Origin of the sequence: Paraburkholderia lacunae, from assembly GCF_003353175.1 — a bacterium.
GTDB classification, from domain to species: Bacteria; Pseudomonadota; Gammaproteobacteria; order Burkholderiales; family Burkholderiaceae; genus Paraburkholderia; species Paraburkholderia lacunae.
The window spans coordinates 1-57,005 of the sequence record NZ_QHKS01000011.1; the positions used below are offsets into that span (position 1 = coordinate 1).

A 57,005-nucleotide genomic window follows, 5' to 3' on the forward strand; every position below is an offset into this window, starting at 1 on the left:
GATCTTCATGCCGAAAATCCGAGAGTAAACGCGAAATCCGCATTGTTAACAACCCCCTTCTGGCTGCTTTGCTATTCCACCATCGTTTCTGGAAGCGTCGATTTGTGTATAACGAGATGGGTTGAAGCAGCGCCCGAGCGTTGAGCAGCAGGGCTTCCTAGCCTGGCATAGGGAGAACCGGTTCAAGGCGTGAGCGGGCCGCGTGGACGTGTCACTACATTTGCTAACGGCGCGAGGTCATTTCATCAGGGAGAAACGGCGCATCTACAGTGTTCCAATTCTCCGCCGCGACGCGCCGAGTGGTAGCAGTTCGCTGGCCAATTTTCCCGGCTGGCTCGCCACATACAACGGCATCAGCGCTCGCATGAAGTCCGCTAGAATTGCTTTGTATTAGAAGCTGTTTTCGTGCGTATCTCGGTCGGCATCAACCACGGATGATGTGAGAGTTCAGTTCCTGAGGATTCAACCAAGCCGAGTTCGAGAGGCCTTGGCTCATCCCGCGCGCGATGAGCCGGCACACTATCCCATGTACGTCCGTGATTAGAGCGTCACGGCGACGTCGGAGCCACCTTCACATAGCTCGGCCTCACGTTCACACTTCCAGAATTGTCTCCAATAGTAAGTGCCACTGGCATCACGCTCACGCCCGCAGGGAATGAGTACCCGCAAAGCACGAACAACTGATAAGTCTTTGGTGTTTTAGTCGGGTAAATGTATACAAACAAATCGACGCCATTTGTGGCTCCCCGATAAACGTAGCCCCCTTCCGAGGCGGTGCGTCGGGCACAAATGACCCCGCCGGTAAGTCGATAGTAAGTGCGCCAATCGTCAGCGTGACGGCCCGCGTTGCCGGGTTGATGCCCGTGCTGTTGGCCCCGTGTGTGAATGTTTCGCTGGCCGCAAATATGGGTTGCTTCGTCGCCAGATACAGTGTTGCGGCGAAATTCGCGAATGGCGTGTTTGCGCTGGTGAAGGTCACGGTATCGACGAAGAATTGGCTGCCCCCGTCATGAATCTGCACAGGGCAATCGGGTTTCCGAAGGTGGTGACGGTGACGAACTCATTCACGACGTTGACGGGCACGTTCACCTGCCCAACCAAAGTGTTCGAAGCATCATAGGCGTAGATGCCGATGCCGGCGGGTCCAGTAAGGTAGGCCGACGCTCTCTGAACATTACCGGTGATGGCGGTATTCAGGGTGAACGACATCAAGCCGGAAGGCGCGTAGGCGACGTTCGGCTGCGTGTTGGCTGGCACACCGATTAAAGATGCGGCGTATACAGAGGCGCCCGAAACCGCTACTCCGACATTCTGGTATTGGGTCGTGAGATTGCTTCCTGAGGGTATGTCATCGAAAGTCAGCGTGGTCGTCGTGGCCAGCGCCCTCGGCGCTCCCGCCAGTCCCATCACTAACGACAACGCACCTAAAAAAGAAATTAGAAGTTTCTGCACGGCTGCACTCCTTCATCGGTTGCGGCGAGGTAACAGCCGGCTCCGCACGACGTGCCATTCCGCGGCCATCTCCAAGTGCGGACAAAAAGGTGCGAACGCATGTGTCGCCTCCGCGGCTTTTCAAGGCGTAGAGACGAGCGCGTGCATGCGCCGGAGAGGGCGCGCCGAGGCGCTACTGACGATGTATCGAGAATGTGTGCTGGAAGCAAGTGTCCATAGTCGCCAATTGGCCTTAGTTAACTACACCGCCCCCGGACACCAGTCGACTCACAACGAGGTGAGGCGATATTGCAGATATGTAGGTTGAGCGTAGGCCAGCAACTAGTGAATTGCAAGCCGGGAAAAGTGTAAGTTGGGCGACAACGAATGGCTGAAGTCGTTACCGAATACCGACGCCGCATCAATGACATGTATATGGAGCATACCGAATCAATTTGCCTGCCGAGAACAGCCTGTGGCATGCACACGGTAACAGCGCGGATAAGCTCGAACGGAGGAAGGTCGCGAACGGATTAGGGTGCGCCACGAAGCTAGTCCACGTAGTCGTCTTGCGCGATGACATATCTCTTCGCGATTTCGCGAGGAACGACGTGCACCTCAATCTCGGGGAGTTGCAACTGACAGGCGCGGATTAGCCGGTGATTGCCGTCGGCCACAACGTAGTTCGCGCCTGGTTCAAGCTTCTCGAATTGGACGATACCTTCGTTGTCTCCAACATGGAGCATTACGATGGGCTCGTGCAAGTCGGCTTCCTCAAGTGTTTCGACGTAGGCCCTGTCGAGCTGAATACGGTGTTTCTCAGCTAGTCCCTCCGGTACGTCAGGATGAGCTATGCCCTCAAGGATAGCCCGGTAACTTTCGAGCTCTTCGAGATTGAGGACGCAACCGTAAATACCCGGAATCCCTCGAGAGATGTCCTCCAGTAGTCTGCTGATGTCATACGTCTCGTACTCCCAACGGAAAGTCTCGTGTCCCCGTTCCCAGCGATTTTTTGTCTGCATCATCGACTCCTTCGGGTGAGCAGAAATCTATCACGACACGCGATTCGCGACCGGCCTCCATTTTCAAGTGTGCTGGCAAGCGCGTTGGCGGCTGGGCCGAAAGGGAAAAGCGTCACCCTGTTGTCGAAACCGTTTTCGACGTTTTCTCGCCTTTTTTGCCCTCTGCTCGGCGGGACGCGCCCCATTGGGCCAGCACACCGGCATTTGGCGAACTGACGGTGATACGGCTGAGCTTCGCCGACAGGACGCACTGGTGCCAGCTTTCCTCGTACAGGTGGTCGAGCGTCGCCCCTCGAGTGCTGGTCTTGCACGTAATCGAGTGGCCGTTGCCGTCCTTGGCGACCGTACCCTCCACCTTCATCGTCAATCCTTCGACGGCCGTCTTGGCTGCGCGCGGGTCGAGTTTGAGCGTTTTGGTGAGGTCCCGATAAATAATGGTCTCCTTGGTCGATAAGCTATCTTTCGGAAAGACTCCCATGTACGTTCCTGCCACGGCGCCAATGCCGATGACCCGGTAGGAAACGGGGGTGACCTCCTTGGTTACCTTAAAAGCGTTAGACGCCAGCTTGGGCGCTCCGTACGAGGTTTCCTGTACGAAAGTGAGATAGTCAAGGGAGTTATCGCCACCTTCATAACTTCCGTAGGCCGGACGCACAATGAGAGTGAGTTGCTCCTTGTCCGGGTCGTAGTAATACGTCGGCCCGCGCTTACCTGGCTTGTCGGACGGGATTTCAATTTCGAAGTGCCGGCCGACAAGCGCGGCATCGTTGAAGCCCTTGGAAAACTCGTCCGGCCGCTTGAAATCCATGGCGGCATAAAGGTAGTTCGCAATCGTTTCATCATCGAGGTCGCCGGCGGGCAGCGCCAACGGGTCCTTCGCTTCCGCTGTCGTCTCCGGAGCGGTCGCTGTGAGGGCGGCAGGTGCAGTTGCCGTGCTCGCGGTGTCCGGCGCAGGCCGGCGGTCGCACGCCGTCAGGACGAAGCTCAGGGCGACGGTGCCGGCCAGCGCCAAGAATTCGCGCATCCCGCGCGCCGAAATTGCGGCGTTGCGCCGTCGTCTGGATAAACATGACATTTTTTATTTACCTCACGCTGAGCGGCTCAAACGCCCATACGACCCCGTAGTCCAATAATACTAGCGCGTTATCGAGAAACCGCCCTTCGAAAAGAACCCTTATCAGTTCGCCGCCCCTCACATTCCTCCCTACACGACATCGGACAAACTCATTTGCGAGGAAAACGATGCCGACGCAACAAGCCGATTTGCTCGATGAAACCACCTCCGCCAAGGTGTTCCCTATCAGGCTCATATGTAAGCCGAAAGTCGGTCTGGTCAGTCATCCCGCTGGGAGTTGCGTTTCCGCCGTTCCGAGAAACGGCATGTGGATTAGAATCTACATTTCATCGAGGCAGAATCGTGGCCGCCTGCCGCATCAAAACTAAAAGAAGGGGATGCCGTGCTAACCAATATCCGAGGGTTGGTAGACAGACTGGACCTGGCGCCATCCAAGGGGCTCATGCCGCTCTTCGAAGCTGTGTCCAACGCAATGGATGCGATTGAAGACAAGCGTGGAGGACCAACGTCCGGTTCGATACGAATTCGGTTACTTGTCGCCAATGACCTAGCTAGGGAAGGTGGTGACGAAACCCAGATTACCGACGGCTTCGAGGTCACGGACGACGGTGTCGGATTTAACGACGCGAACATCGCTTCTTTCGGGGAGACTTACACGCTTTCCAAGGTGAAGCTCGGAGGCAAAGGGGTCGGCAGGTTCACGTTCCTGAAGGTGTTCAGTCACTGTGAGATACGCGACGTAGCTGCCGATATACAGAGTGCCGTCTTTGCATTCAAACAGGAAAATAAAATGCGCACTTTGGTCTTCGCTGTCGCTGCTGTGTTGGCGCTCGCCATTCTTTCTGGATGTTCAACGACTCAAAACGTCACCGCTGGTCCGCAGGCGAAAGGCTCGCCGATGACGACAGCGTGCTTTACCGCGCACGGCGGCAAGTCTGCTGACATGGACGCAGCAATCCAACGCAACCTGGAAAATCATGGTGTGTCGGTATCGCTTGCGCCGGCATGCGACAAGGCGGACATGAATGTCACCTACACCGACAGCTGGTTTTGGGACATCGTTATGTACCTGCGTTCGATGGACATTCGCTTTTACAAGGCACCAAATGGCGGCCTTATCGCGTCAGGGCATTGGAAGAACTCCGTGTTGCACCAGTTTCCTAATGCTGACGGCGTCGTGCAGGACCTGATGGACGAGATGTTCAAGCAAACCGGCGAGCCATCGGCCGTACGAACGAAAGCAGCAGCGAACTGACGCGCCCCACGGGTTTTTCACTCACCGTGAGGTAACGAGTCCGTCGGCAAGTGATGTTCCGGTGGGGTGGCGGCATATGTTGCAGCACGTTGACGTGCTCCGCGGCCTGGAGAAAGGAATGCCATGAAGAGAATTTTACTGGCAGTGGCTCTTATGAATTTCGTTTGCGCTCACGCCCAGGAATCACCGTCTGGTCCCATCGCGCAAGCGAATGCAGCTACCCGGTTGTTCATGGACCTGTGCATTCCATCCGCTGGGGACACTGCAAAGCTCCGCGAGCTGGCAGACCGTTACCATCTACGCCATACTGACGTTTCGTTCTCGCAGACGGTGCTTCGTGGGAAACCCGGCGAAGTATGGTCTGCTTCGAGTTCCGTGGGTGAATATGTGGTGATTTCGCAGCCTGACAATTCATGCTCCGTTTGGGCGAGGAGAGCCGATGCAGCGACCTCAATCAACCAGTTCAAACGCATTGTCCTCGGAACGGGGCGACCTGGGCTCATGGTAAAGGTTCTTGAGGACAGGGATATTGAAGGACAGGGCGGCACCTATCACTATCTGTCCTACCTCTTGTCAAAGGAAGGCCGGCAAAGCGGGCTGTATGCGAGCGCTATAGCGTCAGCATCACCGACTGCAGAGGTGCAGGTCCGTTTGAGGCTCATGCCAGCAAAAGCCGAGTAAGGTGGACGCTACGTCACGGTGGAAACCGCCAGATTGTTCAAACCGAAATCACGGGCCTGCAGTTCGGGTTCGGTATTTGTTCATTCGGTAGAACCAACCTCTGCCCATGCCTTGAAACCATCCAGCCGTGCGCGTGCCTGTCGCTGGGACCAGAAGTCGGCAATCGGCTCCGTCAACCAGCGAAGCCAAATCGGCGAAGTCTTGAAATTGTATGTGAAGGTCGCACTGCAGTGGGTGGGTGACATCTGCCGGAATTTCCATCCCCCACTGAAGCTTGCCAGTAGACGTGGCCCTTCAATCATTGAGACTGCTGCGACGTGCGGCGGCAGGAACGCCACATAGCGCGATACCATAACCAAACCGCCGACACTTTCGATGTATTCATCGACACCGACCGCGGGCGCTGCCGCCCGGTTAAGCAATTCAGTGCGTGTTGCAAAGGGGTCCCATTCCCGTCTCTCGGTCAAAAAAGCGTATATTTCAGTCAACAACGGGAATGCATAAAGGCGTGATTTCCATGCAATTCGCATAAGCAAAAGCGCCGACGCACGCCCTGCAAAACACTACTGGTAATAGCGCAATCAATATCACGGTTCAACCAGGATGGCGTCGTCCACAGTAACGGCTATGGTTGAACTCGGTGGCAATAATGGGGAACGGGGTTATGACGCACGGGCACGCAGACGACGCCGAGGAGTTGGCGACTGATACTGATGTAAAGCTACCGAGCGTTCAGGTCATTGCCGACCTAACGATAGGGTATGCGGCGATTCAGAACAACGTTCCGGTCATCCGTGAAATTCTGGTCACGAACGACGGGGAGGCGGTGTTCTCTGATGTCGAGCTGCTCGTCAAATGTGTGCCGGCCTTTGCCGAGAGCGCACGTTTCCGTTTCGAAGCATTGGCGCCCGGCGAAAGCCGCCGTCTCGCACCTGTCGACCTGCGTCCCGACCATCACTACTTCAGCCAGCTCGACGAATCAGAGCGGGCCGTCATCACGGCATCGGTGCGTGTTCAGGATACGGAACTTGTAACGGCGACTCACAACATCGATGTGCTCGCCTACGACCAATGGGCCGGCACGCGGTCGTTGCCCGAGTTGCTGGCCGCGTTCTGCATGCCGAACTCGCGGGTCGTGGACAAACTTCTCGCTCGGGCATCCGGGCTTCTGCGCCAGACGTCGGCCGACCTGTCGATGGACGGGTACCAGTCCAAGAATCGCGAGAAGGTCTGGAAGCAGGCATCGGCCATTTACAGCACGATAGTTGCCGAGGACATCCAATACTCCAATCCGCCGGCATCCTTCGGAAATGACGGCCAGAAAATCCGGACGCCAGAACGCATTCTGGATGGCAAGCTTGCGACCTGCCTGGACCTCGCCATGCTGTTCGCGTCTTGCCTGGAGCAAGCCGGTCTACACCCTGTTGTGTTGTTCAAGGAAGGCCATGCCTGGGTTGGCGTCTGGCTGATAGAGACCAGCTTTCCGACCGCATTGGTGGACGATGTTCAGGCAGTTCGTAAGCGGGTGAAATCCGGCGAGTTCATGGTCTTCGAGACCACCGGCGTGGCGGGAGGTCAGAAACCGTCCCTCCGCTGGGCTTGCACTCGTGGCGAGGAACACCTGAACGACGAAGCCGAGTTCGCGTATGCCGTAGATGTCCGGCGCGCGCGCGAAGTGCACATTCGTCCACTCCCGTCCCGTTCGTCGCACGTAGATGAGCAGACTGTCCCGATTGCCCAGGCCGAAACGCCCATCATCGAGGACGTGCCGAAGTTGCCGCCGCTGGACCCGGTCGTCATACCGCGGCGTGACGAAGCAGAACCTGAGACACCAGAAGGTCGTCTGGCGAAATGGAAGAGCAAGCTGCTCGACTTGACGCTCCGAAACAAGCTCCTAAATTTCAAGCCGACCAAATCCACGCTACGCGTCATTTGCCCTGACCCGGGCGCGCTGGAAGACCGGCTTGCGGATGGAAAGGAATTTCGGGTTCGCGCGAAGCCGAAGATGATGTCCGGTTCGGATAGTCGCGATGCCAATGTGTACGCCGGCCGAAATGGTACAGCGGCAATGGATGACTTGGCGACGGACGCGCTCGGCCGGAACGAAATCGTCACGGACATCGAGGAGGAAGCTCTTGAAGGCAGGCTTCTCGATATATTCCGAGCGGCCAGCACGGGAATGGAGGAAGGCGGCGCCAATACGCTGTTTCTGGCTTTCGGGATGCTGGAATGGCAGGAGAGCAAGGATGCAGAATCCAGCCATCTAGCTCCGATTCTACTTATCCCCGTTACGTTATCCCGCCAGTCCGTCCGGAGTGGTTTCCGCTTGGTTCGTCACGACGACGACGCACTCGTGAACCCGACGCTGCTGCAAAAGCTTCAGCAGGATTTCAGCCTGAAGCTGCCTCCGCTCGACGTCTTGCCGACCGATGACCGTGGTATCGACGTCAACCGGATTCTGCAGACGTTCCGGCTGCATGTGGGCGAACTGAAGGGATGGGAGGTCAAGGAGCAGGTCCATCTTGGTATCTTCTCGTTCACGAAATACCTGATGTGGAAGGACCTCCAGGACCGCCAGAAGCAGCTCCAGGAAAGCAGTGTTGTTGCACATCTGATTAACAATCCCGGCAAGGCGTTTGCTGACAGCGCGACGGGCTTCGAGCCCAGCACCTTGGACGAGAAGTTCCGGCCTCAAGACCTGTTCACGCCGTTGCTGTCGGACTCTTCACAGTTGCGTGCCGTTTGCGTCGCAGCTGAAGGCAAGAACCTTGTCATTGAAGGCCCGCCTGGAACGGGTAAGAGCCAGACCATCTCGAACCTGATTGCCCACCTGTTGGCCACCGGGAAGACGGTGTTGTTCGTCTCGGAGAAGATGGCTGCGCTGGAGGTGGTGCATCGCCGGCTTAGCAGTCTTGGCCTGGGGCCATTTTGTCTCGAGCTGCATTCGTCCAAGGCAAAGAAAGCGGATGTCCTGAAACAGCTAGGCATTGCACTTGATGCCGCCGGTGCGCGCACGGTGAAGGACTGGGAGCGAGAGTCCGAACGACTCCTGACGCTCCGCACAGACCTCAATGGGGTCGCGCGTGCGCTGCATCGCATTTATCCGAATGACCTGACCGTTTACGAGGCCATCGGAACCACCCTGCAGTATGCGGAAATGCGGCCTGGAGCGATGCCGTGGGCAGATGCAGATTTGCATAACCGCGCCCAGCTCGAGGTTCTGCGTGAGGCCTGCCGCCAGATGGGCGCTCTGGCCGGCCAGTTAGCCGGTTTGCAGAACCATCCTCTGGCAGTCGTACACAAGACCGAATGGATGCCGTCCTGGCAGCAAGAGTTTCTCGACGCGGTTTCGGTGTTTGAAGCCCAAATCAAGAAGCTGGATGAGGCTGCATCGAACCTGCTGAATCAGCTGGACCTTCCCAGAGTTGCTTTCTCCCTGAATGGGTTGGGCAAATTCGATGTACTGGCCGACGTGCTTTCCGCCGCGCCCACCATTCCGGTCGAGGTTGCCCGGTCGGCGCATGAGGAGTCCGCTCGCAACCGACTTGGCAGCCTCAGACAGCACGGCCTGGCGCGCAATCAGGCGTGGGAGCCTCTGAGCAAACACTACATGGACGATGTCGCCACCCTGAGTGCGTCCGAGCTGAAATTGCAGTGGGCGGCAGCAACCAACACCTGGTGGCCGAAGAGCCTGTTCGCCCAGCGCGCGGTGACCGGACGATTGCGCTTGCATCGACATGACCAGCGTCGCCCACAAGGTGGGGATGTTCCGGCCGTCATTACGGCACTGACCGCCGTCAATGCCGAGGACAGGGTCATTGAGTCTATGGCTCACGACGCGTCGCGACTGCTGCATGAAACGTTCGCGGCGTCGAAGACGGACTGGAACACCGTCGAGTCGGTCGAGCGGTGGGCGACGTCATTCGCGGACGCGGTAACGGCAATCGCGGGCAACGACATCGAGTTGGCCCAGACGCTCCGCGCAAAGCTGCAGCCGCTTGTTTCCGACAATCGGGGCATGCTGAAGGCAGACATGCCTCTTGGCTCCAGTTTGTTGTCGTACCGCGATTGCTATCGGGACGTCGTGACTCAACTCCGCCGGGTCATTGAGCTTGGACACTGTCAGGCTGACCTCGGTCTTGACCCGACGGCCGCCGGCGTGATTCCTCGGCTGTTGAGCTTGCTTCAAGGATGGCAATCTGCTTCGCGCCAGCTGCAGCCGTGGTGCCTGTGGCGGAAATCCCGCTCCAATGCAATCAGCAGCGGGCTACGGGGTATTGTTGATGCACTGGAGTCTGGAGAGACGCCGTTATCAAGTGTGGCGACGTTCTTTGAATACAGCTACCAGAGCTGGTGGCTGCGGAAAGCTATTGACCGGGAGCCGGTGCTCTGCAACTTCTCGAGTGCCGAGCATGACCGCAAGATTGCTGAGTTCAAGGAAGCTGACGAGCGTTTTCAGAAGCTGACCCAGCAATACATTGCAGCCAGACTCGCGGGCCAGATTCCGGCGAGCGTCGAGGTTGTGCCTGGTGCTGATTCTGAACTGGGGAAGCTGCGGCGCGAATTGCAGAAGCAGCGCAAGCACATGCCGATTCGGCAGTTGGTGCAAAACTTGCCGAGCCTGATGACCCGACTGAAGCCATGCCTGCTGATGTCACCTTTGTCGGTCGCCCAGTATCTGGACGCGTCGCACGCCCAGTTCGATGTGGTCATCTTCGACGAGGCTTCCCAGATTCCGGTGTGGGATGCCGTCGGCGCCATCGCTCGCGGTAAGCAGCTTGTCTGCGTCGGCGACCCAAAGCAACTGCCGCCGACCAGCTTCTTCGCGCGGTCAGATGACTCGGAGGATGGAGCGGATAGCGATGACGTTCAGGACCTCGAGAGTATCCTGGACGAATGTCTCAGTATCGGCCTGCCTGAACTGCGGTTGAACTGGCACTACCGAAGCAAGCATGAAGGGCTGATTACCTTCAGCAATGTCACGTACTACGACAACGAACTGGTCACGTTCCCGTCGCCGGTGACAGACGACCAGAGCGTGCGCTTTGAACGCGTACAGGGGGTCTACGACCGCGGTGGCTCGCGAACCAATCGGGCGGAAGCCGATGCCATCGTCAAGGCGATTGAGCGGCACTACCTGGACTCGGGGAAGCGGAATCTGACGCTCGGTGTAGTGACTTTCAACCAGGCGCAGCAAATCCTGATTGAGCGGATGCTGGATGAACGCCGCCGGGCATCTCAGCAACTGGACCAGGCTATTGCGCAGGCGGCGCAGGAGGCGCTATTCATCAAGAACCTGGAAAACGTCCAGGGTGATGAGCGGGACATCATCTTCTTTTCCATCACCTATGGCCCGGATACGTCGGCAAAGCTCAGTCTCAACTTCGGGCCGTTGAACCTGGAAGGTGGCCATCGGCGTCTCAACGTGGCCGTATCGCGTGCCCGCGTGGGCGTCGTGATTTTCAGCACGCTTCTTCCCGAACAGATTGACCTGTCGCGCGTCCGGGCCGCCGGCGTCCGAGACCTGAAGAACTATCTGGAGTTCGCCATTCGAGGTCCACGCGCCTTGGTTGAGCAAAGTATGGCGACTGGACGGGAGCCCGATAGCCCGTTCGAGCGGCAGGTTATTTCCGCCCTCCGTGAGAAAGGTTGGACAGTCCACCCGCAGGTCGGCGTGTCCGGATACCGGATTGATATTGGCGTCGTCGACCCGCGTGCGCCGGGCCGCTATCTGCTGGGTGTCGAATGCGATGGTGCCATGTATCACTCCGGCGCGACGGCACGCGACCGTGACCGGCTCCGACAGCATGTCCTTGAAGGGCTGGGCTGGGAACTGTACCGCATCTGGTCTACCGACTGGTGGTTGAATCCGGAAGAGCCGATACGAAAGCTTGTGGCCCGACTGGAAGAGTTGGTATCGACCGTGCCGACCGAGGACGAACCGGCTGTTGAACCGCCGGAAGATGCGGAGTGTGAGGAAGAGCCGCACGCTTTGTACGCCGGAGCCGAATCGGTCGTAGAGTCGATTGCGCATGCCACTCAGTTGCCCGAATACGTACTGACTAGCTTGGACAAAGGCAACCCAGACCTCTTCTACGAGAGCCGCTCAATGTCGACTTTGGCCAGTCAGTTACTCAAAGTAATCGAAACGGAAGGACCAGTATCGCAGGCGATAGTGTTCAAGCGCGTGACGCGGGCTTGGGGGTTGTCCAGGGTTGGTAGCCGCATCGAGGCTCACTTGAGTGCATTGGTGCCTAGGCAGTTGGCCCGTAGGGCGGACAACGACATCACTTTTTATTGGCCAGAGCATGCAAACCCGAGTACATGGGAAGGTATCCGGGTGCCTGGAAGTGACACCGAAACACGCCGCAGTATCGACGAGATTAGCCTCGAAGAATTGGGTAATGCGGTCGTGTACATCCTGATGCAACAAGGTGGCACGTCGCAAGATGGACTGGCAAAGGCGGTTTGTCGACTACTCGGTGTGGCTAGGACAACCGCCGAGGCCGGCATACGAATTTCTCGGGCGCTGACCCACGGGAGAGTCCAAGCGGCAGTGGCTTTGAAGGCCGGTTCAGTTCGTTTGCGGAAGTGAGTTAGCGGAGGTTCATGGAATCAGAAATCCAGAATGCTTTGCATGGGAAGTTCCGCCATGTGGCTACTGAGATGAGCGCTCTGGCACTTGGGTCGAAACGAATTCAGCATGGCGCCAAGGATGTGTTGCTCGGGCAAGGTGGCTTGGGCGTGCTTCGGCGTGGCTGGCCGGTGCCAAGGACCGGTCGAAGTTTTTGACTGCATAGACCCGGCGAGCCAGCAGCAGTGCTGAAAGTGAAGGCGGTTAAAGTGGGAACTGTAAAAAAATCATGCGCCTGCATCGAGGCGGTTTGCGCTCTTTTCCGATGGAGCGCAAAACAATGCAACCTCCCTACCGGACATAATGCGCTACCGAAGAAGGGGCCAAAATTGCTAAAGCCAACCTTGAGTCATTTCGAACGCGCCGCTTTAGATATTTCAGCACACGGCGACAATGACACGCTACCGTTCGACATGGACGTTCGGTTCTGTGGAGACCAGGTGCAAGACTTGGCGACCATCGCGCTCGGGTTTTACGAGGAGTTGCGCTGCGGGCCGATTAAGGAAAACAATGAGCGAATCGCCGGTTTGCACGTACCCAGCGAACGACTTATTGCACCGTCGGGTCCTGCTGGCTTCCGAGTGGTAACGAAGATTCATCCGTTTTGGAACATTTACCTTAACGGTTTGGCCGTATCGGTGGCAGAGGTGCTGGAACCCCAACGCAAAGCCAATGTGCACTCGTACCGGTTCCTGGACGGTGGCGGAGCGCAGTTGTTTGATTCAAACCGCTCGTGGCGCGCGTTCAAGGAGGCGACTGTTCAGGGTCTTGAGGCTGCAGGTCCCGACGCGGTTATTGTCCAGACTGACATTTCGGGCTTCTACGAGCACGTCTCGCATCATTACATTGAAAATTTCATAAACGACCTTGGCGGTGATGGCAAGCAAGTCTCGAAGCAAGTTAATGCGCTACTAGGCAAGTTTTCTGCGGGTAGGTCGTTCGGACTGCCGGTTGGCGGACAAGGTGCCCGTATTCTGGCGGAATTGTTCCTCAACCAGGTCGATACGGCCATTACGGTGGCAGGTGTCATGTGGCACCGGTACGTTGACGACTACGTGCTGATTGCCGCCGACACCGCGGATGCCTACCGTGTTCTGGGAGTACTGGCGCAAAGCTTGATGGACTACGGTCTAAGCCTCAACAAGTCGAAGACCGTTTTTCTCTCAACGAAGCACTACCGAGACTATGTAAACTCGCAGCTTGGCGCTGGGGACGACGAGGCAAACAAGCTCCGGACCATTGACCTGAAATTTGACCCGTACTCCGACAACCCGAGCCACGACTATGAATCGCTGAAGGAGACTGTCGAGACGCTTGAAGTCCGGAATCTGCTGAATCGGGAACTAGAGAAGGCGTTACCTGACACTTTCCTAGTCGCGCAAATCGGACGTACCATGCGACTCCACGAGCCGAACGTTGCACTCGAAATCGCATCGATTTTGCTCAACGGAACGAATCTCCATGCGTTCCGCTCGTCGTTCTCTACTATCATGCGTGGCGTTGCCCATCTACGCGGTGACTCGCGCTTCGAATCCATACACAAAGACATCGATTCATTGCTGGATGCAGTTCCGGGCCATTCGGCACATCTGCTCAGGGCCGATACGAGCCTTCTCCATTACATGCGTTGCTTAAGATTCTGCTCGACGCCCGAGCGAGCGATGTATGTGCGACAACTTTGGGACGCGACGCAACTCGACGCGGTACGGCGTGCTTGCATTGACTGCTGGCGAATTTGGGGCGATAGGACCGGATTCAACTTCCTACGGAATCGGTGGCCTCAATTGAGCGCTGATTGCAAACGCCTGTTTTGGCTCGCGACATATAGTTTCGACGACGAAGGGGACGCCGCACGACGGCAATTCCGCCATGCTACGCCACAGGCCTGGGCACTCGGCGTGGAGGTTCCGTTGGATAAGGAAAAGGACAAACAGAAACTGAAAAAGCACCCACGCGGCGCGGAGCCTCTGTTCGCGATGGTGTACGAGCAATGGTCGAAAGGGGCCAAAGATGCAGATTGACCCTCGCACAGTCGCACGCGAAATTCCCGGAATATTTGACGAGGTCTTTCCGCAACTGACGCCAGGAATTGTTGCGCACTTCAACTCCGGCGCAGATAACTTTGAGATTCAGCAGTTGCCGGCAGCCCTACTTGCGCAGTCCACGCTTCAACGGGCTATGCTGTTCGAGCTTGGCTACTCCGTTGGGGAGCGTCTCTTAACAAACGCCGGAATCGATTGGAATGAATGCATCGACGTGGCGCTCCAGCGCCAACAAGCTTTCTTTGATGCGAAGCAGCCGGAAGAGATATCGTTGTGTGACAAGTCGCTCGCTACGATTGTCGGAGAAAATCTGGCAGCTCGACTTCGAACCATCAGCGAGGAACGTAGCCTGCCTCTCATGCTGAGCCCGGCAATTCCGGGCTTGGAATGGATAGCGAGTGGGCGGGGCGACTTCTCGGTGGGGCGAGCATTGATTGAGGTCAAATGCACGGCCAAACGATTCGCTGCTTCAGACTACCGACAGGTCGCCATATACTGGCTCTTGAGCTATGCGGCCACGTTAGAGGGGCGGGGCAAAGAATGGGAACACCTCATCCTGCTCAACCCTCGCAGGGGCGAAGAGGTGTCTATCCGAGTCGACTCTTTCATATCAACTATTAGCAGTGGAAGAACGAAAGTAGACGTTCTTCAACTTTTTATGTCGCTTGTCGGCTCGCGACTCACGCGCTAGGGTCGCGACCTATGCCACAACACGCGTGAGGTGACATGTTTGGCCAAGTTCTTCTGTGGACGACTGTGCGCCTCCGAGGCTCTCGTAGAGAAACTCGGCGAAGTTCAACTCACAGTCGTCAGCTCGCAGCGCGCTTAACTACTTTTGCGTCGGTTTCCACATATTTTGAACGGGAGGTGGTGCGTAAGGTGCCACCCATTCTCCAGTGGCAAAGTTAACTTCCAGATGTTCCCAAAAGTGACGATACAAAGTCGCGACCTCTTGGGCCCTCGCTGGTATCCGCGCGGTCGCCATGCTCTGGACGGCATTATCGTAAAACCCTGTGCACATATTCTTCAGCGCCTCAACCAAAACTCGCGCGGCTTCGGGCGTCTGAGCACCAGAAATCGCGACGGCGATGTGTTCGAAAACTCTCACAAAATTCGCCTTTTCGGATTTTTCGGGTGCCGATATCGAGCGATTGTAACCCCACCATACGCCTTTCTTAGCTTTCTGTTTCCCGGTAGAGCCGAATTTAGAGCCAAGGGTCAAGGCTGTTTTGCACGCGAAAACAAACAAGATTTTGTTCAAAATATCATTCTTGTTGTTTTTTATATCGACAACGGTAATTAGGTCCTTTGAGCGCGACTCGCACACACAGTCGTGGTCCCCGTGAGACATAATTACCAACGGCTCGTCGCAGGAGACTAACGTCTCCCAAAAATCGTCAGAGTTTGCATGCTCCCCGATTAAGCCTATGTTTATAGGCCAGAAGACTTCAACTAGGCGGGCGATTGCGGCATTGTCACGGGTCGCTGGGTCATAAGATGGGGCGAACACTTTAGTCATCGCGTTGCGTACCCTCATCAGATTGGACGCCTGCCTTTCGTGCAGCCAAGATATCCCGCGACAGACGAAGTAAATCTGTTAGATATTGCAGACCAATCGGGTCGCCATCGTCGACAAGTTGAAATAGTTCTTCGGCGGTGTAGTCTTTATCAAGAGTACGCCATGCCAACATTCCTCCAGGCAACTCTTTAAGCAAATTTGCAAATATGCTCTGAGGCACATGGCTAGCGATTGCCTCAGATAAGATATCCGAGTGTCGCCCCAGCTTTTCGTTTACGCCCTCCACAAATGTTGCTAGCGATGGGCTCCTTGACGCAGCGGCAAGCACGTCCACGTGAGAAAAAAAGTTATAGCTCTCGGGCGAATCGTCCCTCGTTCTCAATATCAAGCGTGCAAGATTTTTGGGATGAGGGATGCTTTCTGGCGATGTGATGCGTTCTATGACACTCTTGGCATTCGGGCCTTTCGCCCGTGTGAGTGCCAGTTCTTTGTCAGCGAACAGCCACGCTTCAATGGTCGGAACCGCACAGAAAACTGAGACGTCGGGATTCCCCAATTCGTAACGCGCGTGTTCACGGGAGTCTTCAACAGAAGGCAAGTCTGAGTCTATCAGAATCATCAGCTTGTCTTTCTGAGGCTGACGCAACTCAAGTTTCTTCACTCGCTTCTTTATTTCGTCTTTTCCGCCCCATGCTTCAACGACAATGCCTTCGGACTGATATTCCAGAGCCAAGATGAGGTTTTCAATGATGGCAACGTCGGCTCTTCCTTCGACAATAATTTTCAGTTTTTCTTGCATTCGTGGCTCATTCGGAGTGATATATGGAGAATCTTGAGATTAAAGTCAAGGTTCAAAAAATACGATGCTGATGTATATTATATTCATATTTTCAACGAATTTAGAGTGACACTATAGTAACGAAGCCATATAGTCCTCAGGCTGCCCGTTCGCATCCGCGTGATGCGCAAGGTGGCTGTAATTGCGGACCGAGTCGAAGAAAGTCAGTACTCGCTGAAGTTTTGACTGGTCGCGAGGCCGATGATTCTTGAGGTCCTTTGTGATGACTTATTCGCCCCGGTCTATGAATCGATTAGTTACCACGGTCCGGTGACTTGGTCCATCGACGCAAATTCAAAACAGGTCGAGTTGCGGAGAGAACTTTGGGGGGCGGCGAAACAAGTCAGTTCTCAAGGGAACCCTTTCGTTGTTTAGCCTTGCCTTTGCGCACGCCTTTTCGAAGCGTTGTTGTATAAGGTCCGCAAATATGCCCGTACCTTTCATACGGGTCCGAAAATCTGAGTCATAGTCTCTACCAGCTCTCATCTGGCGAACGAGACTCATCACATGGTTTTCCTTCAGCGGGTGGTGTGTTGCGAGCCACTCTCGGAACAACCCCGCCACTTCGAGAGGAAGTCTCAACAAAACGTAAGCTGCATATTTCGCTCCAGCTTCACTTGCGGCGTAGAGAATTTTCTCAATGTCTTGGTCGGTCAGCGATGGGATTATGGGGGCAACCAAGACACTGGTGGGCACGCCTGCGTCACTCAGGAGCTTGATTGCATCAAGGCGCTTGGTTGGGGTGCTCGCTCGCGGTTCTAAGGTTCTGGCGATTTCCTTGTCGAGAGACGTGACCGATATGTATACGCGGGCCAAATTCTTCTCTGCCATCCGAGCTAGCAGTGCTAAGTCGCGAGTCACCAGCGCTGATTTAGTGGTGATGGCGACGGGATGGTTGAATTCTTCTAACACCTCCAGCACTGATGCGGTCAGCGACAATCGACGCTCAATCGGCTGATAGGGGTCTGTATTTGTTCCGAGCGCTATTACTTTTGGCGTGTACGACGCTTTCGAAAGCGCTTGCCGGAGCAATTCAGCTGCGTTCTTCTTTGCGAAGAGTTTCGTTTCGAAATCTAGCCCTGGTGAAAGGTTTAGGTAGGCGTGGGTTGGCCGAGCAAAGCAATACACGCATCCGTGTTCACACCCCCTGTATACGTTAACAGACTGGTCGAAGGGGACGTCAGGAGAGTCATTTGTTGAAACTATTGATTTTGCTTTTTCGATGAAAATAATTGTTTTCAACGGTGGAGCGTCTTCCTCCGAAGCACCCTGCGGCCAATCATCGAAGAAGCTTTCTCGTTGCAAAGATTCAAAGCGTGCTGTCGAGTTTGATGCGCTCCCTCGGCCTTTACGCGGTGCAGTCGTCATCACAAGCCTCTAGCCAACACTGTATAAAAACACAGTATATAGCAGCTGCTTCTTTGTGGCTGATGAATGAGTGAACAAGGTCGTTGACGTATAAGCTCTGGCTGTATTTATTGCTTCGCGCGGCCTACGCATAGTTATTTGGGCCTGTCGCCCGGGCTCGACTTCGAAAGCCGCATCTACGCGAAGGTCAATGCGCCGGAATTGCTCGCACGCGAACTGTCGAAGAAGTCCTATGTGCCGGAACCGATCGCGCTGGGCGTCAATACCGACGCATGGCAGCCAGCCGAGCGCGACTTGCGTCTCACGAGGCGCGTCATCGAGGTACTCAGCGAGCGCGGCCAGCCGTTCGCGGCGATCACCAAATCATCGCTGATCGAGCGCGATCTGGACCTGCTTGCGCCGATGGCTGCACGCGGGCAATTCATGGCGGCCATTACGATTACCACGCTGGATGCGGACATGGCCCGCACGCTCGAACCGCGAGCGGCCACGCCGTTGCGTCGGTTGCGCACCATCCGTACGTTGAGCGAGGCGGGGATTCCGGTGGGCGTCAGCATCGCCCCGGTGATTCCGTTCGTCACCGAACCGGACATGGAGCGCGTGCTGGAAGCCTGTGCGGAGGCTGGCGCAAGCAACGCGAGCTATATCGTGCTGCGTTTGCCGTGGGAAGTCGCGCCGCTATTCAAGGATTGGCTCGCCGCCCACTTCCCCGATCGTGCTGACCGGGTGATGAGCCGTGTGCGCGATATGCGGGGCGGAAAGGACTACGACTCGTCGTTCGCGAATCGTATGAAGGGCGAGGGCCTGTGGGCGGATCTGCTCAAGCAGCGGTTCCACAAGGCAGTACGCCGTCTTGGGCTAAACGAACGCGATCGCGGAATTCTGGATATGTCGCACTTTCGTCGTATCGAGTCGCCGCGCCCGGCCTCGCCTCTTCGCGACGATCCGCAACTCGATCTTTTTTAGCGCAATTGCGGCACGATGGTGGCACGTTATTGCGACAGCGCTTTGGCTGCTTGCACCTGGCTTTCGAAGTAGGTCTGAAACGAGAGTGCAAGACCCGTCATCAGCAGGAACGCGCCAATCAGCAGCGAAAAGATCACGACGAAAATGACCGCCCAGCCCGAGCGGCTCTTGCGCTGGGTTTGCGCGTTGAACTGCGCGTCCCATTTTTCGTCAGGACGCAGACCGTAGACGATTGCGGCGAGAAACGCTGCAAGCAGCGAGACCGCGCCGGGAAACGCGAGCGCCCAGCCGAGCATCGAGGTCCGCTCGCTTGCCGCCACCAGCATTGCGCCGGGAATCCCTATGAGCGTGCCGATCAGGTGTGCCCAGCCGTAAATGTCGCGCAGTCCATAGAGATAGAAGCGATGCGCGCCGAGGCTGCCGAAGAAGAACGCAAGCGCGGCGGTAATCGTCTTGGATCTGAAGCGCGGGGAAGTCGAAGCAAGGGTGGACATGTAGGCGAGAGCAGAGTGGCAAGGCGGTCGAAGCGAGCGGCGAGCCGGTGGACGCGGACCGACGCGCATTCTACGCCCGTGGTGTGTCGGCGGTCACGGGGCGTGCGGCCAGCTCAACAGAGCGGGTTATTTGTGTGGGCCGCTTTGTGTCTGCTGCGGCGCTTGTGTTTTCGGTAGGGATGTCAGGGCGATGCATACGTCACGCGATAAACCGCGCCCGCGTAATCGTCGCTGATCAGCAGTGCCCCGTCAGGCATCGGCAGCACGTCGGCGGGGCGGCCCCATACCGCTTCGCCGGGTTGAAGCCAGCCTTCGGCAAATACTTCCTGACGGGCATGGCTGCCGTCGGGGCTGGTGATCACCCGCACGACCCTGTAGCCGACTTTCTTGCTACGGTTCCACGAGCCGTGTTCGGCGATGAAAATATTGTCGCGATAAGCGGCCGGAAACATTGGGCCGGTGTAAAACCGCATGCCGAGCGAAGCGACGTGGGCGCCGAGTTTGACCACCGGCGGCGTAAACGAGCTGCACGAATGGTCCTTGTCGAATTCGGGGTCGGGCGTGTCGCCGCCATGGCAGAACGGAAAGCCGAAATCCATGCCGGCGCGTGGCGCGCGGTTGAGTTTGTCGTCCGGCACATCGTCGCCCATCATGTCGCGACCGTTGTCGGTGAACCAGAGCTCGTGCGTAATCGGGTGCCACGCGAAGCCGACCGTGTTGCGTACCCCGCGCGCCACCACCTCATAGTGACTGCCGTCCGGGTCCATACGTCCGATCATCGCGAAGCGGTCGCGGTCTTTCAGGCAGACGTTGCACGGCGCGCCTTGCGGCACATACAGTTTGCCGTCAGGCCCGAAAGCGATGAATTTCCAGCCGTGATGGGTCTCCGTGGGCAGTTTGTCGGTCACGACGACCGGCTTCGGCGGATCGTCCAGGTGGGCGTCGATCGCGTCGAAGCGTAGAATTTTCGACACCGCCGAGACATACAGCGCACCGTCGCGCCACGCAACGCCCGCCGGCGCCTGTAGCCCGGAGGCGATTACATGGCGAGCCATTACGCGCCCGTTCTGCAATTCGAGCGCGTAGACGTGGCCGTCGAGGCTGCCTATATAGAGAATGCCTTTCGGCGAAAACGCCATCGCCCGCGCGCTCGGCACCGTGTCCGACAACACCTCGATCTGGAAGCCGGGCGGCAGTTTGATGCGTTCGACCGGCAATGCGGCTAGCGCCGGCAGGGCGGCAGCGGCAAACCACAACGCTGCCGCGGTGCGTAGGGCTCGCATGCGCGCGGCGCGTGTGGAGCTGGTGAGCGAGGTTGCCAAGGAGGCTGCCAGGGCAAAAGGCGTTGCCAGGGAAAAAAGGGAAAAGAGGGCGCAAAGCGCAAACGAAGCGAACAAAAACGCAGGCGGCAGCAGGAGTTTCACGGGCATTCCGTCAGGCAATTCGGGTGTTTCCACGTTGGCTGGCGCGCCCGTCTGTATGGCCGGCGCAACCTCGTCGTTCAGTTTATCCCCGTAAGTGTTTGTTATGGCGTCGGTTTCCCGCTATAATCGCGTGTTTCAGTCGTTCCGAACCCCGGTTTTCAAGGATTCTAGTATGGTCATCATCCGCTTGGCTCGTGGCGGCTCCAAGAAGCGCCCGTTCTACAACATCGTCGCAACCGATTCGCGTAACCGTCGTGACGGCCGCTTCATCGAGCGCGTTGGCTTCTACAACCCGGTCGCTACGAAGGGTGAGTCGCTGCGTATCGCTCAAGACCGCCTCACGTACTGGCAAGGCGTTGGCGCACAACTGTCGCCGACCGTCGAGCGTCTCGTGAAAGAAGCGCAAAAGGCGCAGCCGGCTGCTTAATGGTAGCTAGCATGCGTATCGTCGTCGGTTCGGCCGGCGGCTCGCGCAGCTTGCGTGAGCAGTCCGATGCGCGATTGGTGTCGCAATTAGTGCTGAAGCAGGCGTCGAAGTCGGCAGCGAGGTTCTCCTATGTCTGAGCGTGATTCCAGCAGTTCAGGTCGCGTAAAGGCAACCCCGGCAACCCCGGCAACCCCGGCAACCCCGGCAGATCCGCGCGCCAAGACGTCTGATCAGGCGCCGTTCGGTGCATTCGTCCGCAAGCCGGTCGAGCGAACCGAAGGCAAGGCGAAAGCCACTGTAGCAAACGTCGGTTCCAGGGCAGCAGCAATGCGCGCGGAAACGGCGGAAAGCTGGCCGGCCGACGCGGTCGAGGTCGGCGCGATCGTCGACGCTTACGGCCTCAAAGGCTGGGTCAAGGTAGCCGCTCATGCGGATGCCGGGCAGGGCGGTGACGCGTTGCTGAGCGCGAAGCGCTGGTGGCTGATGAAAGGCCATGAGCGCAAGTCGGCGCCGTCGTTGCAGGCGAAAACGCATAGCGACAGTGTGGTGGCCCATCTGGGCGGCGTCACTGACCGCGATGTGGCGCTGGCACTGCGCGGCTCCCGCGTCTATATCAGCCGCAGCGAATTTCCGGCCCTCGCGGCCGACGAATTCTACTGGGTCGACCTGCTCGGCCTGGATGTGGTGAACGTTGCCGGGGTCGCTCTCGGCAAGGTTGCAGACATGATCGACAACGGTGCGCACTCGGTGTTGCGTATCGAATATCCGGCTACCGACAAGAGCGGCAAGCCGGTCACCGGCGAGCGTTTGATCCCGTTCGTCGGCGTCTTTGTCAAAACGGTGGATCAGGCGGCGAAGCAAATCATCGTCGACTGGGAAGCCGACTACTAAACAATTCGCTGAACGGAGAGAGCGATGCAGTTCGATGTCGTGACGCTCTTTCCTGAAATGTTTCGTGCGCTGACCGACTGGGGGATTACCAGCCGTGCGGCGAAGCAGGAGCGCTACGGGTTGCGTACGTGGAATCCGCGCGATTTCACCACCGACAACTACCGCACGATCGACGATCGCCCATATGGAGGCGGCCCCGGCATGGTGATGCTGGCCAAGCCGCTGGAAGACGCGATCAGCGCGGCGAAAGCCGCGCAAGTGGAGCAGGGTATCGGTGCGCCGCGCGTCGTGATGATGTCGCCGCAAGGCGCCACGTTGAATCACGAACGCGTCATGCGGTTTGCTGCCGAGCCCGGACTGATTCTGTTGTGCGGGCGCTATGAAGCGATCGACCAGCGTTTGCTCGACCGGGTCGTCGACGAAGAAGTCAGTCTTGGCGACTTCGTGCTGTCAGGCGGCGAGTTGCCTGCCATGGCGTTGATGGATGCCGTCGTGCGCCAGTTGCCCGGCGTGCTGAACGACTCGCAGTCGGCGGTGCAGGACAGCTTTGTCGACGTGCTGCTGGATTGTCCGCATTACACGCGTCCGGAGGAATACAACGGTGTGCGTGTGCCCGATGTGCTGCTTGGTGGCCATCATGCGGAAATCGAAGCGTGGCGCCGGCGCGAAGCATTGCGCAATACGTTGCACAAGCGGCCCGATCTGATCGTGAAGGCCAGAAAGAACAAGATGTTGAGCCGTGCCGACGAGGCATGGCTTGCGAGTCTCGCGAAGGAAGCGTCGAAGGCGTAAAGCCTTGATCTTTCGAGCGGACATAGGCGGCGCCGCACATGCGTGTACGGCGCCAGATGTGAACCCATCCTCTATCGGGGCCGTAGCCGAGCGCAATACAAACTCAGCGCGAGGCAGGTACGAACGCCGACAAGATGGACTTAGGAGTCAGTGATGAATCTGATTGCAAAACTCGAGCAGGAAGAAATCGCGCGCGCCCTCGGCGACAAGACCATCCCCGAATTCGCCCCCGGCGACACGGTGATCGTCAGCGTGAATGTGGTTGAAGGTACGCGTAAGCGTGTTCAGGCTTACGAAGGCGTCGTGATCGCCAAGCGTAACCGTGGTCTGAATTCGTCGTTCATCGTCCGCAAGATCTCGTCGGGCGAAGGCGTCGAGCGTACGTTCCAGACGTACTCGCCGCTGCTGGCAAGCATCGTCGTGAAGCGTCGCGGCGATGTGCGTCGTGCGAAGCTGTACTACCTGCGCGACCGTTCGGGCAAGTCGGCCCGGATCAAGGAAAAGCTGGTCTCGAAAGACCGCGCTGCTTCCCAAGCGTAAATGCTGTAAGGAAAAGCACCCCTCGCGGGTGCTTTTTTGTTTGCCAGGTCAAAATAGAGGCATGTCCCCTATCCGCTCGTTCCGAGAGACCCGTTGACCCGTCCCGTCTTTGAGCCCGAAACTCTGCCTGTCGAAGCGATAGGCGCCGATCTGCCACCGGTTGCTGCCGGGCGTCTGACGCCCGATGGCTTGCGCGCGCGATTCGAGCAGCGTCTGAGTTGGACGCCCGAGCCGATTGTCGAAGCGCCCTGGCGCGATATCCATGCCGATCCGCGAGTCGCCGCGGTATTGGTGCCGTTGGTGGTCCGCGATAACGGCTTGACTGTGTTGCTGACGCAGCGCGCCGATCATCTGAACGACCACGCCGGCCAGGTGAGCTTTCCCGGAGGCCGCCACGAACCATTCGATGCCGACGCGACCGCCACCGCGCTGCGCGAAGCACAGGAAGAGGTCGGTCTCGACCCTGCGCGCGTCGAGATTCTTGGTGCGTTGCCGGACTATCTCACCGGCACGGGCTTTCGCGTGACACCTGTGATCGGCTTGGTGCATCCGCCGTTCACTTTGAAAGCCGATGCGCTTGAAGTGGCTGAAGTCTTCGAAGTACCGCTCGGTTTTCTGATGAACCCCGCACATCACGAAGTGCGCGTGTTCCGTTGGGAGGGCGGCGAGCGCCGCTTTTTCGCGATGCCTTACCCGCGTGCGGCGTCGGCGGAGCACAACAGTCGCGAGGATCGCGACCATCAGACAGGCGGCCATCATTTCATCTGGGGCGCGACAGCCGCGATGCTGCGCAACTTCTATCGCTTCCTCTCGGCTTGATCCACATTTGAGCCATACCTGAGCCATACATGAGCCGCCGCCTGAGCTGTGCAGTTGTCGGCTGTTTGTCAACGTCTGCGCTCAGTCGCATCCGACCCTGTGCTATCGTTATAAAACAATCGTAAAAACTCGAAAAGCACGGCGCATCGCATGACTTTTTTCTCCGTATTGCTGGCTCTGATCATTGAACAGGTGCGCGCGCTATCGCCGAACAATCCGGTGTCGGCGTTGCTTCAATACCATGCGGAGTCGGCGGCGCACGGGTTCGATGCCGGCAAGCCCAAGCATGGCTTGCTCGCGTGGCTGGTGGTGGTGGTGCCGTGGACGCTGGCCGTCGCGCTCGTCTACTACGTGCTATACCACATTCACTTTGCGCTGGCGTTCCTGTGGAACGTCGCGGTCCTTTACTTCACGCTCGGCTTCCGGCAGTTCAGCCATTACTTTACCGATATCCACCTCGCGTTGAACAACGACGACGTGCCGCGCGCGCGTGAAATTCTCAACGAATGGACCGGCCTCGATACGGTCGACATGCCGGTCAGCGAGATCGTGCGTCATACGCTGATCCATGCCGTGGTCGCGTCGCATCGGCATGTGTTCGGCGTGTTCTTCTGGTTCCTGATTCCAGTTGGGCCGGCGGGCGCGGTGCTGTATCGGATTGCCGAATATCTGGCGCGCACGTGGGCGCGGCCGGTCGACGATCGTACGGTGGCGTTTTCGAGTTTTGCGCAGCGGGCGTTCTTCGTGATCGACTGGGTGCCCGCGCGGCTGACTTCGCTCGGCTTTGCGATTGTCGGTAATTTCGAAGACGCGATTTACGCGTGGCGCAACCATGCACGCCAGTGGCCGGACGCGAACGACGGCGTGTTGCTGGCCGCGGGCAGCGGGGCGCTGGGCGCGCGTCTGAGCGGCCCGCTCGCCGAGCCGTCGAGTCTGGACGCGCTCGCCACCGGCGACGGCGGCCCGATGCAGGTCGGCGACGATTGCACGCCGCGTACGCTGCAATCGGCGGTCGGTCTGGTGTGGCGCGCGGTGGTGCTGTGGATGATCTTGTTGTTGATGCTGACGATCGCGGTGTGGCTCGCCTGAGCGCAAGCCAACACTAGCGCTGCCGTATAAACGAGGCCGGGCAAAAACCCGGTCTCTTTTTTTGCCTACGCCGTGACTGCTTCACCCATCCAGCGGATCGCGCTCCGTCCCGCACTGCCAGCACACGGTGAACTGCGCTTCGAGCATCTCGCCGCACTGGCGGCAGCGCCACCCAGGCGAGCCCTCCGCCGGTCCATGGGAAGCCGCCTCGATCAAGCGCCGCGCGATCGCCTCGTCGCGTTCATCGACCAGCCACAGCTCCGGCGCGCACTGGTCCGCCGGAATGTCGCCGAGCGCGCCGTTCAGATAGCGGTTGTGCAACTCGCACGCGATGCCCGCCGCAGCCAGCACATTGACCCAATGCTGCCCGATGATCAGGTTCGGCGCGCGCATCAGTTTCATCGTAGGTCCAGGGAGACGAGGCGCAGCGCGCGTCAGCGCACGATCTGGCTGGCTTCGTGCACGAGTTGCGCGTACAGCACATGCCGTTCGCGCCGGATGCGGTCATCGGCGACCGCTTCGAGAATCGCGCAACCCGGTTCGTGCAAGTGGTGGCAGTTGTAGAAGCGGCAGTTCGGCAGCAGCGGCCGAAACTCGGGAAATGCGCGTTCGAGCCGGCCTTCGGTCAAGTGATGCAGGCCAAATTCCTGGAAGCCCGGCGAGTCGATCAGCGCGCCGCCATCGCCATCTGGACTGTCCGGCAGCGGGTAGAGCCGCGTGAAAGTCGTGGTATGGCGTCCGCTGTTCAACGCGGTCGAGATTTCGCGCGTGGCGACTTCGGCATCCGGAATCAGCAGATTCACCAGCGTCGATTTGCCCATGCCGGACTGGCCGAGCAGCAGCGTCGAGTGACCGTGCAGATGCTCGACCAAAGCGGCGCGTGCGTCTTCCGGCTGCCTCTTGATCGATGTTTCGACGACCGTATAACCCAGTGCCCGATAAGGTTCGAGCCGTGCCCGTGCGCCTTCCAGCTGCGCGACGACGTCGATCTTGTTCAGTACGATCAATGGCTTCAGCTCGTTCGCTTCGGCGGCTACCAGTGCGCGGCCGAGCAGGTCTTCGCTGAAATGCGGTTCGGTCGCGAGTACGATCAGCAACTGATCGAGATTGGCGGCAAAGAGCTTCGACTTGTACTGATCCGAGCGATACAGCAGATTGCGCCGTTCGCCGATCTCGACGATCACGCCTTGATCCGCCGAGGTCGGCTCGTAAATCACGCGATCGCCGACGGCCACCTCGCTGCGCTTGCCGCGCGGGAAGCATTGCAGCATCGGGCCGCCGTCTTCGGGCGCGACCAGGTAGTGGCGGCCGTGTGCGGCGACCACGAGGCCGGCTACGCGCGTGCTGGACGGCGCGCGCACCGCTTTCTGAGCGCGGCCGCTCATGCGTGCCGCAGCAGACGGTCGATCCGCTGCGACGCCGGTGGATGCGAGTAGTAGAACGCGGTGTAGAGCGGATCCGGCGTGAGCGTCGACGCGTTGTCCTCGTACAGCTTGACGAGCGCGTTGACGAGGTCCTGCGCATCGGTTTGCGTCGCGGCGAACGCGTCGGCCTCGAATTCATGCTTGCGCGAGCTCAGGCTGCCGAGCGGCGTGACGAAGAATATGAACACCGGCAACGCGAGGAAGAACAGCACCAGCGCGAGGCCGCTATTGCCGCCGATCAGCGACGGCCGCACGCCGAGCCCCTCGTAGAACCACACGCTTTCCTTGAGCCAGCCGAGCAGGGCGAGCATCACCAGGCTGAGCGCGAAAGTGACCAGCATCCGCTTGATCACATGACGGCGCTTGAAGTGCCCGAGTTCGTGCGCGAGCACCGCCTCGATCTCTTTGCCCGACAGGCGGGCGAGCAGCGTGTCGAAGAATACGATCCGCTTGGCCGCGCCGAAGCCGGTGAAATACGCGTTGCCATGCGCCGAACGACGGCTGCCGTCCATCACGAACAGGCCCTTGGCGGCGAAACCGCAGCGCTGCATCAGCGCTTCGATGCGGCTTTTCAGCGCTTCGTCCTTGAGCGGCTCGAACTTGTTGAAAAGCGGCGCGATAAAGGTCGGGTACAGCACCAGCACGAGCATCTGGAACGCGACCCAGACGACCCACGTCCACAGCCACCAGAGGCTTCCAGCCTGGGTCATCAGCCACAGCACGACGAACAGCAGCGGCAGGCCGAAAGCCGCGCCAAGCAGCACGCCCTTCAGACGATCCAGAAAGAAAATGCCCTTGCTCATCCGGTTGAAGCCGAAGCGTTGCTCGATCACGAACTGCCGGTAGTAGTCGAACGGCAGGTCGATCGCGCTGGTGATCGCGATTACCGCGGCGACCAGCGCGATCTGGCCGAGGTAGCCGCGGCCGAGCCAGTCGGAGAACGCCAGATCGAGCGCCTGCACGCCGCCGAGCAGCGTCAGGCCGATCAGCACGGCGGCGCTCACGACGATCTCGATCATGGTGAGCCGGGTGCGCTCGACGGTGTAATCGGCAGCGCGCTGGTGCGCGGTCAGGGCGATGGTGCGGGCGAACTGGCTCGGCACCTGCTCGCGATGGCCGGCGACGAAGCGAATCTGCCGCGACGCGAGCCACAATTTGGTGCCGACCATCGCCACGACGGCAACGACGAACAGAACGGTGAAGTACAGGGTAGGCATCCGGGGATTCCGTGGTATCTATGCGAGAATTATATGTTTCTTCCCGCCGGTAGGCGGGGGATAAGCCCAAACCGGCTCAAACCAATCTCAAACGAACATTCGCCGCGGCGCCAGCGCTCTCAACGCGCCTTTTGCCCCGGCCACCAAGGTTGCTTTCATGACTGACATCCTCGCCTCCACCGAACAGCCGCCGCTGGTCCGCAGCGACATGAACCTCATCTGGCTGGACATGGAAATGACCGGGCTCGAACCCGACACCGACCGCATCATCGAAATCGCGGTGGTGGTGACGAATTCGACGCTCGACAGGATGGTCGAAGGCCCGGTGCTGGCGATTCACCAGAGCGACGAGACGCTCGCCGGGATGGATCAATGGAACCAGAACACGCATGGCCGCTCGGGCCTGATCGACCGCGTGAAGGCTTCGACGGTCAGCGAGGCTGATGCTACGGCGCAGATTATCGATTTCCTGAGCGCGTATGTGCCGCCGGGCAAATCGCCGATGTGCGGCAACTCGATCTGTCAGGATCGCCGTTTCATGGCGCGCTGGATGCCGGACCTCGAGCGTTTCTTCCACTACCGCAATCTCGACGTCAGCACGCTGAAGGAACTGTGCCGCCGCTGGCAGCCGGCCATCTACAAAGGCTTCCAGAAGCGCGCGATGCACACCGCGTTGGCCGACATCCATGAATCGATCGATGAACTGAAGTATTACCGCGAGCACTTCCTGATTCCGGCCGCGCCGGAAGCGCCGGCCGCGGACGCGCACGCGCCGGCCGCGGGATAAACGAGCGTGGCTAAGCCGGCCGGGGCGCGCGCACCGCGTTCTTCGGCCGGAACGCCTTCACCACGTCGGCGTTGGTTTCCACATACGGCCCGCCGATCAGGTCGATGCAATAAGGCACCGCGGCGAAAATGCCCGGCACCTTGACCGCGCCGCTGCCGGCGTCGCGCAAACCTTCCAGCGTTTCCTTGATCGACTTCGGCTGACCCGGCAAGTTGACGATCAGCGCCGCGCGCGAAGGCGTTTCGCGGATCACCGCCACCTGGCGCGACAGAATCGCGGTCGGCACGAAATTCAGGCTGATCTGCCGCATCTGCTCGCCGAATCCCGGCATTTCCTTCGTTCCCACCGCCAGGGTCGCTTCGGGCGTGACGTCGCGGCGAGACGGGCCGGTGCCGCCGGTGGTCAGCACCAGATCGCAGCCCACTTCATCGACCAGTTCGATCAGCGTCGCGGAGATAGTCGGCGCGTCGTCCTGAATCAGGCGCGTGACGACCTGCCACGGCGAGGTCAGCGCTGCGCCCAGCCATTCCTGCAAGGCCGGAATGCCCTGGTCTTCGTACACGCCGGTCGAGGCGCGGTCGCTGATCGACACGAGGCCGATCACGATTTCGTCGGGATGCTGACGTGTCGGCTGATGAGTCGGCTTATGTGGCAGATTAGGCGTCGCGGTCGTCATCGTCGTCTTCCAGGGCGTCTTCGGCACCGGAATCGGTGTCGGCCGACGGACCGTCGGCGTTCTTGATCCACTGGAACAGCTCGCGGAAGTAGCGCGGCGGCTTGCTCTGCTGCGCTTCCTTGCGGGCGTTGCGGATCAGCGTGCGGCCCTGCTGCGGGTCGGCGTTCGGGTGCAGGCGGATGAATTCGGTCAATGCGGCGTCGTCGGCGAGCAGTTTCTCGCGGGTGCGCTCGATCCAGTGCAGCTTGGCCGTTTCCGCCTTGTTGACGCCGTTGTAGGTGTCGAGCGCGGTGCGCAGCGCGGCGGTCTCCTCGTCCAGCAGCGAGCGCATCACGCGGCCCACGTACTGCACCTGGCGGCGCTTGCCTTCGTGGTCGGTGATGCGGCGCGCTTCTCGCACGGCGTCATCGAGCTTTTCGGGCATCGGCATGCGCTTGAGCGCGTCTTTCGGCAGCGCGATCAGCGCCGCGCCCAGCTCCTGCAGCGCGTGCATGTCGCGCTTGAGCTGGGACTTGCTGGGACGGTCGTAGCCGTTTTCGTCGACTTCCGGCTCGGCGGCTTCGATCGGTTGAATGCGGGTTTTGCGTGTCATACCGATATTGTAGCGTGCCGCGCCCGCCGAACCCGCCGCGCCGCCATGCACAAGGCTGCGCGCCCCGCGAAGCCGAGGCGAAGGGAAGCGCGCTCAAGTCAGGCGAATGAGGTCGATAAACGAGCTCGGCGAATGCCAGGTACGGCGCCGCGTACCTTGCTATGATCGCGGGATGCGTAACCATGCAAATGAGCACGCACATGCTATGCATTTGCGAACACCCAGGGCCGCTCGGCCCCAACAGGACGGCAACGACAATGGCAGCAGACATGGACGTCAAGCAGCGCTTTTTTCCGCATACCCAGGATGAACTGAAGGAAATCGCCTCGGACATCCTTCGTCACGCGAAGTCGCTCGGCGGCACCGATGCGGCAACCGAGATTTCGGAAGGCGACGGCCTGTCCGTCTCCGTGCGGCGCGGCGAAGTCGAGACGATCGAGCACAACCGCGACAAGATGGTCGGCGTGACGGTGTTCATCGGCAACAAGCGCGGCAACGCGAGCACCTCGGACTTTTCGTCGCAGGCCTTGAAGGACACGGTCGCGGCGGCGTACAACATCGCCCGCTTTACCGCTGAAGACGACTGCGCGGGCCTCGCCGAAGCCGAGCTGCTCGAAACCGCGCCGCGCGATCTCGACCTGTACCACCCGTGGAACCTCACGGCTGACGAAGCGGTGGGCATCGCCCGCCGCGCGGAAGACGCGGCGTTTGCCACCGATCCGCAGATCAAGAACTCGGAAGGCGCGAGCGTCTCGGCGCAGCACTCGCAGTTCGTGCTGGCCACTTCGCGCGGCTTCCTCGCCGGCTACCCGTATTCGCGCCACTACATCGCGTGCGCGCCGATCGCCGGCAGCGGCCGCAACATGCAGCGCGACGACTGGTACACGTCGACCCGCAGCGCCGACGAACTCGCCGATCCGGAAGCGGTCGGCCGTTATGCGGCGCAACGCGCGCTGGCGCGTATCGGCGCGCGCGGCCTCGACACCCGCAAGGTCCCGGTGCTGTTCGAAGCGCCGCTCGCCGCCGGCATTCTCGGCGCGTTCGTGCAGGCGACCAGCGGCGGCGCGTTGTACCGCAAGACCTCGTTCCTCGTCGACAGCCTCGGCAAGCCGGTGTTCGCGCCGCACGTGCAGGTGGTCGAAGACCCGCACGTCGCCCGCGCGATGGGCAGCGCGCCGTTCGACGAAGAAGGCGTGCGCACCAAACAGCGCTCGGTCGTGAAAGACGGCGTGGTGGAAGGTTATTTCCTGTCCACTTACTCGGCGCGCAAGCTCGGCATGCAGACCACCGGTAACGCCGGCGGCTCACACAACCTGTCGCTGCGCAGCTCGGACACGCGTCCTGAAGACGACTTCGAGGAAATGCTGCGTAAGCTCGGTACGGGCCTGCTGCTGACCGAGCTGATGGGGCAGGGCGTGAACTACGTGACAGGCGACTATTCGCGCGGCGCGTCGGGCTTCTGGGTCGAGAACGGCAAGATCCAGTATCCGGTCGAGGAAATCACGGTGGCGAGCACGCTGCAGGAGATGTTCCGCCATATCGTCGCGATCGGCGCGGATACGATCACGCGCGGCACCAAGCAGACCGGCTCGGTGCTGATCGAACGGATGACGATCGCGGGGCAATAAGCGGTTTTTAATCGCGCCTCGGCGCTACGCTACAAACAAAAACGCCACGCAGTCATTGCGTGGCGTTTTTTCATGTGTGCGTGTAGAGGATCGAGGACTGAGCTTCGCGCGCTGAACAACAATCTCAAACGTCCCTACGCCGGTACGTCACGAACGCGTAATCGAAATCGTTCGGTGCATGCGCGCGATGCGTTTCGTGCGCGACCTCTTCCCATTCGTTTTCATCGAGTTTCGGGAACGTGGCGTCGCCTTCGAAGTCCGCCGAAATCTCGGTGACGATCAGCTTGTCCGCCTGACGCAAGCCCTCTGCATACAGCTGCGCGCCGCCGATCAGGAACGCTTCCGGCGCCTGGTCCTGCGCGGCCAGCTCGAGCGCTTCTTCCAGGGTGGTCGCGGTATCGCAGCCCTGAAAACGCCGCGCGGCGTCGCGCGTCACGACAATGTTGCGGCGTCCCGGCAGCGGCCGGCCGATCGATTCATGCGTCTTGCGGCCCATGATGATGGGCGCGCCCATCGTGGTGCGCTTGAAGAACGCAAGGTCTTCGGGAAGTCGCCAGGGCAACTGGTTGTCGCGGCCGATCACGCCGTTATTGGCGCGAGCGACGATCAGGGTGAGCGTCGTCATCGAATGGAAAGGGGAACGTAACCGGACTGATTCTACCTGACGCGCGAGCCGGCTCCGCCGTTGCCGCCAGGCGGCGAGCCGTGACGCCGCGCCGCGACGCCGCACCGGGGGCAGGCAAGCCTTGGCCAGCGTGGCGTCACTCCTGGACGGGATCGTCGGCGCCGAAGGGCGGTTTGTCGTCGACCGCGCCCATTTCGCGCAAGCCGTGGTGGCCCATCAGGCGGTACAGCGTGACGCGCGAAATATTCAGATCCGCCGCCGCCTCGTTCAGCCGATGACGATGGCGCAAGAGCGCCGCTTCGATCGCGCGCTTTTCGGCGGCCTCGCGCGCTTGCGCGAGGCTCATGGTCTGCTGCTCGGTGAACTGGGCGAGATCGAGGTCGTCGGCGGAAATCAGCTTGTTCTCCGCCATCACGATCGCGCGGCGCACGCGGTTGATCAGCTCGCGCACGTTGCCCGGCCAGTTGTAGTTGTACATGGCCTCGATGGCCGACGGCGTGAAGCCGCGAATCTTGCGCGCACTGTCGATCTTGAACTTGTGCAGAACGTGATGCGCGAGGATTTCGATGTCTTTGCCGCGTGCGCGCAACGGCGGTTCGTCGACGCGCAGCACGCAAAGGCGGTGAAACAGGTCGGCGCGGAAATGCCCTTCGCGCATCGCGCCTTCCAGATCGACGTGCGTGGCCGAAATGATCCGCACGTCGACCGGAATCGACTCGCGGCCGCCGAGCCGCTCGATCTTGCCTTCCTGCAGGAAGCGCAACAGGCTCGCCTGGCTTTCGAGCGGCAGATCGCCGATTTCGTCGAGCAGCAGCGTACCGCCGTCGGCCGCTTCGACCCGGCCGATCTTGCGCTGGCTGGCGCCGGTGAACGCGCCGCGCTCGTAGCCGAATAGTTCGGACTGCAGCAGGTGGTGCGGAATCGCGCCGCAGTTGATCGCGACGAACGGCGCCTTGCGGCGCGGCGAGCGTTCGTGGATCGCCAGCGCGGTGAGTTCCTTGCCGGTGCCCGATTCGCCGGAGATGAATACGCTCGCGTCGGTGTTCGCCACCTTGCGGATGGTGCGAAAGAGCTGCTGCATCGCTTCGCAGGTGCCGACCATTTCGTCGTCGCCGGACTCGTCGACGGGCGGGGCGAGTTCCGGTTCGCACAAGGTCACCATGCCGAACGCGTGGCCCACCAGATAGTCGATCGTCGCGTTCGCCACCGGTACTTTCACATAGTCGAAGCAATAGTGGCGCACCAGCCGCCGTACCTCCGGATCGGTGATGCGTTCACTCGTGGCGAGTGCGATCCAGCCGATCTGCTGCTGGCGCAAACTCGCTTCGAGCCCACCCAGGTCGCGCAGTGAAAAGCTCGCCAGATCGACAATGCCGGCGCACGCCACGTCCGTCTTCACGAGCCTTCCGAGGTCGTGCGCCGAGCGCGCCACCGCGACGTGCCAGCCGCGGCTTTGCAGATGCGCGATGAGGGTATCGTCCGGCGTGCGCGAGACGTACAGCAGCGGGCGTTCCGCTTGCGCGCGGGCGCCTGCCGCGCCGGCAGCCGCGGTAACCGGCGCCACAGTTGTCACAGCGGCACGGTTCGTCACGGCTTCGATGGGACGGCCCACCGGCATCTCCTTCGGCAGCGCAAGCGTCATATGCGCTCCCGCTCCCGCACCCGGAGCCACACTAGTCAGATGAGGTGATTCACGCACGTTCGACCTCGATTCGTTGGCACGTCAGAAGGTATAGGGAAACCGCAGGCCCACCACGAAGTTCGGCGCATCGGGCGTCAAGCCGACCGACACCGAGCCGTTGATGGTCAGGTGTTTGTTCACGACGTGGTTCAAGCCAAAATTCAGCGCCGAGGCGGTGGTCTCGCTGCCCGGCACTTTTTCATATGAGCCGCCCGGTGCACGGGTCTTCGACTCGGGTTCCAGCGCCATCGTGTAGGAGATGCTGGCCGAGTCCTTGTCGGAGAAGGCCAGCGCCACGCCGCCGCCGAACTGCACGATGTCGCCGAGCTTGACCGTCGCCGGCTGGGTTTGCCCCTGTACCGACGAGATATCCGCGAACGAACGTGCGACGTTGTACGTGTACGAAAGACTGCCGAACAGCACCACCGGGTCATAGGTCTTCAACAGCGACACGCCGGCCGTGATGTTCCAGAAACCGGTGCCGGTGGGCAGCCTGCTCGGCGCCACGAGATTGGTGTTGTTGCTGTCGAGCTGCACCAGCTTCTGGCCGAACGGCGAGGTGCCGGTCGGCGCCTTGACGCGCAAGCTGCCCACGACGTCCGGCAGGCCGTTGGTCTCTTTCAGGAACTGGTAGTAGATCCCGAAGTTGACGTCGCCGATATTGCTGCCGTTCACCGACGCGTCCGACAGCGTGTTCGCCGCGCCGCCTGCACCTCCGACGATGAAGTTGCTGTGCCGGTAGATGTACGGCACGTCGACGTCGATGCTGATGCGCTCGGTCAGGCCATAGCGCGTGTCGAGATCGGCCATCACCTGGTGCGACTTGGTCTCGCCCAGATTGATGTTGCCGAGGAAAATCGCATCGAGAGCCAGGAAGCCCGACAACTGCAACTGGCGGCGATCGTAATAGGTGTCGCTGATGCCCCAGTCCATCGTCAGCTTGTGATCGAAGAGCGGCGCATGTTCGCGCTGCACGACTGCTTGTTCCGCCTGCGTGCGCACCGGCTCGGCGGCTTTCTGGGTCTGGCCGACCGCGCCGCTGCCGTCGGTGGCGGGCGGCAAGCCGCCTGCCGTATTTCCCTCGGGAACCGGCGGATAGACCGGCACGCCGGTCGCCGTGCCGGTGTTGCCGCCGGTCGCGGGAGCGCCCGGATTGACCTGGGCGAGCGGCGGCAGCGGCATCGGCAGGCCGTCCGCGCCGGGTTGCTCGGCCACGGCTTCGCTGCCCGCGGGCGCGCCATAGCCTGGCGCGCCGCGGCCGCGTTGCGCCATTTCCAGATTGGTGACCTGGCGCTCGAGTGAGTGAATCTGCCGCTGCTGCTCGTCGATCACGCGCATCAGCGTGTTCAGACGTTCTTCAACCGACTGTTCAGCAAGCGCTTGAGCGCCGGCTCCTTGCGAAAGCGCAAACAGCATGGCCGCGGCAGGAATGGCCGCGAGTGCCATGCGCGGCACCTTTGTCGATGTACTGTTGGTCATTTTGTGTTCCCCCGGTATTGCGGCAGCGCGCCGCCTGTCTGCTGGCATTGCGCTGCCGTATCAGTACTGCTTCTGCCGCTGTGGCGGGTGGCGGCCCGCATTCTTATCTCCTGGAGTTTTGCAGGGCTTGTAGTACGCCAAGCTGGCGGATCATTGCGGCCGACATTTGCTGCGTCTGCAAATGCAACTGCAACAGGTTGGCGACTTGCTGGTTATTGCCTGCAATCTGGAGCAACTGGGCGATTTGCCCGTTGCCCGGCGTGATGGTCTGGGTGGCGAGCCCGGCGGGTGTTTGCAGCGCGACGCTGACGCCGTTGCTACCGAACGAAATGCCGGCTTTGATCGAGCCGGCCGAATTGCTGGCCGCGGCGGACGGGGCAGTAGCGGTGCCTGCCGGCGACGCGACGTTGTTGTTGAAATCGATGAGTGCCGAGTTGGCGCCGATGTTTCGATCGCCGGCCACTTGCGTGACTTGCGAGACGCCGTTGACCGATACGCTCTGTCCGCCGTTCGCATGAGCATTGGGATTCGCCCCGGTATGGCCGGGACCGCCGTCGTTCGCATGAGCATTGGGATTCGCCCCGGTATGGCCGGGACCGCCGTCGTTCGCTTGAGCATTGGGATTCGCCCCGGTATGGCCGGGACCGTCGTCGTTCACGTGTGCATGCGTGTTGACGGTGCTGACCATCTGGCCGGCCGCGTTCTGCACGGCGCTCAGCGTGCCCTGGGCGAGGGCGTTCGCGCCGTTGGGCAACTCCCATCGCGAAAGCACATTCAGAACGAAGCCGGAAATCATGGTGGCGCCGGCATATTTGCCGGTCTGGTTGGCGAGGACATCGTCGTCCACCATCTGCACCTTGATGGCGGCGGAGCCGATGTCGTGCGAAGCGAGAAATTCGGGCACCGGCGGCGAGCCGGCGCCTGGTGACGCATAGGCGCTGCCGGTCAGGCCGCACATCGTGGTGCAGATTGCGAGGCCTGACAGTGAGAGATGGCGCTTCATGGTTGGGTCAGAACAGGTCTGCCTTGATCAAGCCGTATTCGACAAAAGGAGTCGCCGCTGTGCCGGTGGCAAGCGCGTTTGCGCGCAGCTTGAGCGCCAGAGACTCGTTGTCCTGCAACAGCGGTGAATCCTCCCTGAAGGGTTTGCCGAGGACTGCGAACACCAGACCGTTCCAGGTCCTGGCGAAGTCCTCTTCGAGCACGATGCGATTGCCGAGCGCCGGATCCGCAATGAAGACGCGGCCATCCTGGACATGCTTGACGATCACGAAGTGCTCATACCCGTCGATGTTCATCAGAACCATCACGGGGATTTGAAGGTGTTGGAGCGCTTCAGCGTTGACCCGGAAGCCGCGGCCGCGCAAGCCGATGGTCTCGACGAACTTCTTCATGTCGAGCATCGAGAAGCCGTTCTTGATCACGACTTCGGGCGTGGAAAACACCATCATCCGGCGAATCAGTTCGGTTTCCGGAATATCGATGCCGTAGCCGTACCTGAGAAGGGTTGCGAGCGCCGCCGCACCACAGCTGTAATCGAACTGCTGATTGACGATGTGGTTGTAACGGATGTCCTTCATCGAACGTACCGTCTTGGTCAGCGGAACGCCTGCCAACCTGGACGTGTCGACGCTCGCCTGCGCGTAGCTGTTAGCCGCGCACAAAGCCGTGCACAAAGCCGCGCACAAGGCACCACTCGCCAGCGCCGCGGCGAACCGTAGCGCCGGGAATCCCTCGAACCCGGACATGCTGGCCTCCTGTTTTTATCAGCGCCGGCGGCCTTGCTTTTGCGGCCGCCGGCGCTACCCGCCCCTGTTACGCCTGCTTATTTGCTCACGCTCAACGCTGCGATCGCGAGCCCGTTGTGCTGCAGGTTGCCCGCGCCGCCGGCGATGTTCACGCCGATGTTGCCGCTCGAGTACGCCAGCACGTTATTGCCCAGCATCGCGGTGCCTTCGAACGAACCGTTAAAGCCCAGGCTAGCCGTCTGGCAGTTCTGGTCGGTCGCGACCATTGCAACGTCGCTCGAGTGATTCGCAGCGACGGTCGTGGTGGAAGCGGCAAGGCTGTTGTTCTGCGCATTGCCGATGCCGGATGCCACGTTCACGCCGATGTTGCCCGACGCGCCTTGCAACGAGTTGTCGCCGACCGATGCGTTGACCATGAAGTTGTGGATCTTGGCGCTGCCGCCCGACGACTGGCTGTTGAAGACTTGCGCGTTGCCGAACACGTTGCCGACATCGACCGATGCCAGCGATGCTTCGTTGCTTTGCGCGTTGTCGACCCCTTCCGCGACGTTGATGCCGACGTTGCCCGACACCCCGTTGCCGACCCCGGTGCCGGTGGTTGCCGTCAGATTGCCGGCCTTTTGCGTGTTGATGTGTTCCGTGACCCGGCCGGTCACATCCACGTCGGTCTTGTCGAGCGTGGCGTCGATACCCCATGCGGCAGCCACGCTGTGGGTTTCGGTCGACGACTGGTTGCTATAGCCGCCTTCGTCCATGGCAGACGCCTGGTGGCCCGAACCCTGGTCAGCACTGAAAGTCCACTGAGAGCCCTGCTCTGAGCTGGATGCTGCGGTGAAGCCACCGGACACGCTCCTCGAGTTGCTATAGCTGGACGCCCGGTAGCCGGCCGAGTAGCCGCCTTGCGCGTGGAAGGAGCCTTGCCCCTGGTTCGGACCGTTGTCGACCGAGTAGCTGTAGCTGCCGCCGATCTGGCCGCCGGCCGAGACATGGCCGCCCTGGTTCTGGCTGTCGTGGCTGAAGCTGCCCTGGATTTGCGCGCTCTTCTGGCTGTACTGATTGCCGCCGCCAGTCAACGTGCTGCTCTGATCGTCATACGAGTAGCTGGACGTTTTGTGGGATCCATCGGAGAACGACGAGGATGACGAATTCGAATTCGTGACCGTCGCGAACGCGGTGCCGCTGCCCTTGATCGAGTCGTAGCTATTGTTGATGGTGGTCGTGATGTGGCCCGACGTGTAGGTCTGTGCGTTCGGGTTGAGCGTCGCGTTCGTCATCACGTTTTGCGTATTGTTGACGACAGCGCCGGCCGTGCCCGAGACCTGCACGCAGCCAAACAGCGTGACAAAGCCTTCGATGCCGACTTCTTCGCCGACCAGCGTGGCGTTGAAGATATAAGGGTTCTTTATGCTGTGTGCGAATACACTGCTCGATGCTGCTGCGAGTACGGCTGCGGCGATAAGAGTGCGCTTCATGATTTCGCTCCGATACAAGTGTGGTCAGTTAAAAAAAGTGCCCGCCGGGGGACGGAGCACAAAACTGTTTGCCGTGGCATTACCGGCGCCGGCTGTCTGGTTGATCTGGACGATCCCGTTGACGTTCTTGAAGGCATCGCTGGAGATGTTTGCCTCGCGTACGCTATGAACCCCGATGGCTTGACCCGGACCGCCGTTTTTCGGGGCCGTCGCGGATAGCTCACTATCCGAGACGGTCTCGACTCCGAGCGCCGCGTTACCCAACTGGGTGCTGTTGCGCTGCAGATTCCCTGCTCCGGCGGACTGGTTCACCAGCACCGCACCGGATGAATTCGAAAAAGCATTGGCCTCGATCGACGCGCGCGCGGTCGTGACCCTGGCGGCCACCGAGGCGCTTTGCGCGCTGGCGTTGTCGTTGGCGAGCGCGCCGCCGGTCGAGATCGTGATCTGGTTGAGCTGCGCGTTATCGACGCCGGCGGTTTCATTGACCGTGAGCGCGCCGGTGACGCCGGCCGCCGCGCCGTTGCCGATCGTCGAGTCGGCGCCGATCCTCGGCACCGACTGCGCGAGGGCCGCGCCGGCGACGAGGGCCGCGCCGCTCGTGCAGGCAAGCAGGCAGGCGAGCAGGGCCGCGCGCAGCCGCGCAAGCTTGGTGGCCGGGCTCATTTCATACCTCCGAGCGCGCCGGTCAGTGCGTTCGAGAGCGGGGCCAGTGCGCCGGTCACCGACGAAGTAATGGTGCCGCCGACGCCCGGAGCCGGCATACCGATGGTGCCCGCGTTCAGCGCGACATTGTTGCCGGTCGTTTTGCCGCTCAGGATCTGCGTGACCGCCTGCATGCCGCTGCTGCCGAGCACGCCACCTTCGGCGACGCCGGTGGAGCCGTGCGCATTCGTCAGATCCGTATCGCCGACCACCTGGGCGATGGCCGGATCGAACGAAGTGGCCGGGAAGGTGGTGGCTCGCACCGCGACCGGGTCCTCGCTCTTCGGCACCGGCACGAAGGCGTCGCGCGGCGTGATCGTGCGCTCGACGATGATGTCGCCCGGATTGGTGACCTGCTGCGCGGCGGCATCGACGCTGAAGCCGGCGGCGAGGAGGACGACGGCGGCCGCCGGGGCGGCTAGCGCCGCCACCGAGCTGAGTGCGCGCGAAGTCCGGGCTGAAGTGATCATGTCGGTCCTTGCTTTGTCTTGTGAGCGTGCGGTGCGCCGGGAACGCGGCGCACCGCTGAATTGCGCCGCTGATTTTGGCCGGCTACTTTCTCTGGTAACTCGCAACGTTGCCTTGCGCGGCGCGCGCGGCGTCGACCGGAATCGGCAGCGGCGTGGGTGGCGCAATCTCGTCCCACAGCGTCACGCTGTGGCCGCTGCTGTCGCCGCGCATCAACTGCGGCGTCGTCGCCACCATCACCATGCCGACCGCGCCCCCGCGTTGCCGCGACAACACCTGGTCGTCGAGCGAAATATCGTTCACGGATGCAGCATCGGCCGGAATCCTCAGCACTTCGCCGACAAGCTGGCCGCTTTCAACCGCCGTCTCATCCGGCGAGGCCGCCGCTGCGGGCGTCGTGCTCGCGAGGGTGACGGAGCCGGCGTCGGCGGAATCGGATGGATTGGCGGCCTGAACTAGCGCGGATTCCTGGGCATTGACGCCGGCGGGCAGTGCGATCAGCACCCCAGCGGCGCAAAGCGCGACGCAAAAAGCGGCGCACGGCGCCATACCGGCCATGTCGATGCGGAAAGCGAGTCGCATGATGTGTCTCCTTGGTGCATGGCATTTAGCGAAACATGTGCCATGAGTCGCAATCCATTGGCGCATCTGGATGCGGCCCGCAAACCGTGGAGTAAAACCTGAAAAATCGTACTAAAACGTTTCAGCGCTGAAACGGCACGCGGAAAATACCTGCGAATCGTTAAATCGCAGCGCGACGCGCTACCCCGGGGTGAACGCCAGGAAAAGCGCTTCCACATTGGTTTTATTCGTAGGTTTAATACCTGTCGATTGCCCGCTAAGCCTTGTGGCGTAAGGGGTCAACGATTAAATTCTCATAATTGTTTTCCAAGCGGCGCGCGTATAGTAAGCTCTCGAAAACAGCTTCAGATTTAAAAAAGCCCGCTAACGGGCCGTCTCAAACACACACGCCGCTTTCTTGGGGATCAGCTGTCCGTACGGAATGGAATGGCCGTTCGGTTTTTGCGACTCGCGAATCCCGGATGAGTCAGCGTGTCTGAACCTGGGTTCAGGTGCGTGCGTCATCCTTAACGTTCGTTGACGAGAGGATCTGAATAATGGAACCCGCAACGCGGCAACTGATTTACGTTTCACGCGATCCGAGCGCGGAACTGAATACTCGCTTTCATCAGCGCGGCTGGCATGTCGAAGTCGTTGGATCGGCGCGCGATGTGCGCCGTGCCGTTCGCGCCGGAATGGCAGCGGGCGGACTGCTCGATCTGTCCAGCCATTTTCAGCCACACGAAATCGCCGCATTCGAGTCTTGCCTGACCATGCCGAACGTCGGCTGGGTCGCGGCCACCATGCCGGGACAATTGCAGGACGCCGCCTTGCGCCGGCTCGTGCGCGACTATTGTTTCGACTATGTAACGGTGCCTTCGCCGGGCGACAGGATCGTCGATTCGGTCGGTCACGCGTACGGCATGATCTCGCTGGGCGAACCCGCTTCGAACGATGGTTCGCAAGGTGCGGAAGGCGAAATGGTTGGTTCGTGCGACGCGATGCTCGCGCTGTTCCGCTCGATCCGCAAAGTGGCGATGACCGACGCGCCGGTGTTCATCTCGGGCGAATCGGGCACCGGCAAGGAATTGACGGCGGTAGCGATCCACGAACGCTCGGCGCGCCGCAACGCGCCTTTCGTGCCGATCAATTGCGGCGCGATTCCGCCGCATCTGCTGCAATCCGAACTATTCGGCTACGAGCGCGGCGCATTCACCGGCGCGAATCAGCGCAAGATCGGCCGGGTGGAAGCGGCCAACGGCGGCACACTGTTTCTCGACGAAATCGGCGACCTGCCGCTCGAAAGCCAGGCGAGCCTGTTGCGCTTCTTGCAGGAGCGCAAGGTGGAGCGTCTGGGCGGCCACGGGTCGGTCGACGTCGACGTGCGCATTATTTCGGCCACTCACGTGGATATGACCGCCGCCATGATCGAAGGGCGGTTCCGTTCGGACCTCTACCACCGCCTGTGCGTGCTGCAAATCGATGAACCGCCGTTGCGCGCACGTGGTAAGGATATCGAACTGCTTGCGCGGCACATGCTGGAACGTTTCAAGAAAGATGCAAGCCGCCGTTTGCGCGGTTTCGCGCCCGACGCGATCGCGGCGCTGCATAACTACGGCTGGCCGGGCAATGTGCGCGAGCTGATCAACCGGGTGCGGCGCGCGATCGTGATGTCGGAAGGGCGCGCGATCACAGCGCGCGATCTGGAACTGGCCGAGTACGTCGAGATCGTGCCGGTATCGCTCGCGCAGGCGCGCGAAGCGGCCGAGCGCCAGGCGATCGAGCTGGCGCTGCTGCGCCATCGAGGGCGTCTGGGCGACGCCGCGCAGGAGCTGGGCATCTCGCGCGTGACCTTGTACCGACTGCTTTGCTCGCACGGCATGCGCCATATGGAAGGCGAGCCGCTGGTCACGCCGCACAGCGACATACCGGCTTCGGTGCCGCATCTCTGACAGACCGCGCGAGTCTGGCTCGCCGCGGCATCCCCGCCGGTATTTTCGACTTCGCAAACCGCGGCCGGGCGCCGCGCGGCTACGCTTGTTAAAATCGGGTTTTCCTCCAATTTCCGCGGCGCGCGCACGCGCCGGCCGAAGGAACCCGCATGAAACAATACCTCGACCTCGTCCGCACGATTCTCGACACCGGCACGTGGCAGGAGAACCGCACCGGCATCCGCACCATCAGCATGCCAGGCGCGATGTTGCGCTTCGACCTCCAGCAGGGCTTCCCCGCGGTCACCACGAAAAAGCTGGCGTTCAAGTCGGCGGTGGGCGAACTGGTCGGGTTTTTGCGTGCGTCGCGCAGCGCGGCGGATTTTCGCGATCTCGGCTGCAAGGTGTGGGACGCCAACGCCAACCAGAATCCGCAATGGCTGGCGAATCCGTATCGCGAGGGCCCGGACGATCTCGGCGACGTATACGGCGTGCAATGGCGCCAATGGCCGGCCTACAAGGTGCTGGCCGCCAGCGCGAGCGCGCAGCTCGCCGACGCCGTTGCCCGCGGCTTTCAGGTGATCACCGAATTCGACGAAAACGGCAGCCGCAAAGTGCTGCTGTACAAGGCGATCGACCAGTTGCGCCAGTGCCTCGACACGATCATGCAGAATCCGGCCGACCGGCGCATTCTGTTTCATGCATGGAACCCCGCGGTGCTGGACCAGATCGCGTTGCCGGCTTGCCATCTGCTATATCAATTCCTGCCGAACGTGGCGCGCCGCGAGATTTCGTTGTGCCTGTACATTCGCAGCAACGATGTCGGGCTCGGCACGCCGTTCAATCTGACCGAAGGCGCGGCGTTGCTGCATCTGGTAGGCCGATTGACGGGTTATAAGCCGCGCTGGTTCACGTACTTCATCGGCGATGCGCACATTTACGAGAATCAGCTCGATATGTTGCAGCAACAGCTCACGCGTGAGCCGTACGAAAGTCCGGCCTTCGCGATCTCGGACCGGGTGCCCGACTACGCGCAAACCGGCGTGTACGAGCCGGAATGGCTCGAGAAGATCGAGCCGTCGGATTTCTCGCTGGTCGGCTACCGTCATCACGAGCCGCTGACCGCGCCGATGGCGATCTGAGCGTCTGCCGGCCGATGCAAAGAAAAACCCCCGCGATGTGAATCGCGGGGGTTTTATCATGCCGCCGTCAAACGACGGTGTGCCACCGTCATTAGCCCTTGTGGCGCTCGTCCCGGTTGCCCCCGCCCGAATGCTGCTCCGCGTGTTGCTGCTGCGGCTGCGGTTGCGGGCGCGGCTGCTGCACCTGCTGTGGACGCGGCTGCGGCGCCGGTTGCGGGTGGAATTCCTGACGCGGCTGCTGCTGCACCTGCTGCATCGGCTGCGGCCGTGGCTGCGGCGCCGGTTGCGGGTGGAATTCCTGACGCGGCTGCTGCTGCACCTGCTGCATCGGCTGCGGCCGTGGCTGCGGCGCCGGTTGCGGGTGGAATTCCTGACGCGGCTGCTGCTGCACCTGCTGCATCGGCTGCGGCCGTGGCTGCGGTGCCGGTTGCGGATGGACCTCCTGGCGCGGCGGCTGTTGCACCTGTGGCATCGGCTGCGGCCGCGGTTGCTGCACCGGTTGCGGATGGACCTCCTGGCGCGGTTGGGACTGTTGCACCTGCGGCACCTGTTGTACCGGTTGCGGACGGAATTCCTGCTGCCGCGGCGCTTGCGGCTGGGCGTGGACTTCCGGCGGACGCGGCGCCTGCGGTTCGGGCTGACGCTGTACCTGCTGCGGCTGCGATTGCGATTGCAGTTGCGGTTGGCGCATCTGTTGCGCCGCGGCCGGGTTCTCGGCCGGGCCTGGCTGGCCGTGCGGCTGCTGGGCCGTCGTGGCGGGGTTTCCCGGCTGACGCGGTGCGCCATGCTGCTGCATGCCCGCGTTGGCTTGCGCACCGGGTTGCGGCGCGAACCCCGACTGTCCCGGTTGCGGCTGCGGGCCGCCATGCTGCTGCGTCTGCTGCGCCATCGGCGTATGCGGCCGCGTCCATACCGGCTCGCGCTGCCCGTTCGCGCCCGGCAGCTGGGCCGCCTGCGGATTCGCTTGCCCCGGCACGCCGTGCTGCTGTGACTGCGGCTGTGGCTGCGCAAAGCCGTTCAGATTGCCGCCGCCCGCTTGCGGCGGACGCGGCACGCCATTGGACGGATGACCGGGCTGGCCGACCTGACCAGGCTGTGGCCGCTCGTTGGCCATCTGCGGCGGCATGCCCGGCCGTGCTTGCGTTTCTCCGCCGCGTTGCGGCGGCTGCCCATTGAGCGGCGCTGCTTCGCCCAGCCGCTGTCCGGCCTGTTGCAGTGCCCCCGGCGTTCCCGGCGCGCCCTGCGCCATGCCAGGCGGCCGGCCGGCGATATGCGACTGCACGACCCGCACGTTTTGCGCTGGTATCCCACTTGCGGCACCAGGGCCACCCGCGTTGCCCGGGCCACCCGCGAAGTGCGCCGGCACGGAAGTCCGCACGATCGGCGCCCCCGCGCCCGGCACCCGCCCGCCGCTTTGCGCAAAACGCTGCGCGAGGCTGTCGTGGAACGCCGCCGGCATCGCCGGATTGCGCGTCGCAACCACCGGGCGCCCTGCCACTTCAGCAGGCGGCCGGTAGTTCGCGTTGCGCAGCCCCGGGCCAAAACTTTGCTGCACCGGCGCGATTCCAGGCGCGCCCGGGTTGATCCGCGCATTGCGCCATTGCTGCGGATCGACCTTCTGCGCAAAGCGCGCGACCGGCTGACCGTGCACGAAAGCCGTCGCCGGCACGGCGGTCACGGCGCCCGGCACGCGATAGTTGACGTACGTGTTGTGAATGTCGGTCACGTTCACGTTCGTCACATTGACGTTGTGGTTGTAGTTGTTGACGATCGTCGTCTGGTTGACGCGGTCGTAGTAGCGCGGACTCCAGTGATCGTGATCGCCCCAGTGCGGGTGCCACGGCTCGCCCGGGCCGAGCGGGAACCATGCGCAACCGGCCGCGACCGCGCCGCCGATGGCAAGGCTCACGCCCCAGTCGATTCCGGGTCCGCCGCCGCCCACAAAGGCGACCAGCGCCGGCGCATACACAGGCGGCTCGCTGACCACGATCGGGCCCGGCACCCATTCCCACGAGTCGTCGTCATACGCCCAGCGGCCGTAGTGGTAGGGCGCGAAGCCCCACGGCGCATCGTCGACCCAGGTCCAGCCCCACGGCGCCTGCCATACCCAATGGCCGTCGTGATAGGGCGCCCAGCCGGCGGGTCTGTCACGCGGCACCCATACCTCGCCGTATTGCGGACTGTTGCGCCATGTGCCGTTGGCGTCGAGATCCTGGTAGCCCGGAATCTCGCGCGATACGTAGCGCGCCGACACCGAGCGGTCTTCCGCGGCGTCGCGGCCCGCGGCCCATTGATCGAAACCGTCGAGGCCCGGCACGCCGTTGTCGGCGACCTGTTGCAGGTTGGTGCCGGCAAAGCTGATCTGCTGACCGGCGGCGACCGGCACCTGGCCGTTGTCGCCGTACACGGTGGCGCTGCCTCTGCGTACGGTGACGGTCGTGCTGCTGCCGTCCGGTGCGACGTCGACACGGTAGTCGCCGGGGCCGTTCAGGCCGAGCGCCAGATTCGGTGTGTCGATTTCATACGCCGACCCCGGTGCGAGATCGCGCACCCGCGCCGATAACGTGCCTTGTGCGACCTTCAGTTGCGCGCTGTTGTCATCGAGATTCAGCAGGTCAAGGCTCGTGGACTGGCCGAGGCGCACCGCGGTCGAGCCGATGTGCAATTCGGAGCGCGCGTTCTGATCGTTCCACAACTGGTCGCCGGTGGTGAGCGGGCGGTTGAGCTGCGCGTACGACCAGTCGGTCGCGCCGGCCGGTTCGGTCGTCACCGTGCCGGCCATGTAGTTCAGCCGCGCGACGCGGGCGGGCGGATCGGTGTTCTGGCTCGCGGCCACTGGCCCGGCGACGCCCGGCGGCGCCTGCTGGACTTCCTGCGCGAGGGCAGCCTGGGCCGCGAACATGAAAGCGGCGGCAGCGATCAGCGTGTAGCCGATGATGTGCCGGGTCGAGCTTGGGTGACTGGTGACTGTTCTCATGAGTTTTCTCCGACGGCGCCGCGTTTTGCGAGGTCCGTGAATCAACTCTACCCGTACGGTTTGTTTCAAGGCTCCCAGTTTTGTAAGGCTCCCTCACCAGCGTGTAACAAAAGGTCTCAATGCCCCGATTCCACCGTTTTCCTGTAAGCCAACTGCGGCGTTTCTGTAATTCAAACGGGTCTGGAATGCCGTCTCACGCGGCCAGAAACGCGTCGAAATGCCGATGACCGGCCGGCGTGATGCGCAGGATGCGCGGCCGTTCGGTGCGTTCGACCCAGCCGTGGCTCGACCACGATTCGAGCAGCGCCGCGCCGAGCGCGCCGCCCAGATGCGGACGCCGCTCGCTCCAGTCGGGGCAGGTGCAGGCAAAGCGGCGCCGGCGGGTGTGCTGGGCGGCCATGTCGATCCCCCATTCGGCAAATTGCCCGGCGCCCTCGGCGGTGGCTTCGAGCGAAGTGCCGTGCAGCGTCAGCAGGCCGCGCTCGACCAGCCGTTCGTACACGCGCACCGACAACTCGCCCGCCATGTGGTCGTAGCAGGTGCGCGCATAGCGCATATCGACCGGCACGGTTCGCGCCGGGCGCGGTACCGGCCGCTGCGGCGCGCTGACTTGCGCGACGTTGGCGAGCGCTTCGATCGACGCCGCGATATCCGGCGACGCGATCCGGAAATAGCGATGCCGGCCGCGCACTTCGAGCGCGAGCAGGCCGCCGTCGGTCAGGCGCGCAAGATGGGCGCTGGCCGCGGACGGCGACAGCCCCGCGATCATCGTCAGTTCGCCGGCCGGGCGGGCGCTGCCGTCCATCAGCGCCCATAGCATCGCGGCGCGGCCCGGGTCGGCGAGCAGCGCGCCAATCCGGCTCAAACCTGGGAAGTGACCCGGTTCATCTGCGAGGGGGGCGGGCATAGGGTGTCTCCGGTGGGGCGGCGCTTGCATGGCGCCATACAGATCACTGTATCTGTCTGCGGTATTCGATGTTTCAGCTTAGCGTGAACGATGGAATGCGGCAGCTACGAAAAGTCGGTGGGCGCGGGCCGCCGGCGGCGCTAGCGGCGCCGTGCCGGGCCGCCAGGCTAGAATCGCAGTCTGTCTTTGCGGGAACACGCTGCCATGAAACTTCTTTTTGCCGTCGCCGCCGCGGTCCTGCTATTCAATGCGTGCGCGCAAGGCGGTTCGGGGTCGTCGTCGGGTGCGGGCACCGGCAGCATCACCATGTACGGCACCATCGACGAAGGCGTTACCTTTCATAAATAAGCCCGCGTGCCGCGGTCACGGTTCGCGGCGGCCAAGGGCAATAGCTCCAGCAATGAATGGCGATGGCTGGCTGGAATTGATGCATCATTGTCATTTCTGCCATCATCGTCCATGTGACGATTCAGGCATCGCCACTTCCGCCGCTCGAGCCTGACCGATGCCGCCATCCGCTGCTCCCTCTCTTTGCGCCGCTAACGCAGGCTCCAATCATTCCGACCCGCACGGCAGGCGCGCCGCGCGCGTGCTGGCGGTTTGCCAGGCGCTGTACACCTCGTCCGTTTCCATCGATCTGACTTTGACCGGCCTCGTCGGCTATTCGCTCGCCGACGACAAGGCGCTCGCGACACTGCCGTTTTCGCTGATCACCGTCGCCGCCGCGCTGACCACGATCTTCGCGTCGTTCCTGATGGCGCGGATCGGGCGGCGCGCGGGCTTCGTGCTCGGCGCGGGTGTCGGCGCGCTGGGCGGCGCGGTTTCGGTATGGGCGATCTTTCACCACAGTTTCTGGGCGTTCTGCGCCGGTACCGCGACGGTCGGCGTGTTTCAGGCGTTCGCGCAGTATTACCGGCTGGCCGCCGCCGATGCCGTCGGGATCGACGGCAAGAGCCGCGCGATTTCGACCGTGCTCACCGGCGGCGTGGTGGCCGCCGTCTGCGGGCCGCTGCTGGCCGCGTGGAGCAAGGACTGGCTCGCGCCGGTCGCGTTCGCGGGCTCCTATGCGCTCGTCACCGGCTTCGGCCTTGCGTCGATTGCGCTGCTGGCGCTGCTGTATCGCGACGCCGCGCCGTCCGCGAGCGTGGCGGTGGCTCACGAGCCCGCCAGGCCGCTCGGCGAGATCGTGCGCCAGCCGATCTTCGCCGCGGCGCTCGCCAACAACGCGCTCGGCTACGCGGTCATGATGTTCGTGATGACCGCGACGCCGATTGCCGCGGTCGCTTGCGGCCATACGATCGGCGACGGCGCGGCGATCATCCAGTGGCATCTGGTCGGCATGTTCGCGCCGTCGCTGTTTTCCGCGCGGCTGATCAAGCGCTTCGGCGTGCTGCCGGTGATCGGCGCGGGGATTGCGCTGTCGGCGCTGTGCGGCGTGTTCGCGTTGCGTTCGACCGATCTGCCGTATTTCTACGCGGCGCTCGCATGCCTCGGCGTGGGCTGGAATTTCATGTTTGTCGGGGGCACGACGCTGCTCACGCAATCGTATCGGCCGTCCGAGCGCGCCAAGACGCAAGCTGCCAGCGAATTCACCACCTTTGCGTTCTCCGCGCTGGGTTCGTTGTCCGCTGGGCAATTGCTCGCGCATTTCGGCTGGGCGACGATCAATGCGGCGATCTTTCCGCTGCTGGGCCTGGCGGCGCTCGCGACGCTTGGCCTTGCGTGGTCGCGCCAGCGCTCGTCGGCGGTGCTTTCATGATGCCGGTTCGCCATATCGTCTTCGCGGTCGCCCCCGACCTCGTGCTGCTCGACGCGAGCGGTCCGCTCGAAGCGTTCTGCCGCGCCGAATTGACCGTCGCTGCCGCTGTGGGCGCCGGATCAGGCGGCAAGCCCGCGGCGCCAGTGGCTTACCGAACCACCGTCGCGTCGATCGAAGGCGGCGTGCTGCAAACCTTTCCCGGCCTGCCGATCGTCACCGAGCGGCTCGGCTCGCTCGACGACCAACCGATCGACACGCTGATCGTCCCCGGCGTCCCGATCGACGAAACCTGCACCTTGCAGCCTGAACTCGTCGCGTGGATCAAGCGCCGCGCACCGCAGGTGCGGCGCGTGTGCTCGGTGTGCACGGGCGCCTTTTATCTCGCGGCGGCGGGCCTGCTCGACGGCCGCCGCGCGACGACCCATTGGCGCAACGCGGCCAACCTCGCGCGCCGTTTCCCCAAAGTGCAGGTGGACGCCGATCCGATCTTTATCCGCGATGTGCGCGAGAGCACGGATGAGGACGAGGGCGGCGTGATCTGGACGTCGGCCGGCGTGACGGCGGGCATCGACCTGGCTCTCGCGCTGATCGAAGAAGACGTGGGCCACGCCGTCGCGATGCAGGCGGCGCGGCGTCTCGTCGTCTTCATGAAACGGCCCGGCGGCCAGTCGCAATTCAGCGCCGCGCTGGCGGCGCAGGCATCGGCGGGCGGACCGTTCGAGGCGCTGCATTGCTGGATGGCGGCGCATCTGCGCGACGACCTGTCGGTCGAGCGGCTGGCCGAGCGCGCACAGATGAGTCCGCGCACGTTCGCGCGGCGCTACGTCGACGAGGTTGGCCGCACGCCGGCCAAAACCGTGTCCGCGTTGCGGCTGGAGGCGGCCTCGCGGGCGCTGGCGGAATCGCGCCGGCCGCTCAAGCGGATCGCGCTCGACTGCGGTTTCGGCAGCGAACAGAATTTGCGGCGTGCGTTTGTGCGGCGCTTCGGCGTGCTGCCGCTCGATTACCGGGAGCGCTTTGCGTCGGCGGTGGCGCAGCGGCCCACCGCGGCTTCGGCAGCAGGTTGAGAGGCGGCCTGACCTGCGACGCGAGCGTGGTTGAAGCAAGCCAGGCGAAAGTTGGGCGAAAGCCTGACGGCGCCCCACGCCTCTACAGCGCGCGACGAAGGGAATATTGCGCTCGTATAATCGGCTCCTTTCAATGCATCCGATTGACCGGAGTCAAGATGAGCACCCCTGCCTTAGCGCCGCTGGACCGTTCCGAAACCACGTTCCGCTTTCTCGCCGAGCCCAGTTCAGTCAACTTCGGCGGCAAGGTGCACGGCGGCGCCTTGATGAAGTGGATCGACGAGACGGCGTATGCGTGCTCGGCGGTGTGGTCGGGGCGCTATTGCGTGACGGTCAGCGTCGGCAACATCCGCTTTCGCCGGCCGATTCTGGTCGGCAATCTGGTCGAGCTGCGCGCGCGGGTTGTCGCGACGGGCCGCACCAGCATGCATATCCACGTGTCGGTGCAGGCGGGCGATCCGAAGGGCGGCGAACTGCTGCATACCACGGATTGCCTCGTCGTGATGGTCGCCGTCAACGAGAACGGCCACCCGGTGCCGGTGCCCGCGTTCGTGCCGGAGACGGACGAACAGAAACGTCTGGCGAAATACGCGATGGACGTGAAGGAAGCGCTCGACGCAATCGTCGAGCTGAAGCCGGAAGAAGTGGCGCGGGGGAAAGTCTAAGCGCCGCTTCCGTGTATCCCGGCAGTGACAGGCGGGCGAGGCGCTGACACCCGATCGCGCCGCCCGCCGCCCATCGGTCAACGCTCACCGAGATTCGGCGCGCTCAGGCCGCCGCATGCCCGACCATATCTTTGGGCCGCACCCATTCGTCGAATTGCTGCTCGGTGACAAAGCCGAGCGCCAGCGCGGCCGCCTTCAGCGTCGTGCCTTCCTTGTGCGCTTTTTTCGCAATCTTCGCGGCTTTGTCATAGCCGATGTGCGGATTGAGCGCCGTCACCAGCATCAGCGATTCGTTGAGCAACGTATCGATGCGCTCGCGATTCGGCTCGATCCCCACCGCGCAGTTGTCGTTGAAACTGTGCGCGCCGTCGGCGAGCAGGCGGATCGATTGCAGCACGTTGTGCGCGATCATCGGCCGGAACACGTTCAGCTCGAAGTTGCCGCTCGCGCCGCCGATATTCACCGCGACATCGTTGCCGAACACCTGTGCGCAGAGCATCGTCAAGGCTTCGGACTGGGTCGGATTGACCTTGCCAGGCATGATCGAGCTACCCGGCTCGTTTTCCGGAATCGACAGTTCGCCGAGACCGCAGCGTGGACCGCTCGCGAGCCAGCGGATGTCGTTGGCGATCTTGTTCAGGCTCGCGGCCGCCGTCTTCAGTGCGCCGTGCGCGAACACCAGCGCGTCGGCCGCGGCCATCACTTCGAATTTGTTCGGTGCCGACACGAACGGCACACCGGTCAGCTTCGCGATGGCCGCGGCTACTTTGGCCGCGAACTGCGGATGTGCGTTCAATCCCGTGCCGACCGCCGTGCCGCCCTGCGCGAGTTCGTACAGATGGGGCAGCGCCGACTCGACGTGACGGATGCTGTGATCGAGTTGCGCCACATACCCTGAAAACTCCTGGCCCAGGGTGAGCGGCGTCGCGTCCTGCAAATGCGTGCGGCCGATCTTGACGATGTCGGCGAATGCTTTCGCCTTGGCGTCGAGCGTATCGCGCAGCGTTTTCAGCGCGGGCAGCAGATGCTTGACGATGCCGTAAGCGGCGGCCACGTGCATTGCTGTCGGAAACACGTCGTTCGACGACTGGCCGCGATTGACGTCGTCGTTCGGATGCACCTTGCGCGCTTCGCCGCGCTCGCCGCCGAGCAGCTCGCTCGCGCGATTCGCGATGACCTCGTTGAGGTTCATGTTGGTCTGCGTGCCGGAGCCGGTCTGCCAGACTGCGAGCGGGAATTCTTCCGGATGTTTGCCGTCGATGATTTCGTCGGTCGCCTGCATGATCGCCTTCGCCTTGCTTTCATCGAGCACGCCGAGCTCGAGATTCACTTCGGCGGCGGCGCGCTTGATCACGGCCAGCGCGGTGATCAGTTCGGGCGATTGCTTCTCGGTCGAAATGCGGAAATTCTGCAACGAGCGCTGCGTCTGCGCGCCCCAAAGGCGGGCGTTCGGCACGGCGATTTCACCGAACGTGTCGCGCTCCATTCGTACGTCTTCAGTCATGGTTCAACTCCGCTTCTCAAAGTTCTGCGTTGACGGGCAATAGGGAGAATAGTCCGGTTAGCGCATTCCGGTAAAAGCGCGCTTGCGGATCGAAGATGGATGTGCGGCGAGCGCCGTCTTCGACGTCGGTGCAGACGAGCGACGATTGAGTTCCGGTCGCCGCGCGGGGCGAGTGTGATGCGCAATTGCAGTGCGGCAGTGCCGCTCGACAGCACACGGAAACCGGGACGGGTCTGGATGGGTGTGTTCCAGCGGCGTGAGGGCGGCCTGGAACGGTGTTGTTTCGCTGGCGGGCAGGGCGTGAATGACCGGATGGTCGAATACCGTGGTAACGATCCGTGCTTTGCCTCGCTCACGCGGACTAGGCGGGCGGCCGGGTGGGCGCGGCGGGTGCGGGCGGCACGCGCCGCAAGCTCAGCTTGTGAAAGCGCAGCGTCATCAATAACGCGACGCTGGCGAGCCCCGCCGCGAGTCCCCACCACAGGCCGCGTGCGCCGAGGCCGAAGTGAAACGCCAGCGTATAGCCGGTCGGAAAGCCGATCGCCCAGTAACCGAACGACGCGACGATCATCGGCACGCGCGTGTCCTTCAAGCCGCGCAGGCAGCCCGAGCCGACCGTCTGCATGCCGTCGACGATCTGGAAGATCGCAGCCACGCCGAGCAGCGAACGGGCGAGCGCGACCGTCGCCGCATTGGCCGGGTCGTCGAGATGCAGATACAGGCCGACGATCCAGTGCGGCGCGGCGATCAGCACGATGCCCGACAGCGTCATGAAGCCGACGCCGAGCGCCAGCGCGACGAAACCCGCGTGGCGCGCAGCGAGCGGCTGCCCCGCGCCGGACCAGAAGCCGACCCGCACATTGGCCGCCTGACCGATCGCGAGCGGCACCATAAAGGCCACCGAGGCGACGTTCAACGCGATCTGGTGCGCGGCCAGTTGCGACTCGCCGAGCAACCCGACCATCAGGCCGGTGGCGAGGAACAGCGTCGATTCGACACCATAGGTGATCGCAACCGGCCAGCCGATGCCGAACAGCTCGCCCATCAACGGCACGTTCGGCCGCGTCGCGACAACGTAATGGCGATAGCGCGGCCGCAGATGCAGCAGCGCCATCAGCACCAGCGCGCTCAGCCAGACCGTGATCGTGGTGGCCGCCGCCGAACCGAGAAAGCCGAGCCGGGGCAGGCCATAGGCGCCGTGGATCAGCCCGTAGTTGAGAAAGCCGTTCACGACGACGCTCATGAGCGACACCCACAGGAGCCGCCTGGCCGCGCCGATCGCCGGCAAGAACGAACGCAGCAGCCCCACGCCGATCAGACTGCCGAGCGCGCCCCAGCGCAGGACCGCCGCGTATTCGCCGACGTTGTGCGCGAGCAGCGCGGGCTCGCCGAACGCCAGCAGGACCGGCGTGGCGAACGACAGCAGGAAGAACGCCGGCACCGACAGCAGCACCGACAGCACGAAGCCGGTCCAGTAGATATGCGGCACGCGGCCCTCGTCCTGGGCGCCGCGCGCGTGCGACACGCTCACGCTGACCGAGGTCAGCACGCCTTGCAGCAGCGTGACCACGACAAAGAACAGATTCGCGCCGAGACCGCCGGCGGCGAGCGCGTCGGGACCGAGCGAGCCGAGCAGGATCGTATCGGTGACGCCCATTGCCATTTGCGAGAGCTGCGCGATGGCGAGCGGGGCGGCGAGACGGGCGGTGTCGGCGGCGTGGCGGGTCAGGGTCGGCGGGCGGGCGGCCACTCTGGTGAAGCCGGATTGAGTCATTGAACGCTTAACGGCGGAAGTGGCGACAGACCGACCGTCAGAGCGAGCGGGATAATGCGTGACGACTCGGTGCAACCAGGGCGATCAGGGCGGCGGCTACGAAACGCGGGTTGGCCGCCGGGGGCGCAGGGTTGCTGTCAGCTGACTGTGTGTCTGTCGAAACCGACAGCTTATTGCCTGGGCGCGGCAATGTCGATGGAGTAGGCACAATTCTGGTGCGCGTGCGGGCTCCGGATTCTCGGAGTACGGCGCCTCCCGCGCATCAAGCTTCGTGCACCGCGATCCGCGTATCGCCGAGCAAGACCACCTGGCCTGCGCGGATTTTGCAGGTCTTACGCGTTTCGACCCGGCCGTCGACGGTCACGGCGCCGTCCGCGACCATCATTTTCGCCGAGCCGCCGCTGTCCGCGAGGCCCGTTATCTTCAGGAGATTGTGCAGTTCGACGTAGTCGCCGGTCAGTGTGAAATCGAGGTTGGGCATGGCGTTTGCGCCTTCAGACAAAGGGTTCGCATCATAAGCCAGAAGCTTGCTCTGGATCGGCGTCCACGTGAATTTCGCGTCGTGCATGGGCATTTGCATGCAGATGTTATGCACTTGTCAAAGTGAACATTCAAGGTCAGGCAGCCGATCGGAATAGCGGCGCCTTGTGAGCCACCGCGGAGTTACTGCGGAGTTACCTCGGAGCCACCACGGAGTCACCGCATAAAAAGGGTCGCTTGCCGGCTCGGGTTGTATGGATATACAGTGTGCGTCGCCCGTTCCTTAACCGATTCCACGCATCCTCTCCGGCGTCCAATCCACTGTGCCCACCGTTGCCGAATCTCCGCCGCCGTTCGATACCGCCGCCTGGCTGGCCAAGCTCAACGACGCGCAGCGCGAAGCCGTCGAGTACGGCGCCGCGACGCCCAACGAGCCGCCGGGTGCGCTGCTGGTGATAGCGGGAGCGGGCTCGGGCAAGACCAATACGCTGGCGCACCGGGTCGCCAATCTGGTGGTCAACGGCGCCGATCCGCGCCGCATCCTGCTGCTGACGTTTTCACGCCGCGCCGCGCTCGAAATGACTCGCCGCGTCGCGCGCATCGCCGGCGCGGCGCTTGGCGCGCGCGCCGCGCTGGCACAAGGGCTGACGTGGTCGGGCACCTTTCATAGCGTCGGCGCGCGGCTGCTGCGCGAGTACGCGGATCTGATCGGCCTCGCGCCCGCCTTCACGATCAACGACCGCGAGGATTCCGCCGACCTGATGAATTTCGTGCGCCACGAGCTCGGCCTGTCGGCAAAAGAGCGGCGCTTCCCGGCGAAGAGCACCTGCTTCGCGATCTACTCGCGCGTCGTGAACACTGGCGCGTCGCTCGCCGACGTGCTCGACCACGCGTTCCCCTGGTGCCGTGAATGGGAAGCCGATCTGCGCATGTTGTTCGCCGCGTATGTCGAAGCCAAGCAGAAGCAGAGCGTGCTCGACTACGACGATTTGCTGCTCTACTGGTCGCACATGGCCGCCGAGCCGTCGATTGCCGCGGACATGTCGGCACGCTTCGATCACGTGCTGGTCGACGAGTATCAGGACACCAACCGCCTGCAGGCGTCGATCCTGCTCGCCTTGAAGCCCGACGGCCGCGGCCTGACCGTGGTCGGCGACGACGCCCAGTCGATCTATTCGTTTCGCGGCGCGACCGTACGCAACATTCTCGATTTCCCTGCGCACTTCGATCCGCCGGCGAGGCAGGTCACGCTCGATCGCAATTACCGCTCCACCGGGCCGATCCTGGCTGCGTCGAACGCGGTAATCGAACTCGCCAGCGAGCGTTATACGAAAAATCTGTGGACCGAAAAGGCCTCGGCTCAGCTCCCGCGTCTGGTGACGGTCGCCGGCGAAGCGGAGCAGGCGCGCTACGTCGTCGAACAGGTGCTCGAAGCGCGCGAACAGGGCATGCAGCTCAAGTCGCAGGCGGTGCTGTTTCGCGCCGCGCACCATAGCGCCGCGCTCGAAATCGAATTGACCCGGCGCAACATTCCGTTCGTGAAGTTCGGCGGCCTGAAGTTTCTCGATTCGGTGCACGTCAAGGATGTGCTGGCCGTGCTGCGCTGGGCGGAGAATCCGCGCGACCGCATCGCCGGTTTCCGTGTCGTGCAGTTGCTGCCGGGCGTCGGACCGGCCACCGCGGCGAAGGTGCTCGACGAGGTCGTCGCCCGCGCCGGCGCAGGCACCGGCAATCCGGCCGACACCGCTGGCAGTACGCTGGCCGCCTTTACGCCGCCCCCCCGGGCGCAGGAAGACTGGCATCCGTTCGTGACGCTGATGTCGAGCGTATATGGCCGGCAGACGCCGTGGCCGGCGGAGTTCGAAATGGTGCGGCGCTGGTACGAGCCGCATCTCGAGCGCAATCACGAGGACGCGGCGATCCGTCACGCGGACGTGTTGCAGATGGAAAGCATCGCAGGCACGTACCCGTCGCGCGAACGCTTCCTGACCGAATTGACGCTCGATCCGCCCGACGCCACCAGCGACGAATCCGGCGTGCCGCTGCTCGACGAGGACTACCTGATCCTGTCGACGATCCATTCGGCGAAGGGGCAGGAATGGCGCAACGTGTTCGTGCTGAACGGCGTCGACGGCTGCATTCCGTCCGATCTCGGTACCGGCAGCGAAGACGAAATCGACGAGGAGCGGCGCCTGCTCTACGTGGCGATGACGCGGGCGAAGGAAGACCTGCATATCGTCGTGCCGCAGCGCTTTTACGTGCACAACCAGCCGCATCTGGGCGACCGGCACGTGTGGGCCTCGCGTACGCGCTTTATTCCAGCGCATCTGATGCCGCTGTTCGAGGCCTACGCGTGGCCGCGCGTACCGGTGCCGGGCGCGCCGAGCGCTGCGGGGCTGGCCGCGGCTGCGCAGGCGAAGATCGAAATC

At 62.0% G+C, this 57,005-nt stretch carries 49 protein-coding genes and 1 pseudogene (1 of these 50 running past the window's edge); 22 read left to right on the forward strand and 28 right to left on the reverse strand.

The genetic code is table 11. From position 1 onward, the window contains the following. Window positions 1-975 precede the first annotated feature (975 nt). From DLM46_RS17805 to DLM46_RS17815, 3 genes are all read right to left on the reverse strand, one after another. Window positions 976-1,452, reverse strand: coding sequence for a hypothetical protein (locus DLM46_RS17805; protein ID WP_133300354.1), 477 nt, complete (start codon window positions 1,450-1,452; stop codon window positions 976-978). Between the two features lie 530 nt (window positions 1,453-1,982). Continuing rightward, window positions 1,983-2,456: a hypothetical protein gene (locus DLM46_RS17810; protein WP_115102107.1), complete on the reverse strand. Its 474-nt coding sequence runs from the start codon at window positions 2,454-2,456 to the stop codon at window positions 1,983-1,985. Between the two features lie 109 nt (window positions 2,457-2,565). After that, window positions 2,566-3,477, reverse strand: coding sequence for a hypothetical protein (locus DLM46_RS17815; RefSeq protein ID WP_115102110.1), 912 nt, complete (start codon window positions 3,475-3,477; stop codon window positions 2,566-2,568). 493 nt (window positions 3,478-3,970) lie between these two features. Here DLM46_RS17815 and DLM46_RS39855 point away from each other — a divergent pair, with 493 nt between their 5' ends. Both DLM46_RS39855 and DLM46_RS17830 read left to right on the forward strand, forming a co-directional pair. Next, entirely contained in the window at window positions 3,971-4,783 is an 813-nt protein-coding gene (locus DLM46_RS39855) for an ATP-binding protein (RefSeq protein WP_208866295.1), read from the forward strand. Between the two features lie 123 nt (window positions 4,784-4,906). Beyond that, a complete protein-coding gene (locus DLM46_RS17830; protein WP_115102114.1) occupies window positions 4,907-5,464 on the forward strand; it encodes an NMCC_0638 family (lipo)protein in 558 nt (185 codons plus the stop codon). 80 nt (window positions 5,465-5,544) lie between these two features. Here DLM46_RS17830 and DLM46_RS17835 read toward each other — a convergent pair whose 3' ends face one another. Further along, the gene (locus tag DLM46_RS17835; protein WP_133300355.1) at window positions 5,545-5,994 is read right to left on the reverse strand and encodes an SRPBCC family protein; all 450 of its coding nucleotides are present in this window, start codon (window positions 5,992-5,994) and stop codon (window positions 5,545-5,547) included. Window positions 5,995-6,128: 134 nt separating this feature from the next. Here DLM46_RS17835 and DLM46_RS17840 point away from each other — a divergent pair, with 134 nt between their 5' ends. The 3 genes from DLM46_RS17840 (at window position 6,129) to DLM46_RS17850 (ending at window position 14,831) form a co-directional block, all read left to right on the forward strand. Further along, window positions 6,129-12,059, forward strand: a complete 5,931-nt coding sequence (locus DLM46_RS17840) for a DUF3320 domain-containing protein (RefSeq protein WP_208866296.1) — start codon at window positions 6,129-6,131, stop codon at window positions 12,057-12,059. A gap of 224 nt (window positions 12,060-12,283) precedes the next feature. After that, window positions 12,284-14,119: an RNA-directed DNA polymerase gene (locus tag DLM46_RS17845; protein ID WP_244306280.1), complete on the forward strand. Its 1,836-nt coding sequence runs from the start codon at window positions 12,284-12,286 to the stop codon at window positions 14,117-14,119. Further along, on the forward strand, window positions 14,109-14,831 hold the full coding sequence (locus tag DLM46_RS17850; protein ID WP_244306282.1) for a hypothetical protein: 723 nt from the start codon (window positions 14,109-14,111) through the stop codon (window positions 14,829-14,831). The genes DLM46_RS17845 and DLM46_RS17850 overlap by 11 nt, the downstream gene beginning before the upstream one ends. Before the next feature lie 138 nt (window positions 14,832-14,969). On the opposite strand, the gene DLM46_RS17855 is transcribed toward DLM46_RS17850, so the two are convergent. From DLM46_RS17855 to DLM46_RS17865, 3 genes are all read right to left on the reverse strand, one after another. Next, window positions 14,970-15,659, reverse strand: a complete 690-nt coding sequence (locus DLM46_RS17855) for a hypothetical protein (protein WP_115102174.1) — start codon at window positions 15,657-15,659, stop codon at window positions 14,970-14,972. Beyond that, on the reverse strand, window positions 15,652-16,458 hold the full coding sequence (locus DLM46_RS17860) for a DUF4276 family protein (RefSeq protein WP_115102176.1): 807 nt from the start codon (window positions 16,456-16,458) through the stop codon (window positions 15,652-15,654). Before DLM46_RS17860 ends, DLM46_RS17855 begins: the two co-directional genes overlap by 8 nt. A 333-nt stretch (window positions 16,459-16,791) precedes the next feature. After that, window positions 16,792-17,865: a PA0069 family radical SAM protein gene (locus DLM46_RS17865; RefSeq protein ID WP_115102178.1), complete on the reverse strand. Its 1,074-nt coding sequence runs from the start codon at window positions 17,863-17,865 to the stop codon at window positions 16,792-16,794. A gap of 99 nt (window positions 17,866-17,964) precedes the next feature. On the opposite strand from DLM46_RS17865, the pseudogene DLM46_RS17870 reads away from it, so the two are divergent. Continuing rightward, window positions 17,965-18,831: pseudogene (locus DLM46_RS17870) on the forward strand (PA0069 family radical SAM protein); the annotation flags it as partial. A 26-nt stretch (window positions 18,832-18,857) separates the two neighbouring features. On the opposite strand, the gene DLM46_RS17875 reads toward DLM46_RS17870, so the two are convergent. Next, on the reverse strand, window positions 18,858-19,325 hold the full coding sequence (locus tag DLM46_RS17875) for an NINE protein (RefSeq protein WP_115102181.1): 468 nt from the start codon (window positions 19,323-19,325) through the stop codon (window positions 18,858-18,860). Window positions 19,326-19,507: 182 nt separating this feature from the next. Next, on the reverse strand, window positions 19,508-20,608 hold the full coding sequence (locus DLM46_RS17880) for a PQQ-dependent sugar dehydrogenase (protein WP_115102543.1): 1,101 nt from the start codon (window positions 20,606-20,608) through the stop codon (window positions 19,508-19,510). A gap of 313 nt (window positions 20,609-20,921) precedes the next feature. Between DLM46_RS17880 and rpsP the strand changes: the two genes are divergently transcribed. From rpsP to DLM46_RS17910, 7 genes are all read left to right on the forward strand, one after another. Beyond that, window positions 20,922-21,176, forward strand: coding sequence for a 30S ribosomal protein S16 (rpsP, locus tag DLM46_RS17885; protein ID WP_006050280.1), 255 nt, complete (start codon window positions 20,922-20,924; stop codon window positions 21,174-21,176). A gap of 11 nt (window positions 21,177-21,187) precedes the next feature. After that, on the forward strand, window positions 21,188-21,313 hold the full coding sequence (locus DLM46_RS40950) for a hypothetical protein (protein ID WP_279635204.1): 126 nt from the start codon (window positions 21,188-21,190) through the stop codon (window positions 21,311-21,313). Continuing rightward, window positions 21,306-22,067, forward strand: coding sequence for a ribosome maturation factor RimM (rimM, locus tag DLM46_RS17890; protein WP_115102183.1), 762 nt, complete (start codon window positions 21,306-21,308; stop codon window positions 22,065-22,067). Before DLM46_RS40950 ends, rimM begins: the two co-directional genes overlap by 8 nt. A 24-nt stretch (window positions 22,068-22,091) precedes the next feature. Next, the gene (gene trmD, locus DLM46_RS17895) at window positions 22,092-22,859 is read left to right on the forward strand and encodes a tRNA (guanosine(37)-N1)-methyltransferase TrmD (RefSeq protein ID WP_115102186.1); all 768 of its coding nucleotides are present in this window, start codon (window positions 22,092-22,094) and stop codon (window positions 22,857-22,859) included. Window positions 22,860-23,012: 153 nt separating this feature from the next. Beyond that, window positions 23,013-23,399, forward strand: a complete 387-nt coding sequence (rplS, locus tag DLM46_RS17900) for a 50S ribosomal protein L19 (RefSeq protein ID WP_115102188.1) — start codon at window positions 23,013-23,015, stop codon at window positions 23,397-23,399. A gap of 93 nt (window positions 23,400-23,492) precedes the next feature. Further along, window positions 23,493-24,218 (forward strand): CoA pyrophosphatase, encoded by a 726-nt coding sequence (locus DLM46_RS17905; RefSeq protein WP_115102190.1) that lies wholly within the window; start codon window positions 23,493-23,495, stop codon window positions 24,216-24,218. 150 nt (window positions 24,219-24,368) lie between these two features. Beyond that, the gene (locus DLM46_RS17910; protein WP_115102193.1) at window positions 24,369-25,307 is read left to right on the forward strand and encodes a CobD/CbiB family protein; all 939 of its coding nucleotides are present in this window, start codon (window positions 24,369-24,371) and stop codon (window positions 25,305-25,307) included. An 81-nt stretch (window positions 25,308-25,388) separates the two neighbouring features. On the opposite strand, the gene DLM46_RS17915 is transcribed toward DLM46_RS17910, so the two are convergent. Genes DLM46_RS17915 through DLM46_RS17925 form a run of 3 tightly spaced genes read right to left on the reverse strand, consistent with a single transcriptional unit; the run spans window position 25,389 to window position 27,948 of the window. Beyond that, entirely contained in the window at window positions 25,389-25,709 is a 321-nt protein-coding gene (locus DLM46_RS17915) for a putative signal transducing protein (protein WP_115102195.1), read from the reverse strand. Window positions 25,710-25,741: 32 nt separating this feature from the next. Next, a complete protein-coding gene (gene rsgA, locus DLM46_RS17920; RefSeq protein ID WP_115102197.1) occupies window positions 25,742-26,692 on the reverse strand; it encodes a ribosome small subunit-dependent GTPase A in 951 nt (316 codons plus the stop codon). Next, window positions 26,689-27,948: a M48 family metallopeptidase gene (locus tag DLM46_RS17925; protein WP_115102198.1), complete on the reverse strand. Its 1,260-nt coding sequence runs from the start codon at window positions 27,946-27,948 to the stop codon at window positions 26,689-26,691. Before DLM46_RS17925 ends, rsgA begins: the two co-directional genes overlap by 4 nt. Window positions 27,949-28,105: 157 nt before the next feature. Between DLM46_RS17925 and orn the strand changes: the two genes are divergently transcribed. Continuing rightward, window positions 28,106-28,735 carry an oligoribonuclease gene (gene orn, locus DLM46_RS17930; protein WP_115102199.1) on the forward strand — a complete coding sequence of 210 codons (630 nt, stop codon included), beginning with the start codon at window positions 28,106-28,108 and terminating at the stop codon, window positions 28,733-28,735. 10 nt (window positions 28,736-28,745) lie between these two features. On the opposite strand, the gene mog is transcribed toward orn, so the two are convergent. Then, window positions 28,746-29,411: a molybdopterin adenylyltransferase gene (gene mog / locus DLM46_RS17935; protein ID WP_115102200.1), complete on the reverse strand. Its 666-nt coding sequence runs from the start codon at window positions 29,409-29,411 to the stop codon at window positions 28,746-28,748. Beyond that, on the reverse strand, window positions 29,392-30,003 hold the full coding sequence (gene yjgA / locus DLM46_RS17940; RefSeq protein ID WP_115102546.1) for a ribosome biogenesis factor YjgA: 612 nt from the start codon (window positions 30,001-30,003) through the stop codon (window positions 29,392-29,394). The genes mog and yjgA overlap by 20 nt, the downstream gene beginning before the upstream one ends. 257 nt (window positions 30,004-30,260) lie before the next feature. Between yjgA and pmbA the strand changes: the two genes are divergently transcribed. After that, entirely contained in the window at window positions 30,261-31,631 is a 1,371-nt protein-coding gene (gene pmbA / locus DLM46_RS17945) for a metalloprotease PmbA (RefSeq protein WP_115102201.1), read from the forward strand. A 124-nt stretch (window positions 31,632-31,755) separates the two neighbouring features. Here pmbA and DLM46_RS17950 read toward each other — a convergent pair whose 3' ends face one another. The 9 genes from DLM46_RS17950 to DLM46_RS17990 form a co-directional block, all read right to left on the reverse strand. Further along, entirely contained in the window at window positions 31,756-32,256 is a 501-nt protein-coding gene (locus DLM46_RS17950) for a dihydrofolate reductase (RefSeq protein WP_115102202.1), read from the reverse strand. 136 nt (window positions 32,257-32,392) lie between these two features. Further along, the gene (locus tag DLM46_RS17955; RefSeq protein WP_115102203.1) at window positions 32,393-33,898 is read right to left on the reverse strand and encodes a sigma-54 dependent transcriptional regulator; all 1,506 of its coding nucleotides are present in this window, start codon (window positions 33,896-33,898) and stop codon (window positions 32,393-32,395) included. An 81-nt stretch (window positions 33,899-33,979) separates the two neighbouring features. Further along, window positions 33,980-35,383, reverse strand: coding sequence for a hypothetical protein (locus DLM46_RS17960; RefSeq protein WP_425274002.1), 1,404 nt, complete (start codon window positions 35,381-35,383; stop codon window positions 33,980-33,982). Between the two features lie 136 nt (window positions 35,384-35,519). Beyond that, on the reverse strand, window positions 35,520-36,419 hold the full coding sequence (locus tag DLM46_RS39470; RefSeq protein ID WP_165848004.1) for a peptidase C39: 900 nt from the start codon (window positions 36,417-36,419) through the stop codon (window positions 35,520-35,522). A 7-nt stretch (window positions 36,420-36,426) separates the two neighbouring features. Continuing rightward, window positions 36,427-37,164 carry a C39 family peptidase gene (locus DLM46_RS17970; RefSeq protein ID WP_115102205.1) on the reverse strand — a complete coding sequence of 246 codons (738 nt, stop codon included), beginning with the start codon at window positions 37,162-37,164 and terminating at the stop codon, window positions 36,427-36,429. Window positions 37,165-37,241: 77 nt separating this feature from the next. Further along, window positions 37,242-38,636, reverse strand: a complete 1,395-nt coding sequence (locus DLM46_RS17975; RefSeq protein ID WP_115102206.1) for a hypothetical protein — start codon at window positions 38,634-38,636, stop codon at window positions 37,242-37,244. Window positions 38,637-38,660: 24 nt separating this feature from the next. Continuing rightward, window positions 38,661-39,302 carry a hypothetical protein gene (locus DLM46_RS17980; RefSeq protein ID WP_115102207.1) on the reverse strand — a complete coding sequence of 214 codons (642 nt, stop codon included), beginning with the start codon at window positions 39,300-39,302 and terminating at the stop codon, window positions 38,661-38,663. Next, the gene (locus DLM46_RS17985) at window positions 39,299-39,811 is read right to left on the reverse strand and encodes a hypothetical protein (protein ID WP_244306284.1); all 513 of its coding nucleotides are present in this window, start codon (window positions 39,809-39,811) and stop codon (window positions 39,299-39,301) included. Before DLM46_RS17985 ends, DLM46_RS17980 begins: the two co-directional genes overlap by 4 nt. Before the next feature lie 82 nt (window positions 39,812-39,893). Then, complete coding sequence (locus DLM46_RS17990) at window positions 39,894-40,391, reverse strand: hypothetical protein (RefSeq protein ID WP_115102209.1); 498 nt, start codon at window positions 40,389-40,391, stop codon at window positions 39,894-39,896. A 536-nt stretch (window positions 40,392-40,927) separates the two neighbouring features. Between DLM46_RS17990 and DLM46_RS17995 the strand changes: the two genes are divergently transcribed. Together DLM46_RS17995 and DLM46_RS18000 are read left to right on the forward strand one after the other, a co-directional pair. Next, on the forward strand, window positions 40,928-42,322 hold the full coding sequence (locus DLM46_RS17995) for a sigma-54 dependent transcriptional regulator (protein ID WP_115102210.1): 1,395 nt from the start codon (window positions 40,928-40,930) through the stop codon (window positions 42,320-42,322). Window positions 42,323-42,471: 149 nt separating this feature from the next. Continuing rightward, entirely contained in the window at window positions 42,472-43,443 is a 972-nt protein-coding gene (locus DLM46_RS18000; protein ID WP_115102211.1) for a thymidylate synthase, read from the forward strand. 91 nt (window positions 43,444-43,534) lie between these two features. On the opposite strand, the gene DLM46_RS18005 is transcribed toward DLM46_RS18000, so the two are convergent. Both DLM46_RS18005 and DLM46_RS18010 read right to left on the reverse strand, forming a co-directional pair. Continuing rightward, the gene (locus tag DLM46_RS18005; protein ID WP_115102212.1) at window positions 43,535-46,420 is read right to left on the reverse strand and encodes a DUF6600 domain-containing protein; all 2,886 of its coding nucleotides are present in this window, start codon (window positions 46,418-46,420) and stop codon (window positions 43,535-43,537) included. A gap of 193 nt (window positions 46,421-46,613) precedes the next feature. Beyond that, on the reverse strand, window positions 46,614-47,327 hold the full coding sequence (locus DLM46_RS18010; protein ID WP_115102213.1) for an ArsR/SmtB family transcription factor: 714 nt from the start codon (window positions 47,325-47,327) through the stop codon (window positions 46,614-46,616). 204 nt (window positions 47,328-47,531) lie between these two features. On the opposite strand from DLM46_RS18010, the gene DLM46_RS39475 reads away from it, so the two are divergent. The 4 genes from DLM46_RS39475 (at window position 47,532) to DLM46_RS18025 (ending at window position 50,818) form a co-directional block, all read left to right on the forward strand. Beyond that, window positions 47,532-47,675 carry a hypothetical protein gene (locus tag DLM46_RS39475; RefSeq protein ID WP_165848005.1) on the forward strand — a complete coding sequence of 48 codons (144 nt, stop codon included), beginning with the start codon at window positions 47,532-47,534 and terminating at the stop codon, window positions 47,673-47,675. A 157-nt stretch (window positions 47,676-47,832) separates the two neighbouring features. After that, on the forward strand, window positions 47,833-49,086 hold the full coding sequence (locus DLM46_RS18015) for an MFS transporter (protein WP_115102214.1): 1,254 nt from the start codon (window positions 47,833-47,835) through the stop codon (window positions 49,084-49,086). After that, window positions 49,086-50,153 carry a GlxA family transcriptional regulator gene (locus DLM46_RS18020; protein WP_115102551.1) on the forward strand — a complete coding sequence of 356 codons (1,068 nt, stop codon included), beginning with the start codon at window positions 49,086-49,088 and terminating at the stop codon, window positions 50,151-50,153. Before DLM46_RS18015 ends, DLM46_RS18020 begins: the two co-directional genes overlap by 1 nt. Before the next feature lie 158 nt (window positions 50,154-50,311). Further along, window positions 50,312-50,818 (forward strand): acyl-CoA thioesterase, encoded by a 507-nt coding sequence (locus DLM46_RS18025; protein ID WP_115102215.1) that lies wholly within the window; start codon window positions 50,312-50,314, stop codon window positions 50,816-50,818. 103 nt (window positions 50,819-50,921) lie between these two features. Here DLM46_RS18025 and fumC read toward each other — a convergent pair whose 3' ends face one another. From fumC to DLM46_RS18045, 3 genes are all read right to left on the reverse strand, one after another. Next, the gene (fumC, locus tag DLM46_RS18030; RefSeq protein ID WP_115102216.1) at window positions 50,922-52,322 is read right to left on the reverse strand and encodes a class II fumarate hydratase; all 1,401 of its coding nucleotides are present in this window, start codon (window positions 52,320-52,322) and stop codon (window positions 50,922-50,924) included. Between the two features lie 361 nt (window positions 52,323-52,683). After that, window positions 52,684-54,096: an MATE family efflux transporter gene (locus DLM46_RS18040; RefSeq protein ID WP_115102218.1), complete on the reverse strand. Its 1,413-nt coding sequence runs from the start codon at window positions 54,094-54,096 to the stop codon at window positions 52,684-52,686. A 262-nt stretch (window positions 54,097-54,358) separates the two neighbouring features. Then, window positions 54,359-54,577: an RNA-binding S4 domain-containing protein gene (locus tag DLM46_RS18045; protein WP_011489423.1), complete on the reverse strand. Its 219-nt coding sequence runs from the start codon at window positions 54,575-54,577 to the stop codon at window positions 54,359-54,361. A 322-nt stretch (window positions 54,578-54,899) separates the two neighbouring features. Here DLM46_RS18045 and DLM46_RS18050 point away from each other — a divergent pair, with 322 nt between their 5' ends. Further along, window positions 54,900-57,005, forward strand: the 5' portion of a protein-coding gene (locus DLM46_RS18050) for an ATP-dependent helicase (RefSeq protein WP_208866297.1). 30 nt of this gene lie beyond the right edge of the window; the window shows 2,106 of its 2,136 coding nt (coding positions 1-2,106); it begins with the start codon at window positions 54,900-54,902; its stop codon lies beyond the right edge, outside the window.

Bases quoted from the DNA above. Each gene is read 5' to 3' on its own strand.
- DLM46_RS17810 (WP_115102107.1), bottom strand. From the start codon at position 2,456: ATGATGCAGACAAAAAATCGCTGGGAACGGGGACACGAGACTTTCCGT.
- DLM46_RS17815 (WP_115102110.1), bottom strand. From the start codon at position 3,477: ATGCGCGAATTCTTGGCGCTGGCCGGCACCGTCGCCCTGAGCTTCGTC.
- DLM46_RS39855 (WP_208866295.1), top strand. From the start codon at position 3,971: ATGCCGCTCTTCGAAGCTGTGTCCAACGCAATGGATGCGATTGAAGAC.
- DLM46_RS17830 (WP_115102114.1), top strand. From the start codon at position 4,907: ATGAAGAGAATTTTACTGGCAGTGGCTCTTATGAATTTCGTTTGCGCT.
- DLM46_RS17835 (WP_133300355.1), bottom strand. From the start codon at position 5,994: ATGCGAATTGCATGGAAATCACGCCTTTATGCATTCCCGTTGTTGACT.
- DLM46_RS17840 (WP_208866296.1), top strand. From the start codon at position 6,129: ATGACGCACGGGCACGCAGACGACGCCGAGGAGTTGGCGACTGATACT.
- DLM46_RS17850 (WP_244306282.1), top strand. From the start codon at position 14,109: ATGCAGATTGACCCTCGCACAGTCGCACGCGAAATTCCCGGAATATTT.
- DLM46_RS17855 (WP_115102174.1), bottom strand. From the start codon at position 15,659: ATGACTAAAGTGTTCGCCCCATCTTATGACCCAGCGACCCGTGACAAT.
- DLM46_RS17860 (WP_115102176.1), bottom strand. From the start codon at position 16,458: ATGCAAGAAAAACTGAAAATTATTGTCGAAGGAAGAGCCGACGTTGCC.
- DLM46_RS17865 (WP_115102178.1), bottom strand. From the start codon at position 17,865: ATGACGACTGCACCGCGTAAAGGCCGAGGGAGCGCATCAAACTCGACA.
- DLM46_RS17875 (WP_115102181.1), bottom strand. From the start codon at position 19,325: ATGTCCACCCTTGCTTCGACTTCCCCGCGCTTCAGATCCAAGACGATT.
- DLM46_RS17880 (WP_115102543.1), bottom strand. From the start codon at position 20,608: ATGCGAGCCCTACGCACCGCGGCAGCGTTGTGGTTTGCCGCTGCCGCC.
- rpsP (WP_006050280.1), top strand. From the start codon at position 20,922: ATGGTCATCATCCGCTTGGCTCGTGGCGGCTCCAAGAAGCGCCCGTTC.
- DLM46_RS40950 (WP_279635204.1), top strand. From the start codon at position 21,188: ATGCGTATCGTCGTCGGTTCGGCCGGCGGCTCGCGCAGCTTGCGTGAG.
- rimM (WP_115102183.1), top strand. From the start codon at position 21,306: ATGTCTGAGCGTGATTCCAGCAGTTCAGGTCGCGTAAAGGCAACCCCG.
- trmD (WP_115102186.1), top strand. From the start codon at position 22,092: ATGCAGTTCGATGTCGTGACGCTCTTTCCTGAAATGTTTCGTGCGCTG.
- rplS (WP_115102188.1), top strand. From the start codon at position 23,013: ATGAATCTGATTGCAAAACTCGAGCAGGAAGAAATCGCGCGCGCCCTC.
- DLM46_RS17910 (WP_115102193.1), top strand. From the start codon at position 24,369: ATGACTTTTTTCTCCGTATTGCTGGCTCTGATCATTGAACAGGTGCGC.
- DLM46_RS17915 (WP_115102195.1), bottom strand. From the start codon at position 25,709: ATGAAACTGATGCGCGCGCCGAACCTGATCATCGGGCAGCATTGGGTC.
- rsgA (WP_115102197.1), bottom strand. From the start codon at position 26,692: ATGAGCGGCCGCGCTCAGAAAGCGGTGCGCGCGCCGTCCAGCACGCGC.
- DLM46_RS17925 (WP_115102198.1), bottom strand. From the start codon at position 27,948: ATGCCTACCCTGTACTTCACCGTTCTGTTCGTCGTTGCCGTCGTGGCG.
- orn (WP_115102199.1), top strand. From the start codon at position 28,106: ATGACTGACATCCTCGCCTCCACCGAACAGCCGCCGCTGGTCCGCAGC.
- mog (WP_115102200.1), bottom strand. From the start codon at position 29,411: ATGACGACCGCGACGCCTAATCTGCCACATAAGCCGACTCATCAGCCG.
- yjgA (WP_115102546.1), bottom strand. From the start codon at position 30,003: ATGACACGCAAAACCCGCATTCAACCGATCGAAGCCGCCGAGCCGGAA.
- pmbA (WP_115102201.1), top strand. From the start codon at position 30,261: ATGGCAGCAGACATGGACGTCAAGCAGCGCTTTTTTCCGCATACCCAG.
- DLM46_RS17950 (WP_115102202.1), bottom strand. From the start codon at position 32,256: ATGACGACGCTCACCCTGATCGTCGCTCGCGCCAATAACGGCGTGATC.
- DLM46_RS17955 (WP_115102203.1), bottom strand. From the start codon at position 33,898: ATGACGCTTGCGCTGCCGAAGGAGATGCCGGTGGGCCGTCCCATCGAA.
- DLM46_RS17960 (WP_425274002.1), bottom strand. From the start codon at position 35,383: ATGGCACTCGCGGCCATTCCTGCCGCGGCCATGCTGTTTGCGCTTTCG.
- DLM46_RS39470 (WP_165848004.1), bottom strand. From the start codon at position 36,419: ATGAAGCGCCATCTCTCACTGTCAGGCCTCGCAATCTGCACCACGATG.
- DLM46_RS17970 (WP_115102205.1), bottom strand. From the start codon at position 37,164: ATGTCCGGGTTCGAGGGATTCCCGGCGCTACGGTTCGCCGCGGCGCTG.
- DLM46_RS17975 (WP_115102206.1), bottom strand. From the start codon at position 38,636: ATGAAGCGCACTCTTATCGCCGCAGCCGTACTCGCAGCAGCATCGAGC.
- DLM46_RS17980 (WP_115102207.1), bottom strand. From the start codon at position 39,302: ATGAGCCCGGCCACCAAGCTTGCGCGGCTGCGCGCGGCCCTGCTCGCC.
- DLM46_RS17985 (WP_244306284.1), bottom strand. From the start codon at position 39,811: ATGATCACTTCAGCCCGGACTTCGCGCGCACTCAGCTCGGTGGCGGCG.
- DLM46_RS17990 (WP_115102209.1), bottom strand. From the start codon at position 40,391: ATGCGACTCGCTTTCCGCATCGACATGGCCGGTATGGCGCCGTGCGCC.
- DLM46_RS17995 (WP_115102210.1), top strand. From the start codon at position 40,928: ATGGAACCCGCAACGCGGCAACTGATTTACGTTTCACGCGATCCGAGC.
- DLM46_RS18000 (WP_115102211.1), top strand. From the start codon at position 42,472: ATGAAACAATACCTCGACCTCGTCCGCACGATTCTCGACACCGGCACG.
- DLM46_RS18005 (WP_115102212.1), bottom strand. From the start codon at position 46,420: ATGAGAACAGTCACCAGTCACCCAAGCTCGACCCGGCACATCATCGGC.
- DLM46_RS18010 (WP_115102213.1), bottom strand. From the start codon at position 47,327: ATGCCCGCCCCCCTCGCAGATGAACCGGGTCACTTCCCAGGTTTGAGC.
- DLM46_RS39475 (WP_165848005.1), top strand. From the start codon at position 47,532: ATGAAACTTCTTTTTGCCGTCGCCGCCGCGGTCCTGCTATTCAATGCG.
- DLM46_RS18015 (WP_115102214.1), top strand. From the start codon at position 47,833: ATGCCGCCATCCGCTGCTCCCTCTCTTTGCGCCGCTAACGCAGGCTCC.
- DLM46_RS18020 (WP_115102551.1), top strand. From the start codon at position 49,086: ATGCCGGTTCGCCATATCGTCTTCGCGGTCGCCCCCGACCTCGTGCTG.
- DLM46_RS18025 (WP_115102215.1), top strand. From the start codon at position 50,312: ATGAGCACCCCTGCCTTAGCGCCGCTGGACCGTTCCGAAACCACGTTC.
- fumC (WP_115102216.1), bottom strand. From the start codon at position 52,322: ATGACTGAAGACGTACGAATGGAGCGCGACACGTTCGGTGAAATCGCC.
- DLM46_RS18040 (WP_115102218.1), bottom strand. From the start codon at position 54,096: ATGACTCAATCCGGCTTCACCAGAGTGGCCGCCCGCCCGCCGACCCTG.
- DLM46_RS18045 (WP_011489423.1), bottom strand. From the start codon at position 54,577: ATGCCCAACCTCGATTTCACACTGACCGGCGACTACGTCGAACTGCAC.